Source organism: Nitrospinota bacterium, from assembly GCA_016235255.1.
In the GTDB taxonomy this organism is placed as follows: Bacteria; Nitrospinota_A; UBA7883; order UBA7883; family JACRLM01; genus JACRLM01.
Map to the genome: position 1 here is coordinate 1 of JACRLM010000040.1, position 45,659 is coordinate 45,659.

The window sequence follows — 45,659 nt, forward strand, 5'->3', positions numbered from 1 at the left end:
AATCCATTCTTCCCTTGCCAGTTTTCCCGTTACCGTTTACTCTTTTCATGTGACCTCCTTGCTTTCCGTTGTTTTCGTTCAAAAACATGGTAGCAGGTGAGGTCATACCTTCGTTTCAACTAAGTTTAGGACACTTTCGGTCTTATTGGCCACAATCTATATGTAATATAGATGGGAGTTAGATTATAAAAGTGTCATATATTTAGTGGAATAGAGATATGACCTCACCTTGCTACCATGTTTTTGCGACGAAACAACGGAAAGCACGGAAGTCATGTGAAGGGAGTAACTGATAACGTGATACAGGGCAATCCTGAGATGCCCGAAGGTCTGGACAGCCGGGTGTTGACGATCCGGATGCATGCTCCAACACTGGTAACGGCGCAAATTATAACTACTGCTCAACTACCACCGCTCCAGCCGGCACATATGGAATCAACGCCAATGGCCTGTATGACATGGCTGGAAGCGTGTGGGAATGGAACAGCACAAGCCCGGATAACACCGGCAATCACTACGTTCGTGGCGGATCGTGGGTTGACGGTGCAAGTAATTTATTGTCGTCCGCGCAGAGCTTCCGCGCTTCCGCGAACAGCCGCGTGGGATTCCGTTGCGCCAAGTGATGATAGGGTGGCTTAGGGGCCTTAACTATTGACTTGATTGATGAATAGCAACCTTCGCTGTTGGATAATATCCTTTTATCTTACTTTTGAATTTACCAGAGCCCCTTATTCCCCCGCAAGCTTGCTGTGGTGGTATGAATACGTGAAGTAGATGATCACGCCGATCACAAGCCACACGATGAACCGCAGCCAGGTTATCGCGGGCAGGAATGTCATCAGGGCGCCGCAGGAGAGCATTCCAAGCAGCGGGGACCACGGGCTTAACGGATTTTTGAACGGCCTTTTCATCTCCGGCTTTCTTATCCTCAGCACTATGACCCCAAAACAGACCAGAACAAACGCCGCAAGCGTGCCGATGTTCACAAGCTCCGCCAGCTCGCCCAGCGGGATCAGCCCGGCGATGGTGGCGATTATGACCCCGCAAAGCACGATCACCCGCACAGGGGTCTTGGTCTTTGGGTGGACCTCTGCGAACAGCGGGGACAACAGCCCGTCGCGCGACATGGCAAACACCACCCTTGTAAGCCCGTAATAAAGCACCAGCATCACCGTGGTCAGCCCGGCGATGACCCCCGTGGCAACCAGCGCGGAGGCCCAGTTAAATCCGATAAGCTGCAACGCGTGGGCCACCGGCGAGGAGACGTTAAGCTGCGTGTATGGCACGATACCCGTGAGCAGGCCTGACACCAATATATATATGACCGTGCAGATCACAAGCGACGCTATGATGCCGATGGGGACGTCCTTTTGCGGATTCTTCGCCTCCTCCACCGCCGTGGACACCGCGTCGAACCCCACATAGGCGAAAAACACAATCGCCGCCCCGGCGAAAATTCCGGTGGGCTTGCCGTCCGGCGATTCGCCGCTCCAGCCAAAGGGCATGAACGGGCTCCAGTTGGCCGGGTTGACGTTGAACACCGCCACGCCGATGAACACCGATATGGTGACAAGCTTCACCACCACCATAAGGTTGTTCGAGCGGGCGCTCTGCTTTACCCCCATGCAAAGCAGGATCATCAGGACAAGCACTATCCCCGCCGCCGGAAGGTTTATCACCCCGCCGAGTGTCGGGGCTTTCGTCAGGTAGTCCGGCAACCCAAAACCCATCGCCGTGAGCGCGTTGTTAAAATAGCCGCTCCATCCGTTGGCCACCGCCGCCACGGAGACGGCGTATTCGAGAATCAGGTCCCACCCGATGATCCATGCGATCAATTCACCGAAGGCGGCGTAACTATATCCATAGGCGCTCCCGCACCCTCCCACCGCCGACGCCAGTTCCGCATAGGCCAGCGCCGCGAACGCGCACGCAAATCCCGCGACCACAAAAGACAGCACCACCGCAGGCCCCGCCTGTGTGGCCGCCGCGATGCCGGTGAGCACGAATATGCCGGTGCCGATGATCGCCCCGATGCCAAGGAACGTAAGGTCGAAAGCGGTGAGGCATTTGTGAAGCCCGGTGTCTTCGGCGTCGTCGCTTGCGGTGAATTTGGTGCGGAAAATGCGCATCTTGGTCTTGTTCCCCATTTTAAATAAACGCCTGATTCTGGTGCATCACAAGCTTGCGGGCAAGGGAAAAATGTTCCGTCATCCTTTCGGCCTGTCTTTCACAAGAGTGTCCACGACGGTTGGATCGGCCAGCGTGGAGGTATCTCCAACGTGGTCGAGGTCGTTCTCCGCGATCTTGCGCAGTATGCGGCGCATGATCTTGCCGGAGCGGGTCTTGGGCAGGCCCGGGGCGAACTGTATTATGTCCGGCTTGGCGATGGCTCCGATCTCCTTTGTCACATGGTCGAGCAGGGTCTTTTTCAGCCCCGGCGAATTCTGGTCCACCCCCTGGTTCAGGGTGACGAACGCATAAATCCCCTGCCCCTTTATGTCGTGCGGATAGCCCACCACCGCCGCCTCCGCCACATGGTCGTGGGAGACCAGGGCGCTTTCCACCTCTGCCGTGCCGATGCGGTGGCCAGAGACGTTTATCACGTCGTCCACCCGCCCCATTAGCCAGTAATATCCGTCCTCGTCGCGCCGGGCGCCGTCGCCTGTGAAGTATTTGCCGGGATACTGGCTAAAGTAGGTCTCGCGGAACCTTTCGTGATGGTTGTACACCGTGCGCATGATGCCGGGCCAGGCCGCCTTTATAACAAGATAACCCCCTTCGTTGACGGACGCCTCGCTGCCATCCTGCCGGATCACCTCCGGCTCCACGCCGAAGAACGGGAGCGTGGCCGAGCCGGGCTTTGTGGGGATTGCGCCGGGCAACGGCGTTATCAATATACCCCCGGTCTCCGTCTGCCACCATGTGTCCACTATCGGGCAATTTTCCCGTCCCACATTGTTGTGATACCACATCCACGCCTCGGGGTTTATCGGCTCGCCGACGGTGCCAAGCAGCCGCAACGACGAAAGGTCGCATCCTGCGGGCCATTTCTCCCCTTCGCGGGCCACGGCGCGGATGGCGGTTGGGGCGGTGTAGAAAATGTTGACCCTGTATTTCTCCACCACTTTCCAGAACCTGTCCGGCTCCGGATACGTGGGCACCCCTTCGAACATCAGCGTCGTGGCGCCGTTGGACAGCGGGCCATAGACCACATAGCTGTGCCCTGTAACCCAGCCGATGTCCGCAGTGCACCAGAAGATATCCTGTTCGTGGTAATCGAAAATGTTTTTGAAGGTTTCATGGACGTACAGCAGATACCCCCCGGTGGTGTGCAGCACCCCCTTGGGCTTTCCGGTGGAGCCGGATGTGTACAATATGAAAAGCGGGTCCTCGGCGCCGTTGACGGCAGGATCGCACTTGTCATCGGCCATGGCCATTGCGTCGTCCCACCACACGTCGCGCCCCTTCGTCCATTCCACCCTGGCGCCGATGCGCTTGGCGACAATCATCTGGCGAACGCTCGGGCAAGCGGCCACGGCTGTGTCCGCCGCTTTTTTCAACTCGACCACCTTGCCGGCCCGGTATCCCCCGTCCGCGGTTATCACCATGGTGGCGCCGCTGTCCTGTATCCTGTCGCGCAGGGCCTCGGCGGAAAACCCGCCGAACACCACGCTGTGGATCGCCCCGATCCGGGCGCAGGCGAGCATGGCTATCGCAAGCTCCGGGATCATCCCCATGTATATGGCGACGCGGTCTCCTTTGTTCACCCCGTGTTTTTTGAGCACGTTGGCGAACTTGCACACGTCGCGGTGCAGCTCCCGGTAGGTTATTGTTTTCGAGTCGGTGGGATGGTCCCCTTCCCAGATGATGGCGGCCTTGTCCCCCCGCGTGGCAAGGTGCCGGTCCAGGCAGTTATACGATACGTTAAGCTCCCCCCCGTCGAACCATTTTATGTTGGCGTTGATAAAATCGTATTCGCGAACTTTTTTCCACTTCTTCGTCCACACCAGGCTTTTTTCCGCCAGCTCCGCCCAGAACGCTTCCGGGTCCTCCACCGACCTTTTGTGCATGGCGCGGTACTCGTCCATGCTTTTGACCCATGCGCTGGCCGGAAACCCGTCCGATGGATTGAACACCCGTTTTTCCGTGGACATGGACTGTATGGTCGCAGTTTCAGTCATACGCCTGGCTCCTTGTCAGTGGTTGGGCTTAAGAAGAAGATACGGCGGATATATTACCAAAACCTGGGGATGGCAGGAAGTGGGATTGGAGATGGAGGAGGAAAATATATTAGCGCCGCACAAGAGTGAAGACCCCGATTCCCCGATTCCGTTTATTTTCTATTCGACAAACAATCAAGAGCGGGTTTATTATTTTTTACAGCTTCAATAACTTCTAGGATGAATTCGGATTTATCCCTGTTTATACGTCGAAAAAGTTCCTTTGGTGTTGTCGTATTCGGGTCATTCTTTGCGCCCCAAAGAATGACTTCAAGAATTACGGGAATGAGACCAATCCCCCTCTGTGTAAGTTCGTAGATGTATTTCTTCTGATGCTCAGGGTCTTGGGTTTTAGTAATAATCCGACTATCTTCGAGTTTTTTAAGTCTATCAGTTAAGATATTGGTAGCTATTTTTTCGTTAGCTTCAAGAAACTCACCGAAGTAGCGCCTTCCCTTAAAAATCATATCGCGGATAATCAAAAGCGACCACTTGTCCCCAACTATATCCAGGGTAAAAGCGATAGGACAACCTGACTGTCTGCAATCTGTCTTACTTTTGGCCATAAATACATCATATAAATATGACTTGCATAATGCAACCACTTTGATACAATTACAACTGTACTTGCATATTGCAATCATACTAAGAAAAAGAAGGGGTATCTTAATGACTATGAATATTGGGGCGGTGATTGCCCAAGGGTTGTTGGGACTGATTTTTAGTGTTTTCGGATTGAACATGTTGGTCTTTTTTTTAGGAATCACGGATTCACCACCGATCAAACTTCCACCGATGCACGGAGAAGCGGGGGAGTTCATGGGCCTTTTGGTGAAGAGTAGATTTCAACTTTTTGTAAAAATCCTCGAAGTAACCGGCGGGATGCTCCTGCTCGTAAGTTTCGGCCTGCACAGGTATGCTCCTGTCGCTGTCGTGATTCTTGGGCCAATTGCCGTGAGTATTTTCCTATTTCATATCCTGTTTTTACCCTTCGATAAAAGAGTGTTCATGCCTATCGTGCTGCTGGCGTGCCTCGGAGTTCTTGTGGCGCGCTACTGGAGTCACTTTCAGGGGATATTTGACCCGCATTCCTGAAGCCATTCACTATTGATTGCGCTTCATAGCCGCAGATAACTATTATTCGTAAGGGAGTCCTTATTTATGCGCAACAACCGATTATGGATGGCGATTTCAGCGGCGATTGGGCTCGCCTTCTTCCTTATCGCCAACTTCACGGACTTCTTCGTAGGGTTGAATGTTGTGTCCGGCCTAATCCAAATCGTGATCAACATCTTTGTCTTTGTGACATGGTTTAGTGGGTATCGCTCTAGTAATGGTCGTGCGCGGCTCCTGGCGTTCTTCGGAGTCATTGCGCCACCTATATTGGCGGGAACTACGCTCTGCCGTGTTGTCATCCCTTTCTTCTTTAGGCTTGTTCATTGAACACTGTTAAGAAATGACTGCCGCCGCAGTGAGGACAGAGAAATGGGAATGGGGTCATAACAGAAATGGTGACCTTCACATACTCATACGCTGGTAACGTCGGAGCGGAAATTGCTCGTTTTGAGCCAGATCACAATGAGTGCCGAAGGGAATGAGGTCAGGTCTTTACGGCCGTTTACTTTGACTTTCTCATCAACCTGCTTAAAGTCGAATGGCGCCGCAAATTAAAACACCGCCGTCTTCACCGCTTCGAAGACTCTATTAATTCCCGCCCGGGCCCCGTTTCTCAAAGCCTGTGCATCCTATGCATTTTTCCGGGCTCATCATGACTTTGGAAAGCAGATAGTATGAAAACACCAGGGAAATGACAATCCCGCCGCTGACTATAAGCTCCAATATCGAGCGATGGAATTCGACGTCGCTCATTTCCTGGTGCACGCTCATCATGGCGCTTACCATCAAAATACGCCGGACGGATGAAATAAGGCCGATGATGAGAAACGGAGTCAACGAAATCCGCCGTTCGGTCAGGTATATAAGCACCGTGCTGAAAATTTCCAGAATGATGACAACCAGAAGGATATCGTTGACCACGTTGAGGATGTTTATCGTGGTAAGCCCCTTTGTCAGGTGCATTATCGTTATTCCGGTGATGGCCAGCGCCGAAACGAAAAGAATGACCGCGATTATGTAATATACAAAATCCTCGGCCATGTAGAACTTCTGCAATGCCCTGCGGGCGAGGACACGCTCCCCTATTTTATGGAATTTCTCTTTCACCGCGCCGCAGCGTGGGCAGGTCCAGTCGCGCGGGACATCCTCAAACCGGACGCCGGGCGCCACGCCGGACTGGGCGTCCCCTTTTTCCTGCTGATATATGTATCCGCATATGGAGCATTCCCAGTTTTCCATTCACACACCGTTAAAAGGTTACGTTTTCATTCCCCGGAGGACTGGACCGAGGACTTAACAATCAACATTATCATCAACCGGCTGCAAGCAAACAGCGCCGCGAACTAATTCGTCACCGCTTTTTTCACCGCATCCACAACCTTGTCCTGATCTTCCTGCGTCAGGTACGGCCCCATAGGAAGGCTCATCACCTCATCGGCCGCCTTTTCCGCCAGCGGAAAACTCCCCACACCTAGACCAAGGTTTGAGAACGCCGGTTGCAGGTGCAAAGGTTTCGGATAATGCACCGCCGTCGGCACACCATCGGCCTTAAGCCGCTCGGCCACCTGCTCCCGGCTCTTCACGCGGATGGTGTACTGGGCGTAAACGTGATTGTTGCCCGGCATTATCACAGGTGTCTGGACATGGCCTTTTAGCGACGCCGTGTAACGCGCGCCGATCTTTTCTCTCGCCGCAACCTCATCCGGGAATATGGCGAGTTTCGCAATCAATATGGCCGCCTGCAACGTGTCCATCCTGCCGTTCATCCCTATGATGGGATGGTTGTAGCGCTTGTCCTGCCCGTGGTTTCGTATCTGACGCATTTTTGTGGCAAGCCCGTCGTCATTGGTGAAGCACGCCCCGCCGTCTCCATAACATCCCAGCGGCTTGGCCGGGAAAAAGCTTGTGCAACCAATGGTGGACATGGCGGACGATTTTATCCCGTGGCGCGTGGCGCCAAAACTTTGCGCCGCGTCCTCTATCACAGGCAGCCCGTGTTTGGACGCGATGGCGTTTATCGCCTCCATCTGGGCGCACTGGCCGTAAAGGCTCACCGGCATGATAGCAGTGGTCTTTTTGGTGATGGCCGCCTCGATCTTCGCCGGATCCATGTTCAGCGACTCAGGCTCCACGTCCACGAACACCGGGATGGCGCCAAGCAACGCGATAGTCTCGGCGGTGGCGATGAACGTGAAAGGGGTGGTGATCACCTCGTCCCCCGGTTTCACGCCAAGGGCCATCATGGCGATAAAAAGCGCGTCCGTGCCGCTTGATACAGTGATGGCGTGTTTGGCACCGGTGTACGCGGCGAGTTTTTCCTCCAGTTCGGCAACTTCCGGCCCCATGATGTACTGGCCGTGATCCAGCACTTTCTGGATGCGGGCGTCTATTTTATCTTTTACAAGCCTGTACTGCGCTTTAAGGTCTATAAATTCCATGTCGTCGTCACCTCGTGTTTAAAGTCCCGCTCCACGCGGCTCGGGCAAATGGAATTCTAAAGGTTTTTGGCGGTTTGTGGAAGTGGAATGGGAAACTGCGGCCCGGCCATGAACCACAAGGCTGAATTGGCGGATTTGATGATATTAGTCGAGTATGTTTATACTTCCTTCAATCTATAACCGTTGCTTGGGGAAAGCGGGATGGACAGCAACAAGATTTAAGAATATACGAGCGGCGTGGCCATATACACTTATAGATCAACAAGATAAAATTGTGCACAGGCTCCCTTTGACGGACGCGCGATAAGTGATATGATTCCCGCATCAATTAAACGGCGATGCGCGGCTTCGGCGGCGGCGCGCCGGACGATCCAGGACAAAGAGGATTACGATGGGGAAAATTCTGATCTGCGACGATTCCGCCTATCAACGGTCGATTCTGCGCAAATACATGGAAGAGGACGGCCACGCGGTGACGGAGGCGATGACGGGAAAAGAGGCTGTGGAAAAAGCTTCAAGCCCCGGCCATGACCTGATGCTGCTCGACCTTCTGATGCCGGACATGAGCGGGCTGCAGGTGCTCGAAGCGCTGGCCGCCAAAGGGGTGAAGATGCCGGTTGTGGTGGTGTCCGCCGACATTCAGGAGACCGTGAAAAAAAACTGCATGAACCAGGGGGCGGTCGGCTTTGTCAACAAGCCGGTCAAGGGCGCCTCGCTTGAGGGCCTTCGCAACATCATCAAAGCCTACTCCAAGTAGGGGCGGGGCAATGACCGATATATCACCCCGCCATATCGACGCCCTCACGGAGATAATAAACATTGGGGTGGGGCGCGCCGCGAGCATCATAAACGAGATGGTGGGCCATCACGTCAGCCTGCGCGTGCCTTTTGTGAAGCTTGTAAGGCCGGAGGACCTGGCCAGGGAAATCGGCTATGAGGGAAACAGCGAATTTTCCTCGGTGCAGATGCCGTTCGAGGGGGCGTTGCACGGGGTGGCGTCGCTCATATTCCCCCCCGAAAGCGCGTCCAAACTTGTGGCGGTGCTCACGGGGGAGGAGTCGGACTCGCTGGACCTTGATTCGATCAAAGTGGAGACCCTCAACGAAGTGGGCAACATAGTGCTCAACAGCGTCATAGGCTCCATAGGCAACCTGCTGGAACAAAGGTTCGAATATTCCATTCCTTCTTACATGGAGGGAGTCTTCAATGAAATATTCCTCAGCGCCGGCGCCAGCAATCCCATTATTATGATCGCAAAGGCCGATTTTCTGATCATGGAGCACAACATCAGGGGGGACATCATGATAATTTTCGAGGTGAACTCCTTCGACTCCGTCCTCCTCGCCATAGAGTCCTCTTTTTAATAGGCCCCCCCATGCAAGGCGACAAGGCCCCGGCCGAAATGTTCTTTGGAATCCTCGACAGCGTGCCGATCGGCGTGATCGTCATAAAGAGCGATTTTACCATCGCGTTCTGGAACAAGACTCTGGAGAGGTGGACCCTGTCGCAAAGGGACGCTGTCGTCGGCCGCAAACTTATCGAGCTTTATCCGAACCTGGACAAAAGGCAGTATATCGAAAGACTGGAGACGATTTTTTCCGGCGGGCCCACGGCCATTTTCTCCTCGCTGCTCCACAAAAGCTTTATCCCCGTGGCGCGCAAGGACGGAACCAGCCAGATACAGCACACCATCGTGACGCCGATAACCGGGCCCGGAGGGGAGCCTTGCGCCATCGTGTGCATCCAGGACGTCACCGAGCTTAACACCCGCGTCGCAAGCTATAAGCAGATGCGCGACCAGGCGATGAACGAGGTTGCCGAGCGCAAACGCGCGGAGGCCCGGCTGATCCTGGCGTCCAAGGTCATCGAGAACACCCAGGACGGCGTGATGGTGACAGGCCCGGACCACGCCATCATCTCGGTGAACCGGGCATTCACGGAGATCACCGGATTCGACCTGGAGGAAGTGGTGGGCAAAACTCCGGGGCTGCTCAAATCGGGCAAGCAGGAGGATTCTTTTTACGCGCAGATGTGGCGCGCCCTGAATGAGACCGGCGCGTGGTCGGGGGAGATATGGGACCGGCGCAAGTCTGGCGAGATTTTCGCCGCATGGACCCGGATCACCGCCATCCAGAATGAAGCTGGGGAGGTCACCCACTATGTCGGCATTTACACGGACCACACCGAGCGCAAGTTAAAAGAGCAGAAACTGGAGTTTTTGGCCAATCACGATCCGCTCACAGGCCTGCCAAACCGCATGGCCTTCAGGGACAGGCTGGAGATGGCCATCGAGCGCGCCTCGCGCTTTAAGACCATGGTGGCGCTGATGTACATAGACCTGGACCGGTTCAAGCCGGTGAACGACGAGCTGGGGCACAACGTGGGGGACGCGGTGCTGCGGGAGGTGGCGCACAGGCTGCGTTCATGCCTGCGCAAAGTGGACACGGTGGCAAGGCTCGGGGGGGACGAGTTCGTTGTTATCATGCAGGACGTGGTGGAAGTTGAGAATATCAATGCCACCGCCGTGAAGATACTGGCTGAGATTGAAGCCCCGGTCATGGCCCTGGGGCATGTGTGCAACATTGGCTGCAGCGTCGGAATCGCCCTGTATCCGTACGACGGGGGCGAAGCGGATGCGCTCATCAAACGCGCCGACGAGTGCATGTACCTGGCGAAGGAAGGTGGCCGTGGAGCGTATCGCTTCTTCTCAAGCGCATACCCGCGCTAAATAGCGCTGACGGGCGATGTCGAAGAATTATTCACCACAGAAACACGGAGACAATGAGAGGGGGGAATATTTCTCAGCGCCTCCGCGCCTCCGTGGTTCATTCTTGATTCTTTTGCGCAACATGATGCGATGTCATGGAAATATTGACTTACCATCCGCGTAAAGCCTAAAATTAGCCCAATTAGGCGGAATTTTATGGACGACCCAAGGACTCTGGTGCTAAACAGCGCCTTCGAGCCTTTGCAGTTCACGGCTGGAAGACGCGCTTTAAAGCTCGTGATGCTCGGGAAAGCCGAAGCATTGGAGAGCGACGGGTTTTACCTGCGCACAGTCACCGCCACGTTCCGCCTCCCCACGGTCGTCCGCCTGTTCCGATATGTCCGCCGCCCGCAAAGGCTCGGCGTGTCGTTCTCAAAGAAGAATGTCCTCCGGCGGGACTCGCACACATGCCAGTATTGCGGGTTCACCGGAAAGGACTTGACGATAGACCACGTGATCCCCCGGTGCGGCGGCGGCGCCTCCACATGGGAAAACGTGGTGACGGCGTGCCGCAGGTGCAACCTTCGCAAGGGGAACAAGACCTTGGCAGAAGCGGGGCTGGAACTGCGCCGCAAACCGCATAAGCCGCTTTTCCTGCTCCATTCCCAGATGCCCGGCCATACGCCCAAGACCCATCTGGCGGCGTGGCTCAAATATCTGCCGAAGGGAGTGAGGGAAAGTTAGTTTATCCTCGGGTCCAGCGCGTCGCGCAGGCCTTCGCCCAGCAGGTTGTAGCCTAGCACCGTTATCAATATCGCAAGGCCGGGGAACACCGAAAGCCACCAGGCGAACTCTATGTTGTCCTTGCCCAATGTCAGGATGTTGCCCCAGCTTGGCGTGGGGGGCTGGACGCCAAGGCCGAGGAACGACAACGCGGACTCGGTGAGTATTGCGTCGGCGACGCCGAGGGTGGCGGAGACGAGCACAGGGGTCATTGCGTTTGGAAGGACGTGGCGGAAGATGATCCCCGCGTCCCCCAATCCCAGGGCCCGCGCGGCGGTGACAAAGTCCCGCCCCTTCAACGTCAGAAACTCCGCCCGCACAAGCCGGGCCACCCCCATCCAGCTTGTCACCCCGATCACTATCATGATGTTGTATATGTTCGGCGGCAGGAACGCTATCACCGCCAGTATCAGGAAAAACGTGGGTATGGTGAGCATCAGGTCCACAAACCGCATCAAAATTCCGTCCAGCCATCCGCCGAAATAACCGGCAAGGGCTCCCACCGTCATGCCGATCAATGTGGCGATGCCGACGGCCACGAATCCCACCGTCAGCGATATGCGCGATCCGTACACCATGCGGGAGAACACGTCCCGCCCAAGGTCGTCGGAGCCGAGGATATGCGACGAAGACGGCGAGGCGAAAAGGTTTTTCGTGTCTATCACGGAGGGGTCGTACGGGGCGATGTATTGGGCGAATATGGCCACGATAAAAAGTGTGGCCACCACAAGCCCCCCCGCCACGGCGAGCCGGTTGCGGCGGAACTTGTGCGCGAACGCGCTCCAGTATGACCGGTGCGGCTCAGTCATAGTGTATCCTTGGATCAACGATTGCGTAGGCCACGTCCGCCAGAAGGTTTGCCGCCAGCGTGAGGAACGACGTTAACACCAGCATACCCATTATCAGCGGATAGTCCCGCGCCATAACTCCCTGGTACAAAAGCTGCCCCATGCCGGGAATGGAGAAGATCGTCTCGAAAATCACCGACCCGCCGATGAGCCCTGGTATGGACAGCGCAAGGATGGTGACCACCGGGAGGATGGCGTTCCGCAGGCAATGCTTGAATATCACGGCGCTTTCGGGGAGCCCCTTGGCCCTCGCGGTTGTGACGTAGTCCTGGCGCAGCACCTCCAGCATGTTCTGCCGGGTGAAACGCGAAAGGCCGGCAAGGCTCATGAACCCCGCCGCCAGCACCGGCATGAGAAGATGCCTGGCGTAATCGGCCATGCGGCCGAAAAACGATAGCTGGTCGTGCTCCAGCGATGTCAGGCCCGATATGGGGAGCCAGTTTAGCCACACGCCGAACACCATCATCAAAAGCAGCGCCAGCCAGAACGTGGGCATGGCGAATCCCACGAACACGAAAATAGTGGTCAGGTTGTCGAACAGCGAGTAGCGCCGCGTGGCGGCCAGCACGCCGATGGGGAGCGCCGTGGCGAACACCAGGACAAGCTCTATGATGTTTATCGAAATGGTGATTGGGGCGCGCTCGGCTATCTTGTCGAACACCGGGCGGGCGTCCATGGAGAACGATACGCCGAAATCAAGGGTGGCGATGTTTTTAAGCCACAGCAGATATTGGACGATCACCGGCTTGTCCAGATTATATAGCTCCCGCAGCCGTTTGACCGCCTGAGGCGAAGCGTTGGGATTCAGATCGGTGACAAGGTCGGTGGGCGATCCTGGCGCCAGATGGATGATGAAAAAAGAGATAAGGGTGATCCCCAGCATCATCGGGATCACCATCAGGCCCCTGCGGATGATAAACGCGTACATGGGGGATATGATACCAAACCGGGCGGCTTTTTGCCCGGCTTCGCAATCCCGTTCAGCCCAGCCCTTTTGCCTCGGCCGCCGCCGCCGCGAATCCCGGCAGAGCCTTTTCACACTGCTCCGAGAAACAGCAGTAAGCGATCCGGAAATGACCGGCGCGGCCAAAACCAGCTCCCGGCACGGTGAGGACGTTGCGTTTTTTGAGCATGTCCACGAACCTGATGTCGTCGGCTATGGGAGATTTGGCGAATATATAAAATCCCCCGTCCGGCGGCGTGATTTCGTAGCCTGCGGCCTCCAGCCCGTCCACGAGGATTTTCCGGTTGGCGGCGTACACCGTCATGTCCGGCGAAACATCCTGCATGCCGCCCACGAGCCTTTGGAATAGGGCCGGGGCGTTCACGAATCCCAGGATGCGGTTGGCAAGGGTCATCGCGTCGAACACCTTCGCGGCCCCTTCGATGCCGGGATGGATGGCGATATAGCCGATGCGCTCGCCCGGAAGGTTCAAGTCCTTCGAGTGCGATGTGGCCACAATGGCCCGGTTTGACAACTTGAACACATTGGGGACCGCCACATCGTCATATGTGAGCTTCCTGTACGGCTCGTCCATCACAAGATAGATAGGCCGCCCGTTCGCCGCCGATTTGCCGTCCAGCAAACGCGATATTTCCTGTATGGTCTGCGCCGGATAGACGGCGCCTGTGGGATTGTTGGGCGAATTTAGCAGGACTATGCGCGTTTTAGGGCCGATGGCCTTTTCAATCTCGCCGATCACCGGCTGGAACTTTTCATCGGTCTGGGCGACTTTCACCGCGGCCTGGTGGTTGTCCGCGTAAAAAAGGTATTCGGCAAAGTAGGGGGCCAGAATCACGATCTCGTCGCCGGGATCGCACAGGGCCTTTATAATCACATTTAGCGCGCCGCCGGCTCCCACGGTCATGATCACATTGCCTGCGCCAAATGGTAAACCGGACTCGTGCGCCAGATGGGCGGCGACCTGTTCCCTCACTTCCGGCAGACCGGCATTGGGCATATAACGGTGCGTCCCCGGCAGGTTATCGCAGGCGAGCTTGCAAAGCTCCCCGCTTACCCTGGCTGGCGGTTCGCCTGTGGGATTGCCGAGGGTGAAATCAAATATCTTGTCTTCCCCCAGGGTTTTTTTGAGTTTTGCCCCCTCGTCGAACATCCGGCGTATCCACGAGGATCGCTCCATCATCCCTTCGATCTTTTTTGATATGGTCATGGTTCAGCTTGCGCCTCCGGGCTTGCGGGATACTCCCGGCTTTTTCGGCTGGTAATAATCATGTTCCATCACTCCCGCCGTAAGCCGTCCGCGTATGACGGCATGGTCGATTGCGCCGTCCTCCACAAGCTTGCGCCGGAGCCGCTCCGCAATTTCCCCGGCTTCGCCGATGGTAACATTGCCGCCGAATTCCACGTTGAAGTCCACGCAAAGCTTCCCGTTGAGAAGGTGGATTATCAGCTCCGACACTTCCTTGATGCCAGCCTCGGTCATGGCCTGCTTGCGTATGGTCTCTTCCACGGCGCGCCTGTCCACGTCCACCACCTTGTAATAGATGTCGTCCTCCGCGTCTATGTGCACCAGCGCGTCGGCCACGCCGGCCTGCCGTTTAAGGTTCTCCCGCACCGATTCGGCGATGTTGTGCGCCTCTGAAATGGAAATGTCCGGCTGGACTATGATGTGGGCGTCCACGAAAACGTCGGCGCCAAGCTTTCTGGTGCGAAGCTCGTGGAAGCGGCGGACACCCCCGGTGGCCGATATGATCTTGCGTATCTCCCGCATCCTTTCGGGGGGAAGGGAAGCGTCCATCAGGTCCTTTAGCGCCTGCCATGTTATTTCCCAGCCCACCTTCTCGATCATGAACACCACCACGATTGCCGCCAACGGATCCAGAGCCGGATAGCCCATCATGGCGCCGGCGATGCCGGCCAGCGCCGCCAAGCCGGACAGAGAGTCCGACCTGTGCTCCCACGCGTTTGCGATTATGGACTGGTTGTTTATCCGCTTGCCCACGCGCAATGTGTACCAGAACACCGATTCCTTTATGACTATGGACGCAGCCGCGCCGGCGGCCGCGGGCCACGTGGGAATGCTCAAATGGCCTCCCATCATCTTCTGTATCACCTCGAACACGATGAACACGCCGACGCCTATCAGCGAGGCTCCCATCACCACCGACCCCAGTGTCTCCGCCCGGCCGTGTCCATATGGATGGTTTTCATCCGCCTCCATCCCGGCGATGCGGACGGTGAAAAGGAGGATCACGTCCGTGAGCAGGTCCGAAAGAGAATGGACCGCGTCGGCGATGAGCGCCTGGGACATGCCCACGTAGCCTGCGATGAATTTGAATATCACCAGAGCCACGTTCACAAGGGCGCCCACGATGGTCACGCGGGTGGCCTCGCGGGTGCGCTCGGCGAGGTTGGGCTGGTTTAGGGGGGCAAACTCCAGGGTCACGTTTTCACCTATGAATTGCCGCTTCCGGCGGCATCAATCTTCAGGACGCTGGCTGATTTTATCATTATGGCGGTCAATAAAAAACGCCGCCGGAACTTTTTTCCGGCGGCGCTTATCAAGCCTGGCCCAATAAAAAGGTCACCTCACCCAGCCGGGGGTCTCCACAGGCTGGCCGTTTGCAAGCGATGTGACATAAAGCTCCAGGGCCACCATCCTGTAATCCCCCATGGGGAACGGGGCGAGCCTCGCGTTGCTCATGCACTGCTGGAAACGGCGCTGGATCTGGGTCGTCTCCCCGTTGACCATGCGGTACGCCGGCCAGTGGGCCGCCGCTCCGTTCAGCTTGGCCAGCGGCTGCATCCGCAACGTCGTGCCCACAAGGTCAATGTGGCATGTGGCGCATGCAAGGTTGCGCTGGCCGCGCCGGACTTCGAAGACCCGCTTGCCAAGTTCGAAAGTCTCCATCGCGTCGCCGGAGGTCTTCACATTCACCTTCGCCCCCTTCGACAGGGATCGGACATACAGCGATATGCCGGTCATGGCGCCGGATTTTTGCTCCAGCTTTTCCGCCCCAACGCCTTGCTCGAGACAAAGGTTGATCTGGTCTTCCAGCGAGACCACCCGCTTGGCCTTTGCCGACCACTTTGGAAACGCCGCCGCCGCCCCCTTCAATGAGCCGTGTTTCGGCGAAGTTCCACCGTGGCATGTGGCGCAGGAAGTCTTCTTCTCCCCGCGCTCCTTGATGAAAAAGGCCATCCCGCTGTCCACGTCCGCGTCCGCGGGATTGATGCCGGTCCTGTACATCGCAATATCCGCCTCGGAAATGGAGCTTGTGACGCCTGCCTCCTGGGCAACGGCCGGCCAGGCCGCCAATATCACCATGGCGGTGAACAGCTTTAACGTACTGCCAATACCAGCCTTCATATATACCCCTCCTTTGCGGCCTAAACCGGATTGATGTCCGCCGACTGCTCGAAAACTTCCCCTTTGTTGTCCTTCCAGGTCATCTTCAGCGTCCCGGCCTTGTCCGCCTTTATGCTGAAGGCAAGATACGGATCCTTGCTCACCGATGGGCCCATGCTAAACTCGTAAACGGTCTCACCGTTGAACTCCACCTTGCAACTGGAAACGTAGTGGGCCGGTATCAGTTGCCCCGTCTTCTCGTCCTTCACAAGCCCGGTGTCGTTCGGATGGGTGATCAACGATTTGACTTCCACCATTTCCCCGCAGGCCGCTTTGGGGACCCGTATAATCGCTTTTCCAATGTCCGCCATTTTATTGATCCTTCCAGTTGTCAGTTGATCAGCCGCATCCGCCGATGGTGACTTTCACCGTTTTAAAGTCGCCGTAAAGGGAGCCCTTGCTGTCAAAAGCGTAGGCGCGCACAGTGGAGGTCTTCCGCATCCGTATCCGCGACGATATGGCGCCGTCCCCCGAATATTTGGGCGACACTTTCACGTCCAGGATCAGCGGGATCGGGTTTTCGTCCACTATCAGGAACAGCCTGCCGGGCACGATCCCCTTCGGCTGTATCGTCACCGGCACCACCGCGCCGTTCTCCGCTATCGTGGGGGCCTTAAGCTCCAGCCCGCCTTTCCCCGGCTCCTTGCCGCCGGTTATCTGCTTTATGGTGGCGTCCACCTTGGCTTTCTGCTCCGCCGCCTCGTCCGCCGCCATGGCGGAGGGGACACCGGAGAAGGCCACGGCCGCGCCAGCCAGCCCCGCCATCTTCATAAATTCGCGTCTTTGCATCCGTCCCATCAAATTTCCCTTTCCAAAAACTTATGGAGATTATTTCAGCGATTCCAAGTATGCCACCACGTCCGCCACCTCTTCCGGTTTTAAAACACCGGTGGTGATCGTGGGGGGCATCACCGTGTCCGCGTTGTCCACCCTCGCATCGGCCACTTTCTGATAGGTCCACTCGTGGCTACGGTCCACGCCCAGTTCCTTTTTGTATTTCACAAGCGACGGCCCGATGTTCCCGCACCCCTTGGCCCCGTCGGCGCAGTGGCAGGCCGCGCAATTGCCGATGTTCACGTCGGTGAAAATCTTGAATCCGTTGTCCCTGGCCCCTTTGTAGCCGGCCGGCTCGGAATATTTGGCGGCGGGCGCGGGTATGTCCGGGAACAGCTCCGTGTTTTTCATTTTCACCGCCTCGATCCCCAGCTTCACCTCTTTTTTGGCTTCCTTTTTCTCCTGGGCCATGGCGGCGCCTCCCAGGGCGGCCATGCATGCGATCACCGCCGCCAACGCAAACATTGATACTTTATTTCCCATTCCAACCCTCCTTTTCATTCCTTCGGCTTGAACCATTCATACCTCAGAAACTCCTGGAACGACGACTTTGAATATTTCCCGTCCCGCACATAGGCCAGCGCCGCCAGAAAATGCGGCTCCTCCCAATAACCAGGCAGCCGGAAGACCTCCGTTCCATCCTTGCCGTAAAACACCATCGTCGGGGTGTGCAGGGCCTTTTGCGCCTCGGCGAATTTCTTCTCTTCCCCGGCGGCCCCGGCAAAATCCACGGCCTCCCGCGACCCGAAAATGTTCACTTCCACCGGCCGGAAACTTTCCGTGATTATCTTCCTCACCTTCGGGGAGGACAACACGTTTTTCTCCAGCTTCTCGCAATATGGACAGCCTTCCTGCCAGAAATAGATCATCAGCGTTTTGCCATTCCCCGCGGCCGCCTTTAATTCATCCTGCATGACGCCGAAATGCGGCTCAAAAATCCCCGTGGAATATGGATCCGCGGCGAGGGACGGGGCGCCAGCCCCAAAAACCAACAAAACAGCGGCGATAAACGGCGAAAAGGGCGGCCTTCGCATACCCCAATCCTTACCTTGGCGCCAATTCAGCATAGTTTCCCCCCGCGCAACGGCGCCTTGAAAGCACGACTGGATGTCACGGGAATTTTGATCTGCCTCCAATGGATGCGCCAAAACCGATAATGATTCAGGAATTATGCGAAAACTTTTTTTCAGCGCGGAATCCCAGCGATTCTATCTCCGCCAGCGCCATTTTCGCCATTTCTTCGGCTTTCGGCCCGATAGTCTCGGTCAGCTCCATTTTGTACGACCTGATGTCCTCCGGCTTGACGCCGATTATCACCACGGACTTTGGCAGTTCGTCATTGATCTGGGCGATAGCCAGGCATTCGATAAGCCCTATGTCGTGGGCGGACATTTTTTTCGGCATGGCAAGCGTGAAATCCTCCGCCGTGTACCGGTACAACGATCCCGGCTCTCCAGGCCCGTTCACGGCGTCGAGCACGATCAAATGGTCCGCTTCCTCGATGAATGGGAGGAGGTTTAATCCCAGCGTCCCGCCGTCGTAGATTTGAACGTTGGGAGGAAATGAATATTCGGCCAGAAGTTTCTCCGCGACGCGCACCCCCACCCCCTCGTCGGACAGCAGGATGTTCCCGACGCCAAGGACGATTATCCGGGGAGAAGCTGTATTCATGCGTCCTCGCCTGGAAAAACAGGTTTTGCCTCGCGCTTTATCCGGTCCAGGGCGTCATTGACTTCCAGAGCCTGGGCCCAATGTTCCATGTAAGTCATGTCCAACGCTCCATATTGCACTTCATATACCCTCAGGGCGTCCGTGAACTGCTTTTCACTGCCGCCTGATTTCCTTGACCATGCAAGCTTCATTAAAATGGTGTCCTCCAGCCTGGACACCGGCATGTCCACGCCAAAAACATGAATGGTCTCTCTCCTTGAAAACCTGGACTTGTCGAAAGGATCTTCGGTCAAAATCCAGAAATCGGCTTTCTCTCCCGTTTCAACGTCCAGAAGGTTGAACATGCTTTTTTGGGCCACCGCCCTGATCACGCTGTCTTCATCCAGGTAATACCTTGGGCTCCGGAAAGCATTGCTCAGCGCGGCGGCGTTTTCACGGGTGATCATGACCACGGCGCCGATGTCATGAGTTGATCGTGGCTCCCCTTGCATGCTGGAAACAACCGCACCTGTAAGCATGAAAGGAATTCCAAGCCTGGCGAGAACGGCTGATATCTCCTTTACCAGTTCCTGTTGTGACACAAATCCAGCCTCTTCATAAGCAGACGCCTGAATTCATTCTCTCCCAGCCCGGGAAAGCGGCGGCGCAGGCCGGTTATGAACAATTGCCTGGAAAACTCCGAAAGTTCGAAAGCTTTGCTCAACTTTTCCTCCGGCGTCATCCTGCGCAGAGCGCGGATATACATCTCGTGATTGGGGCGCAGCTTTGGATCCATGAAAATATTATAACGCCATCGGGCAATTCTTGCCTACGCCGCCGTCTCTTCAGGTACACCATCGGCCCCCGCTCCCACAAGCCGCTCCAGGTTTTTCACAAGGCCGGAAAGCATCGTGGCCTGGTCGGCCAGCTCCTGCGCCGCCGCCGCCGACTGCTGGGCGTTGGATGCGCTTTGCTGGGTCACCTTGTCCATCTGCGACACGGCGATGTTCACCTGCCCCACCCCCTTGGCCTGTTCGTCGGAGGCGGTGGCGATGTCCGCCACAAGGTCGGTGACTTTCTTCACGCTCGCCACGATCCCGTCCAGCGCCTTGCCGGCATGCTCGGCTATCTGGTTTCCGTTGGCCGCTTTCTTCATGGCCGACGCGATCAGGGCCGCCGTGTCCCTCGCGGCGGAGGAGGACCTTCCCGCAAGGTTTCTAACCTCCTCGGCCACCACAGCGAATCCTTTCCCGTGCTCCCCCGCGCGCGCCGCCTCCACCGCCGCGTTGAGCGCCAGAAGATTCGTCTGGAACGCTATCTCCTCAATCACCTTTATTATCTTTCCGATCTCCTCGGAGGACTTGTTGATGTCCACCATTGAATCGATCATTTTCCTCATCGCATCGGCCCCGTTCTCGGCCGCCTTGCGGGCCTCGGTGGAAAGTTCTTTGGCCTGCTTGGCGCTGTCCGCGTTGCTGGCGGCCTGCGAGGCCATCTGCTCGAGCGCCGCGGAGGTCTCTTCCAAAGATGAAGCCTGCTCAGTCACCCCCTCGGCGAGCGACTGGCTGGCCGAGGATATCTGCGTGGAGGCGGAATGCACGCCCGACGAGCCCAAGGAAAGCTCCGTCGCTATGGCTGTGAGGGTCTTCTTTACCGACGAACACAGCCGCCACGCCACCACCACCGCCCCGGCAAAACCTGTCAATACGCCTATGGCGCCGAGCATGCGGCTATTATGCGCCTGGTTCTCCAGCGACGAAAGGCTCGCCGCCAGGTCCCCTCCTGTCTGGGCAACTATCTTGCTTACAGTCTCCCCCATTTTCTGGGCATACGGATCGAACTGCTCCATCATTTTGTTGCCGCTGTCTGGCCCACCCTCAATATAGGCCGCCGCCATTTTGCGCCCCATATCGTAGTATGCGTTAAATTCGGTGTCGGACTGTTTTAGAAAGTCCACCCACGGGGTCCCTTCGTAAAGCTTCTTAAGCTTGGCGGACTGTTCCTGATAGATTTTCGCGTAGTTGGCGGCCTCCTCATATCCGTCGTCCATCCCGTCCTTGCCCTGTGTGGCGGAAATGTCGGTAAGCCATTGCTGGACCTGCACCACCGCCATGCGAAGCTCGTTGGCCGCCTGGCGCCGTTCAATGTCCGCCGAAAGTGAATCGGCTGATTTAATCGTCTCGCCGCTGGTGAACACCATGTAGCCGCCGGCCGCAAGGACAAGCGTTATGAGCATGGCGAACCCGGCGTAAATCTTTGTGACTATGTTCATCTGGCGTCCCCCCAAGTCAAGTGATCATTTCCCCCAGGCCAAACTGCGCCTCGGCAATTTTAACTCTTTAAATTGGTTCCTGGCGAGAATTTAAATATCCAGCGATAAAAGTCAGGCTGATTTGGAGGCAAACGATGGCGAGAATTCGGCGGATAGCCTCCCGCCATCGGAATTTACTTCACGTCCCTGTACTTGTAGCCGCCCACGATGGCCGAAATGTGCCCGTCCCGCCAAATGATCGTCTTTATCACCTGGATGTAAACGTGCATGATTATCCCGGCGATAGTTATCCACAACATCAGGTGATGGACGTTGCGTACCGCCTGGTCGCTCCCGAATACCGGCACCACCCAGTCCGTGCCGAGATGGATCAGGCGCGACCACCAGTAATTTCCCGGCAATGCGTGGGCGTAAAGATGAAATCCGGTGACCAACTGGAGCACCATGAAAAGGTGGAGGCAAAGGAAGGTCAAGCCGTCCAGCGGGTCCACATGCCTGTAGAACGGCGGTTTTTTGAACGTCAGATAGCTTCGCGCTATCTGGATGGCCCCGATTATCCGGCTCGGGATTGGCAGCACCTCGAACCAGTCCCGGTGGTACATGCTGAAAAACGCCAGGTAGAACCGGAGCATTATGGAAATGTCCAGCGCCATGGCCGCGAAGAAATGGTAAACCCGGATGTCGGCCATGATAAACTGGTTATACGCCTCCCCGTGCCCGAACAGGGCCGTGGGATTGCCGATATAGTACCCGGTGGGCAGCAGCACCATCACCGAGAAAAACATCGTCCAGTGAAGAAGCCTGTTGGTGAAATTCCTTACATACACCAGATTCTTCTTCTGGGGATAAATACCTGCTCTTGCCATGTCCGATTCTCCGATAAATCCCCTTACGCCACCTTCGTCTCGTACACCTCGTTGCTCACCGGATCTATCACGTGGACAGAACAGGCCAGGCACGGATCGAACGAATGGACCGTCCGCAGTATCTCAAGCGGCCTTTTTGGATCTGCCACAGGCGTACCGATGAGCGCCTCTTCGATGGCCGATCGTTGCCCTTTTTGATCCCTTGGCGAGCCATTCCAGGTGGTGGGCACCACAAGCTGGTAATTCTTGATCTTGCCCCCTTCAATCTCCACCCAGTGCCCAAGCGCGCCTCGAGGAGCCTCCACCGTCCCGTAACCTTTGGCCGATGTGGGGTGTTCGTAGTCCGCGCAGGTCTCCAGATCTCCCCTCTTGACGTTCCCCACAAGCTCCATCACCCATTTTTCCATTTCGTCGCAGATAACCTTCGTCTCGATTGCCCTTGCCGCCGTACGGCCAAGCGTGGAGAACAACGCGCTGGCCGGAACCCCAAGCTTTTTTAATACCGCGCTGACGTTGTCCACAGTCGGCTTGTGCCCCGCCGAAAAGTTCACCAGCATCCGCGCCAGCGGGCCGACTTCCATCGCCTTGCCGTCATACCTTGGGGTCTTCAGCCACGAATACTTGCCGTCCGCCTTGGCGGTCTCTATTCCGGTGAACCATGGGTCCGTTTCACCCACCGATGGATGCAACGGCCCGTTTTTAGCGTACTTGTACCAGGAGTGCGTCACGTCTTCGGTGATCTTGCCCACATCGGTGGGCAATGCCTTGGATATGTCCCGCTCGCTGACGTGCCCTCTGGGGAACCACTGGGTCTCAGGCCCGCCGGTCTTCATCGGATAATCGCCATACGCCAGGTAATTCTTCAACCCGCCGCCGATCCCGGCCCAATCAAGATAGAACGGGGCAACCGCCAGCACATCGGGTATGTACACGTTGTCTATGAAATCCTTCACCTCCTTCAACAGGTAAAGGAACTGGCCTATCCTGTCCGGGTTCAGATCCGCCACGCAGGTCACTCCGCCCACGGTCATCGTCTGGATATGTGGATTCTTGGCTCCGAATATGGCGTGCATCTGCCGCGCCTTGTTCTGGAGCTTCAATGCGTCCAGATAGTGCGACACCGCCATAAGGTTTGCCTCCGGCGGCAGTTTCATCGCCGGATGGCCCCAGTAACCGTTGGTGAAAGGCCCAAGCTGGCCCCCATCGACAAACTTCTTTAGCTTGTCCTGCGTGTTCTTAAAGTCCCCCGGCCCGCTTTTGGGCGAGTTGGGATTGGTGGACTGCGCAAGTTCGGATGTCTTCTTCGGATCGGCCCTGAGCGCCGATACCACGTCCACCCAGTCGAGAGCGTGCAGATGATAGAAATGCACAGGATGGTCGTGGATCATCTGGGTGCCAAGTATCAGGTTTCTTATGATACGGGCGTTCTCCGGGATCGTTATGTTAAGGGCGTTTTCCACCGCCCGCACGGAAGTGATTGCGTGCACCGTGGTGCACACGCCGCAAACGCGCTGGGTGATGTACCATGCGTCCCGCGGGTCCCTTCCTTTCAAAAACACCTCGAATCCGCGCCACATCGTGCCGGAACTCCACGCGTCCTTTACTTTGCCCCCCTCCACCTCTATCTCGATGCGAAGATGCCCCTCAATCCTGGTGATGGGGTCTATTACTGTTCTCTCGCCCATGGTCTTATTCTCCCTCCTTCTTGTCCGTTTCGCCTATTTTGTGGCGGTTGGCGAAAGTGTACGCGGCATGGACGGCGGCGCCGGCGGCGGCGGCCCCCACCAGCGTGAAGCCCACCTTGTCGGCGGTGGCTTCCACTCCCGGCACGTGGATGTTGGGCAGGCGCTCGTAGAACGGCTGCATTGTGTCCCAGAAATCCGGCTCCGAGCAGCCGACGCATCCGTGGCCCCCCTTGATCGGCCAGCTTGTGCCGTCGTTATACTCCACAAGCGAGCAGTTATGGTATGTCTGCGGCCCTTTGCACCCCATCTTGTAAAGGCACCAGTTCTTTTTCGCCCCATCGTCGCCGAACCTTTCCACATACTGCCCGGCGTCAAAATGCGCCCGGCGGGGGCAATGGTCGTGAATGCGCTTTGCGAACGCGAAAAGCGGCCGGCCGTGCCTGTCGGTCTTTGGCAGCGACCCAAGGAGCAGGTAGTTGACTATGGTCGCCACAGAGTTGATCGCGTTGTGCGGGCAGCCGGGTATGTTGATGGTCGGGATTCCCAGCGCGTCCCCCACTCCCACGGCGCCTGTCGGATTTGGCCGCTGGGCCTGGACGCCGCCGAATGAGGCGCAGGTGCCCACGCAAATCACGGCCGCCGCCCCCGCTGTCACCTCCTTGGCCAGATCGTAAGCGGTTTTCCCGCCTATGGTGCAGAATGCGCCAGGCTTGCCCCCCGGTCCGGGGGGAGTCCCCATCGGTATGGCCCCTTCGACAATCACAAGGTACTTCCCCTTGTTGTCAGCCATCGCTTTTTTAAGCGCATCCTCCGCCTGTGTCCCCGAGGCGGCCATGATCGTCTCCTGATAGTCCACCGAAAGGATGTTGAGCACAAGCTCCTCCACCGAAGGATAGCTTGAGCACAGGAAAGCTTCCGAATCGCCGGTGCATTCCTGGAAATGAAGCCAGATTACCGATGGTTTTTTGGCCGCCCCCTCCACCGCCTCGGCTATCCTGGGGACGAACGCCGGCGAAAGCCCCAGCGTGGCGGCGATGGTGGCGCAAAATCCCATGAACTCGCGCCGGTCGACCCCCTTTAGCGTCTTGATCTTCTCGTCCGGCTCAAGGCCGGTAAGTCCAGAACGTGTGCGGCACATATAACCCCCTCTTCCCATTAATTTTTGTCCAGCCCACCGCGTTTTTAGCGGGCGGCGGGAAATATATTTGCGGTCTTGCGGAAAAAAAACGGACTATCCGCTGGATTCCTCCTCTTTTTGACCCGGCCCTTCCGGCATTTCGGTGGACGCTTTGTCCAAAACCTCCATGGATGGGATTTTTTCATGCTCAATCCCGTAAATGTCCGCGAAATGCCCCAATTCCTTGTATGGGAACACTTTGTAACCGGCGATTATGGAGGCTATATCAGCCTCGGTGAACACGCTGTTCTTCCATATCTGGGTGTACACATGGATGACCACCAGAAACATCAGCGCGTACAAAGTAAGATGATGGATCATGCGCACGGCCTGCTGTCCGCCGAGAGCGTCTTCTGGCGAGTGGATCAGTCCAAAGCCCCATATCGCGGGGTTGGCCCCGTGGGAATACATGATGATCCCGGTTATCACCTGGATCAGGATCAGAAGCGAAATCATGAAAATACCAAGCCCGCCAAGGGGATTGACAAACCTGTAATGGGCGTGTTCGCCGCGAAGCGTCAGATAGAATATGGCCAGTTTTACGGCGGCCACGATGTTCTTCGGGGTAGGCAGGAACTGCCATATGTCCCTGTTGCATGACGGTGTGAATGCCAGGTAGAACCTGGTGAAAACGGACGCTATCATGAAACAGGCGGCAAGGAAATGGTACATCCGGACATTGGCCATGGAAAAAGCCTGCCAGGCCTCCCCCTTGCCAAAATAATATTCCGGATCCGCGATATACAATCCGGTGATGACCAGAATGACCACTGAAAGGAACAGTATCCAGTGCAGGACACACGCGAGCACAGACCTTGTCTGGACGACAAGGTATATCTCGCCTGTATCATCCCCCCGTTTCGCGGCCGTTGCCATAGAACACCCTCTTTTGGCGCACACGAAAGACCCAAGACGGGAAAAACCGTTAATGGTTCACCATTGCGGCTGTTTCCCTAAAGACGACGGCAATCAAAAAGTATCGGGCGGACGGACGCTTGATTGCTCAAGAGCCGCAAAACCGCCTGACTTCAAGATAACGCCCCTCCCTGGTCGAGGTTAACTTTTATTTACTCCTCATTAGGAAAAGTGTCAACATAAAACCTATACATGCGGGCATAATGAATCTTCAACGCGAGTTTATCCGCGGGTTCAAGCCGTATTTTGGAGCCATCTGTCATGGGGTGGAAACGATGATTTTTCACCGTTTTTTTAATTATCATCACCGGCTGGTTATACATTAGAATACGTCCAAGACGCGATGCGCTGTAAAGCTGGCTCATGCGCGGTGGCCGCGGAACTTTTCATCGTTGAACAATTAGGAGAGCTGAACATGAAAAAATGGAAATGCAAAGTGTGCGGTTATGTCCACACTGGGGCCGAGGCTCCGGACGTGTGCCCGGTATGCTACGCCGAGAAAAGCAAGTTCGAGGAAACCGCTGGCGCGGGAACGATGGACCTGGCGGCGTACCTGGAGGCCAACATAAAGGGGGAGACATGGGAAGTCACCCATTACATGGCCATGGCGCTCAAGGCGCAGACCATAGGCCTGCCGGAAGTGGCGGAGGCCATATACCGCATCGCGGGCGAGGAGGCATATCACGGGGCCAACTTCATCCAGCGCGGCAGCAAGGTGGCTGGCCTGAAGTCAAAACTTGATTCTTCCAACACCATCGCCGACGACCTTAAAAAGGACATCGAGATGATGCTGGCAGGCGAGCGTGGCGCCCACAAGGGGAAGAACGAGGCGGCCTCTTTGGCCAAGGCCGAAGGGCTCGACGAGCTTGCCGGATTCTTCAAGATCGCCGCGGAGGACGAGGCCCGTCACGCGAAGATGCTGGAAGGGCTTCTGAAAAAGTATTTCTCCTGATCCGTTATTAAATACCGGCCGCTTCGCTTTTCACGGCGGGGCGGCTTTTTTCAGGCTTATATCATGAATGACACTATTGACAGTATTTACAAGAAAATCAGGGAGCTTGAGGACCAGATCGAGGCCGCCCTGAACCGCGCCGAGCAGGAATTACATTACACCATCGAGCGCAAAAAGATACTGTTCGAAAAAGGGGTGGTCGAATTCCACAGGCGCCTGAAAAATCCCTTGATCAAGTTCATCCGGAACGCGGACGTGCTCCATATTGTCACCGCTCCGGTAATATACAGCCTGATTGTGCCATTCGCCTTTCTGGACCTGATGGCCACCATGTACCAATGGATATGCTTCCCGGTGTACGGGATTAAAAAAGTGCCAAGGGAAGATTTCATAGTGCTCGACCACCATCACCTGGCCTACCTTAACATCATCGAAAAACTTAATTGCGTGTATTGCGGCTACGCCAACGGGGTGGCCGGATATGTGCGGGAGATCGGGGCGCGCACGGAGCGCTACTGGTGCCCCATCAAGCACGCCAAACGGATACACGAGCCCCACGCCTATTATCACGACTTTGTTAAGTACGGCGACGCGGAGCAATACCGCCGCAGGCTCAGGAAGATCGAAAAGGAGCTGAACGGCAGGGAAAAGCCGGGGGGAGCGGGTTAGAGGAGCGGTTTTTCTTGATCCCGGCGCAAGTCACCGATCATCTTTTTTACTGTTTCACTCAATGGAACCAATCTGTTGGCGATTATCCAAAACACGGCCTCCGCGTCTATATCGAAATAATGATGGACTATAATGTCCCTGAATCCTATCGCACCTTTCCAGTCAATTTCCGGGTATCCCGAAAGTAACTTGCCGCCGCTTATTTTATCGGCATGTTTCAATGCCTCACCAGCGGCGGCGAACAACATGCAAACGCCGTCAAGTTTCTCCTTTCCGGATGGAGAATCGGTAAAATCACTGGCGCTGAGGATATTATCTGTGCGGCATCTTATGGTCTCAAGGGCATCATCAATTTGATCGAGGATAGAAAGCGCCAGCTCCGCGTCAAACATATACGCCGTCTTTTTCTATGCGTTTTCTAAGGTGGGGATTCATGCGCTCCCGCACCCGGACTATATCAACTCGCTTTCCAACCAGCTCTTCAATGTCCGTCCTGATATGCGCCAGCGCGAACGCGTCCGGGGTGGCGGTCTTGACGCATATGTCCACATCGCTGTCGTCCGTGGCCTCATTCCTGGCCGAGGAGCCGAACACGCCTATCTCGATAATGCCGTATTTGGCGGCGTATTTTTTTTTATAATCACGCAATAAGGCCAGAACGTCATCCCTTCCCATCGGCTCCCCCGCGTAAACTAAAATCGTGATCGCGCACGGCGATCCATGATTTCCGATACGATATAAATATAACAGAATTGCGGCGCCGCCGGATTCACTCCTGCGCCGCAACTTCCGGCCCGGGGCTGACGGACAGGGCTCCCCCTTTTTCCATCCACATGAATCCGCCGTGGGGCTGGCTTATTTTCCCTTCGTGGAACAAGAATTCGAACACCTCGTCCGCCACGTCCGCCGGGACGGCCACAGTCACAAGGTCTTTCTCGATCTGGGTTCCCTTGCGCCTCTGGCCGCTGACGCCGGCGCCCCTTGCGTGGTGGACGAATGCGGCCGTCACCCCTTTTTCCTTGATAAGCGCATCCAGCAGCGGCCTTCCCGCGCCAACCGCCACGGCGCATGTGATGATCCTGCTTTCTTTCGTCCCGCCCACGGTCCTAGCCCCGTTTGTTCCCGGCCACGCGTTCTTCGATTATCTCCGGCGGGATGTATGTGGCGGCCTTTTCCAGCGGGGTCATGTACATAAAGCCCATCCCCGGCGTGTCCAGCTTGCCGGCTATCAGCATCTTTTCGAATACCCTGTCCGCCTGGTCCCGGGACACGGCTATGGTGATCACTTCCTTTTCCGCGTCCACCGCCACGCCCAGAAGCCCCAGCCGCTCCCTGATCCCATACCCGCGCGCGTAGAACACCGTGGAACCCTGCGCCCCCCCCTTGAGCGCGGCGTTCACCACTTCGTCGGCCATGCCGCGCTGCACCACGCACGTGATCAGCGCCACGTCCGTGAGCACGATCATCCGTTTTTCCTCTTCCTTTTTTCCGCTGATCACCCCTGGTGGCTCCTCTTGATCTTCCATTGTATCCATATCCCCGTGGCCAGCACGAAGATTATCGGCGCCAGCGACGCGATGGTCAATATCCCGAATCCGTCCGCCGCGTGCGCCGCCTGTGCGAACCCCAGCCCGATGGCCAGGATCAGCGGCACGGTGACCGGGCCGGTGGTCACCGCCGCGCTGTCCCACGCCACGTTTACGAACTCCTCCGTGGACATGGCCGTCAGGACAAGGGCAAGAATATAGCCGGGTATGAGTATATAGGCCAGTGGTATGTCCATTATTATCTTCAGCAATCCCAGCGCGGCGCCCGATCCACCGCCCAGGGAGACCGCGGAGATGAGGAATTTCTTGGTGTATGCGCCGTTTGTCAGGTTCTGCACCGTCTCCCCCATGGCGGCCAGCGCCGGTTCGGCGAAGGTTGCCCCAAAGCCAAGGCACCCGGCGAAAAGCACGGCAACCGCCACGCCAACGGCATATGGGAACAGCGGCGATTCGGGCGAAGCTTCCACCCTGGCGAAAGCCGCCGGGGCCAGCCCGCCGGTCTGCGCGCCGATCTTGGAAAGGCCGTATGAAAGCCCGATGTTGAAAAGGATCATCCCCGCCGCCGCGATGACCACCCCATATGCGATCACGTCCGGCTTTTTGATCCGCTCACGCAACAACACAACGAGGATGAAAATCAAAAGCAGCACCAGCGGGATCACCGCCTGGAGGCCGGTGATTATCTCGACGCTCGGCGATGTCTCGCTCCACTTGGGCTCCGCCGCCAATTCTCCCGCTTTGGACGCGGCTTCACTTAGCATAACGTCCACCGGAGTGCGTGACGCTATATAAATGGCCAGGGACGACACCCCGATGACCGGGTACAGCGAAGCGAGCGTCACGATGCCAAAACCTGCAAGGGGCGCGTCCCCCCTCCCGGCCGAAGAGGCGATGCCGATCCCCAGCGCCAGCACGATGGGCACCGTAACCGGGCCGGTGGTTATCGCGCCGCAATCCCAGGCGAAACCAAGCACCCCGGCAAAGCGTGGGTCCCACACAAGATACCCGGCCAGGGAGAGGGCCAACGTCAACGTCACGTAGATAAGTGGTTTCAGGCTCCATCCGTAAACGAACCTGGCCGAGCCGAGCACAGCGGAGAAACCGACCCCCGCGCCGATAAGCCACACCATCACCCCCTGCCATCCGTTGAGAAGGGCGTAAAGGTATGGGGCATTCTCCGCCTTGACGAAGCTTCCGGCGATTTTCAGGGCGCCGATGGCCGGTTCGGCGAAAGTGACGCTTATGCCGAGAATGAACGTCACGGCAAGCAGCCCCGGCAGGGGGAACTTGGATGGAAGCGCGTCCCCGATGTTCTCCCCGATTGGCATGAGCGCCGTGCGTATCCCTTCCATGAACATCATCAGGCCCGCCATCACCGCGAAGAATCCTGCGGCTATGGTCCACGGGTCAGCCACCCCAGCCCGCAACACCATTATCTGGAACAGCGCCAGGTACACGGCCAGCGGCGTGACGGTTCTGAACTGATCCTTGAACCTCACGCCGACATATGGCCGGAGGATATGGAAAATGTTTTTAAGCGACGGGCGGAGCATCTTGGGCTCGTACGGGATTTCGGCTCCGCGCTCGTCAAACTTGGGTTTCGGGGTAAGGTCGTTGTAGCTTACCCGAAGGTGGCGGACGGAGGCTCTCCCGACGAAATCGCCGTACCGGATGGATTTTAGCTTATCGGTCATTTATCCCCTGAACAACCAATTTTAAAACGCTTTATTATAGACAAAATCGGAAAGGGAAGAAGGGGAATATATTGTTTTGGGGTAGGGGCAGGTTTCAAACCTGCCCTGCATGGACGTGATGATGTATCATAAGCGTGTCATATGCGCTCGCAAGGAGAAAAAAGTGAAATCGGGAAAAAAGAAAAAATACAAACTCGCCAAACTTCTTTTCCGAATTACGAAATGTAATATGCATCGCGAAATTGACTTTGGCGGCCCTTTGGGCAATGAAGAGTGGTGAAACTGTTATTCAAAGTCCATCTGGTAGCTTATCACCCCCTCGGTAAGGTGGCTTTTCATCTTCATTCCGCTTCCGTTGAAAACGTTCTGCATCGCCCTGTTCTCCTTTAACACCTCGGCGGTGAAACCCTTGATGCCGTTGCGCCGCGCGATGCCGGTGAGGTAACGCAGCATGAACTTGCCGATCCCCTTGTTCTGCCAGTCGTCCCGCACGATGAAGGCCGCCTCGGCCCGGTTGGTCTTCGGTTCCAGGTAATAGCGCCCGATGGCGATGATCTGCTCCCCCCCCGCCTCCGGCACCGCCCCCACTATCGCCACGTCGTGCCGATGGTCTATGTACACGAAGCTTTGCGACTGTTTGTGGGGGATGCGCTTCATGTGGGTCATGTAGCGGTAGTAGATCGTCTCCTGCGAAAGGGCGTAAAACATCTCCTTTGTCAGCGGCTCGTCCGTCGGGCGGATGGAGCGGAAGTTTATCTGGGCGCCGCTGTCCAGAAGAAGTGTGGTGCTAAGGTCGTCGGGCGCCACGAGGACGTTTCCGTTCACGTCCGCCATGTCCGGCCGCACGTACTTAAGCTCGATGGCCTCTTTCAAAAGCTGCGCCCGGTAGTCCGGATGGGCCACGCATATGAGCGCCATGGCGCGCTCCTGTATGCTTTTGCCGTGCAGGTACGCCACGCCATACTCGGTGACAACGTAATGAACCCCGCCCCGGGATGTCACCACCCCCGCCCCGGGCGAAAGCTGGCTTTTTACCCGTGATATGGTCTCGTTTTTCGCCGTGGAAGGCAGCGCGATGATGGCCTTGCCGCCGTGGGAACGGGCCGCGCCCCGGTTAAAGTCCACCTGCCCGCCGATACCCGAATAAAAATGGGAGCCTATGGAGTCCGCGCACACCTGCCCCGTCAGGTCCACCTCCAGCGCCATGTTCACCGCCACCATCTTGTGGCTCTGGCCGATCACATACGAATCGTTCACATACTCGGTGGGGTGGAAGGCGAATGCCGGGTTGTTGTCTATATAATCGTACAGCCGCTTCGTGCCGACGCAGAAGCTTGCCACCACCTTGCCTTTGTCCAGCGACTTTTGCGAACCTGTCACAGCGCCGGACTCGATAAGGTCTATGATCCGCTCCGTGAACATCTCCGTGTGGATGCCAAGGTCCCGCTTTTCCTTTAAAAACTCCAGCGTGGCCTGGGGGATGCGGCCGATGCCAAGCTCCACGGTGGAGCCGTCGTCTATCAGAGAGGAAATATGCTCGCCGATTTTGCGGGTGACCTCCGTGATCTCCACCGGCCTTACCTCCAGCACAGGGCCGTCCACCGGGACGAGTATGTCCAGGTCGTAAACGCTCATTATGCTGTTGCCAAGCGTGCGGGGCATGCGCGGATTGACCTGCGCTATCACCAGCGCCGCGTTTTCCGCCGCGCTCTTTACTATGTCCACGGAGACCCCCAGGCTCACCATCCCACGCTCGTCCGGCGGGGAGACGTGGATGAGCGCCGCGTCCAGCTTCAACTGGCCGGTGTTGAACAGCCGGGGGATGTCCGAAAGGAAAATCGGCGTATAGTTGCCAAGGCCCTCCTGGATTATTTCCCGGACGTTGTCGCCGATGAAAAAGCTGTTGACGGTGAAATAGTCGGCCAGTTCACGCCTCGCGTACGGCGCGTCGCCGAATGTGAGGATGCTTACAAGCTCCACGTCCGCCAGTTCCCCGTGCCGGGCGGTGAGTGCCTTCACCAGTTCCACAGGCTCCCCGCATCCGGAGCCGATGAACACCCTATGCCCCGGCTTGATCCGCGAGACCGCCTGGGCCGGCGTCTGCACCATGTCGGCGTATTTTTCGCGCCACGCAGTGTCGTAGCTTGTTTTCTTTTCGCTCATGGCTTGTGGTCCAGCGTGATGGTCATCCGGGCGTCGGCCACAACCGGTTCGCTGCCAGCCTCGCCGACGATGAACGGATTTATGTCAAGTTCGGCGATCTGGGGAAAATCTGTGGCAAGCTGGCTGATCCGTTGCAATCCGTCCGCGATTGCCGCAAGGTCCACCGGCTTTTGCCCCCGCGCCCCTTTCAACAAAGCGTACGACCGCGTACTCATCAGCATGGCCATCGCCTCGTCGGCGGTGACGGGGGCGATATAGAAGGTCACGTCCTTCATCACCTCCACGAATATTCCGCCAAGGCCGAACATCAGCATGGGGCCGAACTGCGGATCCCGCGTCATGCCGATTATCACCTCGCGCCCCCTTGTGGACATGCGCTCCACATACACACCTTCCACCATCGCCTCAGGCATGCGCCTTTTCACACGCACCATCATAAGGTCGAAAGCGTCCCGCACCGAGTCGGCGCTGGCAAGCCCCAGCCGCACCCCGCCAAACTCCGATTTATGGATGATGTCCGGCGATGCGATCTTCATCGCCACCGGATAGCCAACCCTGTCGGCAACGTCCACAGCCTCGTCCGGTGTGGCGGCCAAAAAACCTGGCGGAACGTTGAATCCGCATGCGCGCAGTATCTCCTTTGCCTTCACCTCGCCGATCTGAAGCCTTTTGAGCCTTTCGTGATGGCTGATGATCCGCTCCACCCGCCTGCGGTTCACGGGAAAGCGGGTGACTATCCTCGGCGGTCTGTGTCGCCACTGGGCGTAATCGTACATCGCCTTTAGCGCGGCCACGGCCCGCTCCGGCGAAGGATAGTCCGGCAGGTTTGCGGCGGCCAGTTCGTCCCGGCCCGGCATCACGTCTTCCCCCCCCATGAAGGAGGCGAGGATAGGCTTTGTCCCCCGTACGCACCGGGCGATGGCCAATGCCGTCTCTTTCGCCTTGGTCATGGCCTGGGGGGTGAGGATAACGATTATCGCGTCCACCGTGTCGTCGTCCTGGGCGGCGTTTAGCGCCAGGGCATAGCGCTCCGGGTCCGCGTCCCCCAGCACGTCTATGGGGTTGCCGATGCTGGCCGCGGCGGGGAGCTTGCAACTTAGCGCCTCGGCGGTGTCTATGGCCAGGGTTGTCACCTTCATCCCCGATTTTTCCACCGCGTCCGCCGCCATGATGCCCGGCCCACCCGCGTTTGTGATTATCGCCACCCGGTTCCCCCTTGGGACAGGCTGCATGGCGAACGCCGTGGAAAAATCGAATAGCGATTCGAACGTTTCGGCGCGGATAACACCCGATCTGCGGAACGCCGCGCCATACGCCATGTCCGCCCCCGCGAGACTCCCCGTGTGGGACGAGGCGGCCTTCACGCCGGCCTTTGTCGTCCCAACCTTGAGGATCACCACGGGCTTTATCCCAGCGGCCTCCTCCGCCACTTTTATGAACTCGTCACCGTTGGTGATGTTCTCCAGGTAACCCATTATCACTTTCGTGCCGTCGTCCTTGGCGAAAGCGCGCAAAAAGTCGCTCTCGTCCAGGTCCGCCTTGTTGCCGATGCTCACCATCTTCGCAAGCCCGATGTGCCGCGCGGCGGCCCAGTCCAGAATCGCGGTGCAAAGTGCGCCCGACTGGGAGATTACGGATATGGAGCCGGAAGGAGGAGTTTTTTTGGCGAAAGAAGCGTTAAGGTTGTGGTGGGTGTTGATAAGCCCCAGGCAGTTCGGCCCCATCATGCGCACGTTGGCGGCGGCGCATACGCGGGCCACCTCCTTTTCCATCTCCGCCCCGTCGCGGCCGGTCTCCTTGAATCCGGCGGTGATCACCACGATGGCCTTCGCGCCGGCCTTTATCAGGCTTTCCACCGCCGCCTTCACGGCCGGTGTCGGCACCGCGACCACCCCCATCTCCACCGGCTGGCCGTATGTCTTAAGGTCGGGGAAACATTTTACGCCAAGGATTTCACTTGCGGTGGGGTTGATGGGGACGATGGCGCCGGTGAACCCGGCCTGTATTATATTGTTTAGCGTCTCATAGCCCACCTTGCCCGGGCTTTTGGAGGCGCCGATCACCGCCACAGACTTTGGATACAAAAGCGCTTCAAGCATGCCGTCCACCACTCCTTAAAGAAGAGTTTCGTTCCCCCGGCGCTCTTTGGGCTTATGCCTGTTTTTAATATAACCCAATTTGCGGAAAATGGAGGGGCTAATTTAAATTTGACCGGCCGTTAATAAACAAACCACTTGAAAGCAGCCAGTCCGGCCAGCGCAACCACAGTAAAAATAAACGCCGCCATGTACGCAAGCATCACAGCTTTTTTGATGGTTGCGCCGGACAACTCCATCCCGCCATCGCCTATTAGCGGACTTCCATGGATCGTTCCGTCATAGCTTCGCGGTCCGCCAAGTGTTACCTCCAGCGCTCCGGCGAAGGCCGCCTCGGTCAATCCGGAATTGGGGCTTGCGTGCTTGCGGCCATCACGGAGCCATATCTTCAATGCGCCTGATGCGTCCATCTTTAATATTAACGCGGCCAGGAGAACCACCGGCGCCGTGAGCCGGGCGGGGATGTAATTGAGCGTGTCGTCCAGCCTCGCCGCCGCCCATCCGAAATTTATGTATCGCTGATCTTTGTGGCCGAACATGGAATCGAGCGTGTTGGCCGCCCGGTACGCCATCGCCGCCGCCGGGCCTCCTATCGCGGCGAAGAATATGGGCGCGGTCACCCCGTCAACAACGCTTTCCGCCACGCTTTCCACGCAGGCGCGGGATATTCCTTCTCCGCCGAGGTCTTCCGTGTCCCGCCCCACGATCATCCCCACGCGCCGCCGCGCCTCGCCGATATCATTCCCGGCCAGCGCCGCATGCACCGCCATGGCATGACCGGAAAGGTCTTTTAGCGCGATGGACTGATAGATGATTATCACCTGTGCGGCAAAGCCGAGATAAATCGAGATTCTGGAAAGCGCCTCCACCGTTGCCCACGCAATCGCTCCGGTGCCTCCCACAATGATGACGGTGGCGAGGATTCCGGCGATCCGTTCATTGTTTATGGACTTGCGCAGTAACGTTTCGGCCCGAGCCGCCGCCGATCCGATGAGCCGCACCGGATGCGGAATATTTTCAGGGTCGCCCAGGGCAAGGTCCAGCAATACTGCGCCGATGAGCGCAAGCCCGCCCGTCACCTGATCGCATCCTCAAGCGCCGCCACGAGCTTTGCGTTCTCCTTCTCACCGCGCACCGCCACGCGGAAATAGCGGGAGCCAAGCCCCCGGAAATTATCGCACCGCCGGATGGCCGCCCCTTTTTTCAACATGCGCGAATAAAGCGCATGGCAATCAAGCCCGTCAACGTTTATCCTGGCCAGGATGAAGTTTGCGGCGGGCGGAAAAACGGTGAACGCGCCGATTGGGCCGATATTTTTTATAAGCTCGTCCCGCCTTTCACGGACGAATTTTTGCGACGCGGCCACGTAGCCGTCGTCCATTACAGCTCTGGCGGCGGCGGCCTGGGCAAAGGTGTTCATTGACCATGGCGGAATGTGGTCGCGTATCGCCGAGGCGATCTTTTCATCGGCGACAAGGTATCCCGCGCGCAGGCCGGGGATGCAGAAAAGTTTTGTAAGCGACACCACCACGATCACGTTGCCCGGCCGGCGTATGGCCAGCGAGTCAAACCCCTCCACGAATCCGCCGAAGGACTCGTCCACCACAAAAGCCGACGAAGGGGATGAAAGCGCCAGTTCTCTTAATTCGTCCCCGCCCATCACGTGGCCTGTGGGATTGTTCGGCCTGCCGATGAACACGATATCGCCATCGCGAATCGTTCTTCGCAACGCATCTGCGTGAATCGCAAAACTGTCCGCTTCGCGGCATTCGACGGTCTCCACCTCCATTCGCGCCAGCAGGCAGGCCTTTTCGTAATCGGTGTATGAGGGGACCGGTATCACTCCCCTTTTGACCCGCAACGCGGCGGGTATGGCGCGTAAAAGTTCCGTGGCTCCATTGCCGGGCACAATATTACTCTCCGGCTCGCCGGTCTTTTGCGACACAGCGCGGACGAATCCGGAAGCGCCCGGGTCTGGATATTTTGTGATGTCGCCGTAAACGTCGTCGAGCAGCGGTTTTAACCACGACGGCGGCCCAAGCGGATTGAGGTTGGCCGAAAAATCGGTGATTTCGCCCGGCTTAAGGCCGGACTCTTCCGCGTATCGCCCTGTGTCCCCCCCGTGGTAAAAAAGGCCGCCGTTCATATCGCCGCCGTCAAAAGCAACAGCGAGACGGTCTCGGTCATTTCGCAAAGGGCGCCGTATGTGTCCCCCGTCATTCCGCCGATCTTGCGGCGGCAATAAGCGCCGAAAGCGAAGAATGTAAATGTGACGCCGATCACCCAGGCAATCCCGGTGATCCCGGCCATGACGGCTCCAGCGGCGGCCATTATAGCCCACCACAACACCGAGCCTCGCGTATTGACGCCCGGCGCAAAAACGTTTCCAAGCCCATTGGCGCCGGACACATATGGATATATGGAAATCGCCGCCAGCATGGCGATGCGGCCCGCGAAAGGAGTCAAAATCAGCGCCGCGCACGTCACGTCCGGCTTAAGCGAGGCGATGGAGGCCGATTTTAGCGCCACCACGCTTGCCACCGCGAACACCCCCATGGCCCCGGTCCTGCTGTCTTTCATGATCTCAAAAATGCGTTCCCGGGCGGCGCCGCTCAGGAAGCCGTCCGCCGTGTCCGCAAGGCCGTCCATGTGCAGCCCGCCGGATACCCACGACATGGCGATCGCCGTGATCACCGCCGCCGGCAGTGGAGCGAAAAGGTGGATGGCGCCGTAGTTGATCCCGATCAACAGGACTCCTATTAAAAGGCCCACGGCGGGGAAATGGATGGCGCACCCGGCCATATACTTCGTCTCCCCACGAAGGGATTCCGGAACGGGTAACGCCGTCAGAAAGGCCAGCGCGGCCATGAAGCGCTTCATTTGTCCGAACGGGAAACACCGGCGGACTCGAACGTGGCCACTTCGTTGAGCACCCTGTGGGCCGCTTCCACGATGCACATGGCGATGGCCGCGCCGCTCCCTTCGCCTAGCCGCATGTTAAGGTCCAGGTGCGCCCGCAAGCCAAGATTGTCGAGCATGACCTTGTGCCCCGGCTCCACGCTAAGGTGCGCCGCGATCATGTAGTCCGCCGCGTCCTTGCATATCGCCTTGGCCACCAGCGCCGCCGCCGTGGAAATGAATCCGTCCACCACCACCGGCTTGCGAAGCGACGCGGCGCCAAGGATCAGCCCGGCCAGCCCGCCGATTTCAAATCCGCCAACCTTCGCCAGCACGTCCAGCCCGTCGGCCGGGTTTGGCCTGTTCACCGCCAGCGCTTTTTCCACGACGCCGACTTTGCGCCTCCGCTGGGCGTCGTCAATGCCGGTCCCGCGCCCGGTGACTTCATCGGGGGATTTGCCGGTGATGGCGGAGACTATGGCCGAGCTTGGGGTGGTGTTGCCGATCCCCATGTCTCCCGTGCCAAAAACGTCGGTGGAATCCGCCAGGGAAAGCGCTGTCTCTATCCCTGCGGTGACTGCGGCCTGCGCCTCTTCCCGGCTCATGGCGGGGCCGGAGGCTATGTTGGACGAGCCTTTGCGTATCTTTTTGACGATAAATTTTACCCCGTCGGCCATGGCGGAAAGGTCAGAGTCCACCCCCATGTCCACCACCACCACCCGCGCTCCGCTCACCCGCGCCAACGCGTTTACCCCAGCGCCCCCCGCGATGAAATTTGCCACCATCTGGGCGGTGACGTCCTTGGGATACAGGCTCACCCCCTCGGCGGCGACGCCGTGGTCCCCCGCCATCACCACGATTGTTTTCCGGGCCACGTCAAACTTCATGTCCCCGGCCATCCCGGCGAGTGATTCGGCCAGGTCCATAATCCTGCCCAACGCCCATTGGGGCATGGTAAGGCTCATAAGCCTGGCGCGCGCGTTCTCCCGCGCCTTTGCGCTTGCCGGTTTGATGGCGGAGACGGTCTTTTCTATCAGGTTCATCACGATCCTCCATTTTTAAGTGACAGCGGAATGCCGCTTATTAACATATAGACTCCATCCGCCATGGCGGCCGTCTGCTGGTTCGCCCTGCCCAGCAGGTCGCGATACGACCGCCCCATGGCGTTGTCCGGCACGATTCCCAATCCCACCTCGTTTGTGACAAAAATAAAATCGGCGCCCGATGCTTTTGCCTGATTTAAGAATTCGAGGGCCGCCGACGCGATATCGTTTTCCTTCACGCCGTCATGGGCCAGCATCATGTTGCTCACCCACAGCGAAAGACAATCCACTATCGCCACGCATCCGGCAGGGACGCTTTCTATGGCTCCGGCAAGGTCGAGCGGCTCCTCGATCACCGTAAAACCTTTCCCCTCCCGTTTCTTCATATGCAGCGCGATCCGCTCCGCCATCTCCCCGTCGAGAGCCTGCGCCGTGGCGATAAAATAACGCGCCCGGCCGCTTTTCTCGGCGAGGTTCTGGGCGAATGCGCTTTTGCCGCTGCGGCATCCACCTGTCACCAGAGTCAGCTTTCCCATTTTCCATTCCCCACAAGAGCCGTCAGCACTCCTTTGCCATTGTGCGTTTCCACCACAGCCCGCCCCCCCGGCGGCACATAAAACGCGGAATACTTGCTGTATTCCAGCCCAAGCATGTGGCATAGCATGTACCGGATCACCCCGCCGTGGGTGAACACCGCAACGCAACCGCCGTCCGCCCGATTGATAATTTCCGCCGAAGCAGACTCCACCCTGGCGCAAAAATCGCGCAGCCGCTCGCCGTTGGGAAAAGTAAAGTCCATGCCGCCGGATTTCAGGGAGGAATAGCTTTCCGGGAACATTCTTTCAATTTCATCCGGCGCGAGGTTTTCCCAATCGCCAAAGTCCGCCTCCGCCAGGCTCTCCATCACCTTCACGGGCAGGCCGGTCAAAGCGGCCGTGGCAAGGGCGGTGCTGTGGGCGCGTTTTAAGGGGCTTGAGAAAATGGCGGAAGGTTTTTCGGGGATGAGATCTTTGGCCACCGTCTCCGCCTGCCTGATCCCATCGGGATCGAGCGGAATGTCCGAAACGCCGCAGAATCTCCCCTCGGCGGCGCATTTGGTGGAGCCGTGGCGGACTAAAATGATCTTGCCGGAACCGGTCATGCGGATTTCATCCGGCCAAACCGGGACGGAATGGAACAAACGCGCGTCATAACAATCCTCCATAGACAAATCAAGCCCATGGAGGGAGACTGCACCCGGTTTTCTTGGCCACCCTCGGCAGAAGCGTTCCGGCCCTTTCCCGGGGCCCAACTCTTCCTTCCAGCGTGGCAGGTCTTCTGGCTTGTGGATCGTCCTACCAGCTTCGCCTTCCCATCCCACTTATGGGGAAAGTGGCAAAAATGAAGCTTTCGTACCCACTTACAGCGGCGGGACCGCGGCCGGTTTTCACGGCCTTCCCTTTTCATCCCCCGCGGGGGAACCTTCGCCGGTGGATGGAGTATATATACAACCTGTGGTTGATTTCAAGATGGAAAGATTTAAAAGAGTGGCGTTAGGCAAAAGGAAAAGGGAAACAGCCTGCCCTTCGCTTGCTGGCTCCGGGTTTGAATAATTATCTATAAGCGTCTTTACGATGTTTTACGATCATTATCCTGACTATTTTTCGCGGCTCGTCTATTTCGTAGATCACGCGGTAATCGCCAATCCTGATGCGTCAATCGTGCGTTGAGTCTGATATTTTCCGGCAGCCTGAAGGGTGGGGGTCTTCGGAAAGCGCCTTGATGCGTTTAACTATTTTTTTATAATCTGGAGCTGAAAGCCGTCTTAAATCCTTTTCAGCCGACTTTTCAATCCAGATTTCATGCACAAGGAGGGCCTTCCTTCAGAAAATCGTCCAGTTTCCTGAATTTTTGCGGGCGTTTCCTGATTTTTTCCAGCGTCTTTATGTCTTCGCTGTCCTCCAAACGCTCCAGAATTTCTCGGTACTCGTCTATGTCGATTATCACGGCCGCCGGTTCACCGTTCCGCAAAACCACTTCAGGGGCGATTTTCTTCTTGCGTAACACTTTCATCCATATATCTCCATTGCCTGATCCGGATTATACAATATCGATGCATTCTTGTCCTCCGGGCTCCCGCCCGCCTAAAATTACCGTTGAAGACGGGGCTGATAGGATTCATAATGCTCTTTTCTTCAAAGAGGATGTGGATGCTCGGGTCGCTTATAAGAAAAGTGTTCGGGTCGAGAAACGACCGCGAATTGAAAAGGATACAGGCCTACGTGGACGCGGTGAACTCCCACGAGGGGGCCACAAAGGCCCTTTCGGACGACCAGCTTCGCGCAAAGACCGCCGAGTTCAAGGAGAGGATCGCCAACGGCGCCACGCTCGATGACCTGCTGCCGGAAGCTTTCGCTGTCGTGCGGGAGGCCGGGTGGCGCGTTCTGAACATGCGCCATTTCGACGTGCAGATAATCGGCGGCGTGGCCCTGCACGAAGGGAAGATCGCCGAGATGCGCACCGGCGAAGGCAAGACCCTTGTGGCCACGTGCCCGGTGTACTTGAACGCCCTGTCCGGACGCGGCGCCCACGTCATCACCGTCAACGACTACCTTGCCCGGCGCGACAGCGAATGGATGGGCAAGATATACAACTTCCTTGGCATGTCCGTCGGCGTGATCCAGCACGGGCTGGACGACGAGGAGCGCAAGGCGGCCTACGGGTGCGACATCACCTATGGGACCAACAACGAGTTCGGGTTCGACTACCTTCGCGACAACATGAAATTCTCCCTGGACAACTGTGTCCAGCGGGAGCTTAACTACGCGATCGTGGACGAGGTGGACAGCATACTCATAGACGAGGCGCGCACCCCGCTTATCATCTCCGGCCAGGCGGAGGAGTCCACCGACAAGTATTACACCATAAACAGGATCATCCCCAACCTCCTGAAAAAGGAGGTCTACTACACAATTGATGAAAAGGCGCGGCAGGTGATGCTCACGGAAGAGGGTATCGCCGTGGCGGAAAAATCGCTGGGGGTGGGCAACCTTTACGACCCGGAAAACGTTGAGGTGCTCCATCACGTGCAGCAAGGGTTGCGCGCCCACACGCTGTTCAAGCTGGACGTGGACTACGTTGTCAAGGACGGCAAGGTGGTGATAGTGGACGAGTTCACCGGAAGGCTCATGCCGGGCCGCAGGTGGAGCGACGGGCTGCACCAGGCCATAGAGGCCAAAGAAGGGGTGGAGATCGAGAACGAGAACCAGACCCTTGCCACCATAACGTTCCAGAACTTTTTCCGGTTATACAACAACCTTTCCGGCATGACCGGCACTGCGGACACCGAGGCGGCGGAATTCGCCGGCACATACAATATAGAAGTGCTGATTATCCCCACCAACCGCGACATGGTTCGCAACGACCTGGCCGACCAGATTTACGCCACCTCCAAGGAAAAATACGACGCAATAGTCAATCAGATCGCCGAGCTGCACAAGGAAGGGCAGCCGGTGCTGGTGGGCACCATCTCCATCGAAAAATCCGAGCATATCTCCAACATGCTAAAGCGCATGGGGGTCCGCCACAATGTGCTAAACGCCAAGCAGCACGAGCGCGAGGCGGAGATCGTGGCCCAGGCGGGAAGGCTTGGGGCCGTGACCATCGCCACGAACATGGCCGGGCGCGGCACGGACATCATTCTGGGGGGCAACCCGGACATGATGTTAAAGGCGCGCGGCATTCTGGAAGATGACGAAGGTTATGAAACGTCGCTTGCGGAAATACGCGGAATCTGCGCCGAGGAACACAAGGAAGTGGTCAAAGCCGGCGGACTGCATATCATCGGCACGGAGAGGCACGAGTCCCGCCGGATAGACAACCAGCTGCGCGGCCGCGCCGGACGGCAGGGGGACCCGGGGGCGTCCCGGTTCTACCTGTCGCTGGAGGACGACCTTATGCGCATATTCGCCTCCGACCGGGTGGCGGGCCTTATGAAAATGGGGATGGAGGAGGGCGAGCCCATCGAGCACAAGCTTGTCACCCGCGCCATAGAGAACGCCCAGCGCAAGGTGGAGGCGCACAACTTCGATATACGCAAGCACCTGCTCGAATACGACGACGTTATGAACAAGCAGCGCGAAGGGATATACGACCAGCGCCGCACGATCCTTTCCGGCGAGGGGCTTTTCGAGACGATACTGGACATGGGCAGGCAGGTGCTCGACGACGACATGGCCGCCCATACCCCCGAGGCCGCCCAGCCTGAAGATTGGGACTTTGCGGGGTTAAAAGACGCTTTGCTCCGCCATTTCGGAACGGAGATAACGGTGGACGAGGGAAACAACGTAACAGTGGCCGGCCAAAGGTTCGATTTCGCCACTGTCACTTTCCCCCCATTGCACGAGGCGCTGGAGAAGGAAGTTGTGACCAGGATGGAAGCGCGCCGGACACAGATGGGGGACGAAGGCTGGATGCAGATCGTCAAATACATCACCCTTAACATAGTGGACAACAACTGGCGGGACCATCTTTTGAACATGGACCACCTCAAGGAAGGGATCGGGCTTCGCGGCTACGCCTCCAAGAATCCCCTCAACGAATACAAGAAAGAGGGGATGGAACTTTTCATGGAGATGATAGACCGAATCCGGGAGGACAGCGTGGCCGCCCTGTGCCATGTGCGGGTGCAGACCCAGGAGGAGGCCCGGCATGAGCAGAGGCTGGTCCACCGCGCCGAACGGCGACGGGTGATCGAAAGTCACGGCCAGCCGGAGGAGCACAAACAGGAGACGGTGAAACGCAGCGCCAAAAAAGTTGGCCGCAACGATCCATGCCCCTGCGGGTCCGGCAAGAAATACAAGAAGTGCCACGGCGCGAACGAGTGAACGCCCACGCTGACGAAAACCTGTTAAAATCAGAGCATGGATAAAATTGAACTGGACATACCGCTTGAAAACATCGCCGATATCTGTAAACGGCACGATGTGTCCGAGCTGTCCGTTTTCGGCTCCTCGGTGACAGGTGGATATGGCGAGGATTCCGACGTGGATTTGCTTGTGCAGTTTGTTCCGGAATCCAGGATCGGTTTTATCGAGTTTTCAAAGATAGGCAGGGAGCTTTCCGAGGCCATTGGCCGGAAGGTGGACCTCGTCCCGAAAAACGGCCTTAAACCGGCGGTGCGTGAAGATGTCCTGGCCCACGCCAAAGTCATCTATGCGCGGTAACCGCCTTTACCTCGACGACATCATCCAGGGCGCCGGCGATATTGAAAGATTCATCAAGGGAAAAGGCGAAAGCGCTTTTCTCGCGGATGAAATATTAATGAGCGCCGTCCTTCAAAAACTGATAGTGATAGGTGAAGCGGCTGCAAGGGTGTCCACCACACTCAAACAACGCAGCCCCGGCGTTGAATGGGAGGACATAATCGCATTCAGGAATATCGCCGTTCACGCTTATTTCGCGGTTGATTGGAGAATCGTATGGAACGCCGCGGCGCTTGACGCTCCCGATTTGAAACGGAAGGTCGGAAAAATCGTTTAATTCCCGTAAGTAAAGGCCGCCTGAAAGACTGTTCAAATCGGCCATTATCATTGAAAACTCAAAATGTTCATTTTGCGCTGACCAAAAAAAACGCCGCCAGCCTTTTCAGACTGGCGGCGCGGGTAACGCCGGAAAAGGTTGTTACTGGAGGATGGACAGCCTCAGGTCGCTCACTGTGATGCCTCCGCTCACGCCCCAGGAGTAGCCCGGGAAAGCGCCGTTGCCCACATGGATGTAATCGGCGCCATAGAAGTCGCCGTGGGTGGAAATCCAGCCATCGTAGATATTCACATCGGTGGCCGAATCGTAAATTTTCACGCCCACGATCCCGTCGCCCCAACTGACTTCAAACCTGTAGACCGTGCCGCCGTTCCACTCGATGAACGTCTGCCGGTCCTGCTCTTCGCAGCCGCGCGCCCCGTTGGCCAGGGTGGTGGAGCAAGAGCCGTCGAACCTTTGGGTTATTATGCGCTCCTCGCTGGCGCCGCCGGCCCACATCGCGTACTGGAAGTTGGCTTCGTTGTTGCCGTTGCCCAGCATCTTGCCGAAGATGAGCCACATCATGTCACCAGGCAGCCTGCTGTCATCCAGGCCGACGACCTTGAAGGATATCCTGCCTTTAAGAAAGTTCGGTGCGCCGGAAAGGTCGAAGTTGTAATAATCCCCGCCGTTGGCGTAGGTGTACGGGCCGCAGTCCGCGCCGGTGGTCCACGCCGCGTTGTCGTGCGCGGCCACGCATTCCGTCGGCGCTGGTTCCGGAGTTGTCGTAGTGTCCGTGCTGGCGCTGGACGACGAGTCGGTAGATCCGCCTGCGGACGACGAACCGCCGGAAGTGGACCCGCAAGACGCGGTGAACACGGCCGAAGCCACCAATAACACTGCTACTGTGATTCTTTTCATCATGTCCATCTGCACAATCCGCCTTACATTAAAAAGTGAATGGAAAATACCAGACCTCCGGACCGGACGGCTGGCGCACACCCGCGCAATTTGAATGCAAAAAATATCCATTCATTTTAAATGCGCCCCGGATAAATGCAAGCAAAATATTGGCGCCTGTAGAGAGCACATAAACTGTCCGGGTCTGTAGCACATAAACTGTCCGGTTCTATGGTGTATCCAGGAGGAAACGCCATGAAGCGGACAGAGTGGTTACAGGAGACTCGGAAGATGAGGTTTTTAGAGGCGTTAACGGA

At 57.3% G+C, this 45,659-nt stretch carries 47 protein-coding genes, 1 pseudogene and 1 riboswitch; of the genes and pseudogenes, 11 read left to right on the forward strand and 37 right to left on the reverse strand.

Translation table 11 applies throughout. The features are described 5' to 3' along the window. Positions 1-380: 380 nt before the first annotated feature. Positions 381-623, forward strand: a pseudogene (locus HZB29_05240) (SUMF1/EgtB/PvdO family nonheme iron enzyme). Positions 624-728: 105 nt separating this feature from the next. Here HZB29_05240 and HZB29_05245 read toward each other — a convergent pair. From HZB29_05245 to HZB29_05255, 3 genes are all read right to left on the reverse strand, one after another. Next, complete coding sequence (locus HZB29_05245) at positions 729-2,129, reverse strand: amino acid permease (GenBank protein MBI5814996.1); 1,401 nt, start codon at positions 2,127-2,129, stop codon at positions 729-731. Positions 2,130-2,207: 78 nt separating this feature from the next. After that, a complete protein-coding gene (gene acs, locus HZB29_05250) occupies positions 2,208-4,181 on the reverse strand; it encodes an acetate--CoA ligase (protein MBI5814997.1) in 1,974 nt (657 codons plus the stop codon). 152 nt (positions 4,182-4,333) lie between these two features. Then, positions 4,334-4,786: a helix-turn-helix transcriptional regulator gene (locus tag HZB29_05255; protein ID MBI5814998.1), complete on the reverse strand. Its 453-nt coding sequence runs from the start codon at positions 4,784-4,786 to the stop codon at positions 4,334-4,336. 103 nt (positions 4,787-4,889) lie between these two features. On the opposite strand from HZB29_05255, the gene HZB29_05260 reads away from it, so the two are divergent. Next, positions 4,890-5,315, forward strand: a complete 426-nt coding sequence (locus HZB29_05260; protein MBI5814999.1) for a hypothetical protein — start codon at positions 4,890-4,892, stop codon at positions 5,313-5,315. A 609-nt stretch (positions 5,316-5,924) separates the two neighbouring features. Here HZB29_05260 and HZB29_05265 read toward each other — a convergent pair. Beyond that, complete coding sequence (locus HZB29_05265; protein MBI5815000.1) at positions 5,925-6,575, reverse strand: rubredoxin; 651 nt, start codon at positions 6,573-6,575, stop codon at positions 5,925-5,927. A 104-nt stretch (positions 6,576-6,679) separates the two neighbouring features. Next, a complete protein-coding gene (locus tag HZB29_05270) occupies positions 6,680-7,774 on the reverse strand; it encodes a DegT/DnrJ/EryC1/StrS family aminotransferase (protein MBI5815001.1) in 1,095 nt (364 codons plus the stop codon). A 391-nt stretch (positions 7,775-8,165) separates the two neighbouring features. On the opposite strand from HZB29_05270, the gene HZB29_05275 reads away from it, so the two are divergent. From HZB29_05275 to HZB29_05290, 4 genes are all read left to right on the forward strand, one after another. Then, entirely contained in the window at positions 8,166-8,531 is a 366-nt protein-coding gene (locus HZB29_05275) for a response regulator (protein MBI5815002.1), read from the forward strand. A 10-nt stretch (positions 8,532-8,541) separates the two neighbouring features. Then, entirely contained in the window at positions 8,542-9,138 is a 597-nt protein-coding gene (locus tag HZB29_05280) for a chemotaxis protein CheX (GenBank protein ID MBI5815003.1), read from the forward strand. 11 nt (positions 9,139-9,149) lie between these two features. Then, positions 9,150-10,502: a diguanylate cyclase gene (locus tag HZB29_05285; GenBank protein MBI5815004.1), complete on the forward strand. Its 1,353-nt coding sequence runs from the start codon at positions 9,150-9,152 to the stop codon at positions 10,500-10,502. A 195-nt stretch (positions 10,503-10,697) separates the two neighbouring features. After that, entirely contained in the window at positions 10,698-11,225 is a 528-nt protein-coding gene (locus tag HZB29_05290) for an HNH endonuclease (GenBank protein ID MBI5815005.1), read from the forward strand. On the opposite strand, the gene HZB29_05295 is transcribed toward HZB29_05290, so the two are convergent. The 16 genes from HZB29_05295 to cybH (HZB29_05370) all read right to left on the reverse strand — a co-directional run bounded on the left by HZB29_05295 (position 11,222) and on the right by cybH (HZB29_05370) (position 25,842). Continuing rightward, positions 11,222-12,073, reverse strand: a complete 852-nt coding sequence (locus tag HZB29_05295) for an ABC transporter permease (protein ID MBI5815006.1) — start codon at positions 12,071-12,073, stop codon at positions 11,222-11,224. The genes HZB29_05290 and HZB29_05295 overlap by 4 nt on opposite strands. Next, positions 12,066-13,040 (reverse strand): ABC transporter permease, encoded by a 975-nt coding sequence (locus HZB29_05300; protein ID MBI5815007.1) that lies wholly within the window; start codon positions 13,038-13,040, stop codon positions 12,066-12,068. The genes HZB29_05295 and HZB29_05300 overlap by 8 nt, the downstream gene beginning before the upstream one ends. A gap of 52 nt (positions 13,041-13,092) precedes the next feature. After that, complete coding sequence (locus HZB29_05305) at positions 13,093-14,283, reverse strand: pyridoxal phosphate-dependent aminotransferase (protein MBI5815008.1); 1,191 nt, start codon at positions 14,281-14,283, stop codon at positions 13,093-13,095. A gap of 3 nt (positions 14,284-14,286) precedes the next feature. Beyond that, entirely contained in the window at positions 14,287-15,519 is a 1,233-nt protein-coding gene (locus HZB29_05310; protein MBI5815009.1) for a cation transporter, read from the reverse strand. 138 nt (positions 15,520-15,657) lie between these two features. Continuing rightward, entirely contained in the window at positions 15,658-16,443 is a 786-nt protein-coding gene (soxA, locus tag HZB29_05315) for a sulfur oxidation c-type cytochrome SoxA (protein ID MBI5815010.1), read from the reverse strand. Positions 16,444-16,463: 20 nt separating this feature from the next. Further along, the gene (gene soxZ, locus HZB29_05320) at positions 16,464-16,793 is read right to left on the reverse strand and encodes a thiosulfate oxidation carrier complex protein SoxZ (GenBank protein ID MBI5815011.1); all 330 of its coding nucleotides are present in this window, start codon (positions 16,791-16,793) and stop codon (positions 16,464-16,466) included. 28 nt (positions 16,794-16,821) lie between these two features. Next, positions 16,822-17,280: a thiosulfate oxidation carrier protein SoxY gene (gene soxY, locus HZB29_05325; GenBank protein ID MBI5815012.1), complete on the reverse strand. Its 459-nt coding sequence runs from the start codon at positions 17,278-17,280 to the stop codon at positions 16,822-16,824. Between the two features lie 30 nt (positions 17,281-17,310). Next, entirely contained in the window at positions 17,311-17,799 is a 489-nt protein-coding gene (gene soxX / locus HZB29_05330; protein ID MBI5815013.1) for a sulfur oxidation c-type cytochrome SoxX, read from the reverse strand. A 14-nt stretch (positions 17,800-17,813) separates the two neighbouring features. Next, positions 17,814-18,350 (reverse strand): thioredoxin fold domain-containing protein, encoded by a 537-nt coding sequence (locus HZB29_05335; protein MBI5815014.1) that lies wholly within the window; start codon positions 18,348-18,350, stop codon positions 17,814-17,816. 127 nt (positions 18,351-18,477) lie between these two features. After that, a complete protein-coding gene (locus HZB29_05340; GenBank protein ID MBI5815015.1) occupies positions 18,478-18,987 on the reverse strand; it encodes a HyaD/HybD family hydrogenase maturation endopeptidase in 510 nt (169 codons plus the stop codon). Continuing rightward, positions 18,984-19,568, reverse strand: a complete 585-nt coding sequence (locus HZB29_05345; protein ID MBI5815016.1) for a hypothetical protein — start codon at positions 19,566-19,568, stop codon at positions 18,984-18,986. The genes HZB29_05340 and HZB29_05345 overlap by 4 nt, the downstream gene beginning before the upstream one ends. Before the next feature lie 227 nt (positions 19,569-19,795). After that, positions 19,796-21,238, reverse strand: coding sequence for a hypothetical protein (locus HZB29_05350; protein ID MBI5815017.1), 1,443 nt, complete (start codon positions 21,236-21,238; stop codon positions 19,796-19,798). A gap of 173 nt (positions 21,239-21,411) precedes the next feature. Beyond that, on the reverse strand, positions 21,412-22,104 hold the full coding sequence (cybH, locus tag HZB29_05355) for a Ni/Fe-hydrogenase, b-type cytochrome subunit (GenBank protein MBI5815018.1): 693 nt from the start codon (positions 22,102-22,104) through the stop codon (positions 21,412-21,414). 23 nt (positions 22,105-22,127) lie between these two features. Further along, positions 22,128-23,789 carry a nickel-dependent hydrogenase large subunit gene (locus tag HZB29_05360; GenBank protein MBI5815019.1) on the reverse strand — a complete coding sequence of 554 codons (1,662 nt, stop codon included), beginning with the start codon at positions 23,787-23,789 and terminating at the stop codon, positions 22,128-22,130. 4 nt (positions 23,790-23,793) lie between these two features. Further along, positions 23,794-24,927, reverse strand: coding sequence for a hydrogenase small subunit (locus tag HZB29_05365; protein MBI5815020.1), 1,134 nt, complete (start codon positions 24,925-24,927; stop codon positions 23,794-23,796). Between the two features lie 93 nt (positions 24,928-25,020). Beyond that, positions 25,021-25,842 (reverse strand): Ni/Fe-hydrogenase, b-type cytochrome subunit, encoded by an 822-nt coding sequence (cybH, locus tag HZB29_05370; protein MBI5815021.1) that lies wholly within the window; start codon positions 25,840-25,842, stop codon positions 25,021-25,023. Positions 25,843-26,296: 454 nt separating this feature from the next. On the opposite strand from cybH (HZB29_05370), the gene HZB29_05375 reads away from it, so the two are divergent. Together HZB29_05375 and HZB29_05380 are read left to right on the forward strand one after the other, a co-directional pair. Further along, positions 26,297-26,833, forward strand: a complete 537-nt coding sequence (locus tag HZB29_05375; protein ID MBI5815022.1) for an NADH peroxidase — start codon at positions 26,297-26,299, stop codon at positions 26,831-26,833. Positions 26,834-26,896: 63 nt separating this feature from the next. Next, a complete protein-coding gene (locus tag HZB29_05380) occupies positions 26,897-27,502 on the forward strand; it encodes a hypothetical protein (protein MBI5815023.1) in 606 nt (201 codons plus the stop codon). On the opposite strand, the gene HZB29_05385 is transcribed toward HZB29_05380, so the two are convergent. From HZB29_05385 to HZB29_05455, 15 genes are all read right to left on the reverse strand, one after another. After that, complete coding sequence (locus HZB29_05385) at positions 27,499-27,894, reverse strand: DUF86 domain-containing protein (GenBank protein MBI5815024.1); 396 nt, start codon at positions 27,892-27,894, stop codon at positions 27,499-27,501. The genes HZB29_05380 and HZB29_05385 overlap by 4 nt on opposite strands. Next, complete coding sequence (locus tag HZB29_05390; GenBank protein ID MBI5815025.1) at positions 27,887-28,177, reverse strand: nucleotidyltransferase domain-containing protein; 291 nt, start codon at positions 28,175-28,177, stop codon at positions 27,887-27,889. The genes HZB29_05385 and HZB29_05390 overlap by 8 nt, the downstream gene beginning before the upstream one ends. Positions 28,178-28,271: 94 nt before the next feature. Then, complete coding sequence (locus HZB29_05395; protein MBI5815026.1) at positions 28,272-28,604, reverse strand: hypothetical protein; 333 nt, start codon at positions 28,602-28,604, stop codon at positions 28,272-28,274. A 4-nt stretch (positions 28,605-28,608) separates the two neighbouring features. Beyond that, positions 28,609-29,028, reverse strand: coding sequence for a P-II family nitrogen regulator (locus HZB29_05400; GenBank protein ID MBI5815027.1), 420 nt, complete (start codon positions 29,026-29,028; stop codon positions 28,609-28,611). Further along, positions 28,998-30,743, reverse strand: coding sequence for a DUF1538 domain-containing protein (locus HZB29_05405; GenBank protein MBI5815028.1), 1,746 nt, complete (start codon positions 30,741-30,743; stop codon positions 28,998-29,000). Before HZB29_05405 ends, HZB29_05400 begins: the two co-directional genes overlap by 31 nt. Before the next feature lie 285 nt (positions 30,744-31,028). Next, the gene (locus HZB29_05410; protein MBI5815029.1) at positions 31,029-32,906 is read right to left on the reverse strand and encodes a GNAT family N-acetyltransferase; all 1,878 of its coding nucleotides are present in this window, start codon (positions 32,904-32,906) and stop codon (positions 31,029-31,031) included. Next, positions 32,903-35,005: an acetate--CoA ligase family protein gene (locus HZB29_05415; GenBank protein ID MBI5815030.1), complete on the reverse strand. Its 2,103-nt coding sequence runs from the start codon at positions 35,003-35,005 to the stop codon at positions 32,903-32,905. The genes HZB29_05410 and HZB29_05415 overlap by 4 nt, the downstream gene beginning before the upstream one ends. Before the next feature lie 119 nt (positions 35,006-35,124). Continuing rightward, positions 35,125-36,081 (reverse strand): cobalamin biosynthesis protein CobD, encoded by a 957-nt coding sequence (cobD, locus tag HZB29_05420; GenBank protein ID MBI5815031.1) that lies wholly within the window; start codon positions 36,079-36,081, stop codon positions 35,125-35,127. Beyond that, positions 36,078-37,148: a threonine-phosphate decarboxylase gene (locus tag HZB29_05425; GenBank protein ID MBI5815032.1), complete on the reverse strand. Its 1,071-nt coding sequence runs from the start codon at positions 37,146-37,148 to the stop codon at positions 36,078-36,080. The genes cobD and HZB29_05425 overlap by 4 nt, the downstream gene beginning before the upstream one ends. Continuing rightward, positions 37,145-37,882, reverse strand: a complete 738-nt coding sequence (gene cobS, locus HZB29_05430) for an adenosylcobinamide-GDP ribazoletransferase (GenBank protein ID MBI5815033.1) — start codon at positions 37,880-37,882, stop codon at positions 37,145-37,147. The genes HZB29_05425 and cobS overlap by 4 nt, the downstream gene beginning before the upstream one ends. Further along, on the reverse strand, positions 37,879-38,943 hold the full coding sequence (gene cobT / locus HZB29_05435) for a nicotinate-nucleotide--dimethylbenzimidazole phosphoribosyltransferase (GenBank protein ID MBI5815034.1): 1,065 nt from the start codon (positions 38,941-38,943) through the stop codon (positions 37,879-37,881). The genes cobS and cobT overlap by 4 nt, the downstream gene beginning before the upstream one ends. Then, positions 38,943-39,479 carry a bifunctional adenosylcobinamide kinase/adenosylcobinamide-phosphate guanylyltransferase gene (gene cobU, locus HZB29_05440; GenBank protein MBI5815035.1) on the reverse strand — a complete coding sequence of 179 codons (537 nt, stop codon included), beginning with the start codon at positions 39,477-39,479 and terminating at the stop codon, positions 38,943-38,945. Before cobU ends, cobT begins: the two co-directional genes overlap by 1 nt. Then, entirely contained in the window at positions 39,467-40,084 is a 618-nt protein-coding gene (locus HZB29_05445) for a histidine phosphatase family protein (protein MBI5815036.1), read from the reverse strand. Before HZB29_05445 ends, cobU begins: the two co-directional genes overlap by 13 nt. 148 nt (positions 40,085-40,232) lie before the next feature. Further along, a riboswitch (cobalamin riboswitch) is annotated at positions 40,233-40,423 on the reverse strand. Between the two features lie 112 nt (positions 40,424-40,535). After that, entirely contained in the window at positions 40,536-40,634 is a 99-nt protein-coding gene (locus tag HZB29_05450) for a type II toxin-antitoxin system RelE/ParE family toxin (protein MBI5815037.1), read from the reverse strand. A 148-nt stretch (positions 40,635-40,782) separates the two neighbouring features. Further along, a complete protein-coding gene (locus tag HZB29_05455) occupies positions 40,783-40,995 on the reverse strand; it encodes a type II toxin-antitoxin system prevent-host-death family antitoxin (GenBank protein MBI5815038.1) in 213 nt (70 codons plus the stop codon). A gap of 137 nt (positions 40,996-41,132) precedes the next feature. Here HZB29_05455 and secA point away from each other — a divergent pair, with 137 nt between their 5' ends. Genes secA through HZB29_05470 form a run of 3 tightly spaced genes read left to right on the forward strand, consistent with a single transcriptional unit; the run spans position 41,133 to position 44,463 of the window. Next, complete coding sequence (secA, locus tag HZB29_05460; GenBank protein MBI5815039.1) at positions 41,133-43,808, forward strand: preprotein translocase subunit SecA; 2,676 nt, start codon at positions 41,133-41,135, stop codon at positions 43,806-43,808. A 36-nt stretch (positions 43,809-43,844) separates the two neighbouring features. Next, the gene (locus HZB29_05465; GenBank protein ID MBI5815040.1) at positions 43,845-44,147 is read left to right on the forward strand and encodes a nucleotidyltransferase domain-containing protein; all 303 of its coding nucleotides are present in this window, start codon (positions 43,845-43,847) and stop codon (positions 44,145-44,147) included. Next, entirely contained in the window at positions 44,137-44,463 is a 327-nt protein-coding gene (locus HZB29_05470) for a DUF86 domain-containing protein (protein MBI5815041.1), read from the forward strand. The genes HZB29_05465 and HZB29_05470 overlap by 11 nt, the downstream gene beginning before the upstream one ends. A 141-nt stretch (positions 44,464-44,604) precedes the next feature. Here HZB29_05470 and HZB29_05475 read toward each other — a convergent pair whose 3' ends face one another. Continuing rightward, positions 44,605-45,372 carry a hypothetical protein gene (locus HZB29_05475; GenBank protein ID MBI5815042.1) on the reverse strand — a complete coding sequence of 256 codons (768 nt, stop codon included), beginning with the start codon at positions 45,370-45,372 and terminating at the stop codon, positions 44,605-44,607. Between the last annotated feature and the right edge of the window lie 287 nt (positions 45,373-45,659).

Coding starts and splice junctions, on each gene's coding strand:
- HZB29_05410 (MBI5815029.1), bottom strand. CDS start 32,906: ATGAGCGAAAAGAAAACAAGCTACGACACTGCGTGGCGCGAAAAATAC.
- soxY (MBI5815012.1), bottom strand. CDS start 17,280: ATGGGACGGATGCAAAGACGCGAATTTATGAAGATGGCGGGGCTGGCT.
- HZB29_05300 (MBI5815007.1), bottom strand. CDS start 13,040: ATGTACGCGTTTATCATCCGCAGGGGCCTGATGGTGATCCCGATGATG.
- HZB29_05340 (MBI5815015.1), bottom strand. CDS start 18,987: ATGAATACAGCTTCTCCCCGGATAATCGTCCTTGGCGTCGGGAACATC.
- cobU (MBI5815035.1), bottom strand. CDS start 39,479: ATGGGAAAGCTGACTCTGGTGACAGGTGGATGCCGCAGCGGCAAAAGC.
- secA (MBI5815039.1), top strand. CDS start 41,133: ATGCTCGGGTCGCTTATAAGAAAAGTGTTCGGGTCGAGAAACGACCGC.
- cobT (MBI5815034.1), bottom strand. CDS start 38,943: ATGAACCTGATAGAAAAGACCGTCTCCGCCATCAAACCGGCAAGCGCA.
- HZB29_05335 (MBI5815014.1), bottom strand. CDS start 18,350: ATGCGAAGGCCGCCCTTTTCGCCGTTTATCGCCGCTGTTTTGTTGGTT.
- HZB29_05465 (MBI5815040.1), top strand. CDS start 43,845: ATGGATAAAATTGAACTGGACATACCGCTTGAAAACATCGCCGATATC.
- HZB29_05405 (MBI5815028.1), bottom strand. CDS start 30,743: ATGACCGATAAGCTAAAATCCATCCGGTACGGCGATTTCGTCGGGAGA.
- HZB29_05365 (MBI5815020.1), bottom strand. CDS start 24,927: ATGTGCCGCACACGTTCTGGACTTACCGGCCTTGAGCCGGACGAGAAG.
- HZB29_05425 (MBI5815032.1), bottom strand. CDS start 37,148: ATGAACGGCGGCCTTTTTTACCACGGGGGGGACACAGGGCGATACGCG.
- soxX (MBI5815013.1), bottom strand. CDS start 17,799: ATGGGAAATAAAGTATCAATGTTTGCGTTGGCGGCGGTGATCGCATGC.
- HZB29_05360 (MBI5815019.1), bottom strand. CDS start 23,789: ATGGGCGAGAGAACAGTAATAGACCCCATCACCAGGATTGAGGGGCAT.
- HZB29_05380 (MBI5815023.1), top strand. CDS start 26,897: ATGAATGACACTATTGACAGTATTTACAAGAAAATCAGGGAGCTTGAG.
- HZB29_05400 (MBI5815027.1), bottom strand. CDS start 29,028: ATGGAAGATCAAGAGGAGCCACCAGGGGTGATCAGCGGAAAAAAGGAA.
- HZB29_05270 (MBI5815001.1), bottom strand. CDS start 7,774: ATGGAATTTATAGACCTTAAAGCGCAGTACAGGCTTGTAAAAGATAAA.
- cobS (MBI5815033.1), bottom strand. CDS start 37,882: ATGAAGCGCTTCATGGCCGCGCTGGCCTTTCTGACGGCGTTACCCGTT.
- HZB29_05285 (MBI5815004.1), top strand. CDS start 9,150: ATGCAAGGCGACAAGGCCCCGGCCGAAATGTTCTTTGGAATCCTCGAC.
- HZB29_05385 (MBI5815024.1), bottom strand. CDS start 27,894: ATGTTTGACGCGGAGCTGGCGCTTTCTATCCTCGATCAAATTGATGAT.
- HZB29_05260 (MBI5814999.1), top strand. CDS start 4,890: ATGACTATGAATATTGGGGCGGTGATTGCCCAAGGGTTGTTGGGACTG.
- HZB29_05265 (MBI5815000.1), bottom strand. CDS start 6,575: ATGGAAAACTGGGAATGCTCCATATGCGGATACATATATCAGCAGGAA.
- HZB29_05255 (MBI5814998.1), bottom strand. CDS start 4,786: ATGGCCAAAAGTAAGACAGATTGCAGACAGTCAGGTTGTCCTATCGCT.
- HZB29_05375 (MBI5815022.1), top strand. CDS start 26,297: ATGAAAAAATGGAAATGCAAAGTGTGCGGTTATGTCCACACTGGGGCC.
- cybH (MBI5815018.1), bottom strand. CDS start 22,104: ATGGCAAGAGCAGGTATTTATCCCCAGAAGAAGAATCTGGTGTATGTA.
- soxZ (MBI5815011.1), bottom strand. CDS start 16,793: ATGGCGGACATTGGAAAAGCGATTATACGGGTCCCCAAAGCGGCCTGC.
- HZB29_05445 (MBI5815036.1), bottom strand. CDS start 40,084: ATGACCGGTTCCGGCAAGATCATTTTAGTCCGCCACGGCTCCACCAAA.
- HZB29_05350 (MBI5815017.1), bottom strand. CDS start 21,238: ATGAACATAGTCACAAAGATTTACGCCGGGTTCGCCATGCTCATAACG.
- HZB29_05415 (MBI5815030.1), bottom strand. CDS start 35,005: ATGCTTGAAGCGCTTTTGTATCCAAAGTCTGTGGCGGTGATCGGCGCC.
- HZB29_05290 (MBI5815005.1), top strand. CDS start 10,698: ATGGACGACCCAAGGACTCTGGTGCTAAACAGCGCCTTCGAGCCTTTG.
- HZB29_05280 (MBI5815003.1), top strand. CDS start 8,542: ATGACCGATATATCACCCCGCCATATCGACGCCCTCACGGAGATAATA.
- HZB29_05470 (MBI5815041.1), top strand. CDS start 44,137: ATGCGCGGTAACCGCCTTTACCTCGACGACATCATCCAGGGCGCCGGC.
- cybH (MBI5815021.1), bottom strand. CDS start 25,842: ATGGCAACGGCCGCGAAACGGGGGGATGATACAGGCGAGATATACCTT.
- HZB29_05305 (MBI5815008.1), bottom strand. CDS start 14,283: ATGACCATATCAAAAAAGATCGAAGGGATGATGGAGCGATCCTCGTGG.
- HZB29_05475 (MBI5815042.1), bottom strand. CDS start 45,372: ATGGACATGATGAAAAGAATCACAGTAGCAGTGTTATTGGTGGCTTCG.
- soxA (MBI5815010.1), bottom strand. CDS start 16,443: ATGAAGGCTGGTATTGGCAGTACGTTAAAGCTGTTCACCGCCATGGTG.
- HZB29_05275 (MBI5815002.1), top strand. CDS start 8,166: ATGGGGAAAATTCTGATCTGCGACGATTCCGCCTATCAACGGTCGATT.
- HZB29_05390 (MBI5815025.1), bottom strand. CDS start 28,177: ATGGGAAGGGATGACGTTCTGGCCTTATTGCGTGATTATAAAAAAAAA.
- acs (MBI5814997.1), bottom strand. CDS start 4,181: ATGACTGAAACTGCGACCATACAGTCCATGTCCACGGAAAAACGGGTG.
- HZB29_05295 (MBI5815006.1), bottom strand. CDS start 12,073: ATGACTGAGCCGCACCGGTCATACTGGAGCGCGTTCGCGCACAAGTTC.
- HZB29_05245 (MBI5814996.1), bottom strand. CDS start 2,129: ATGCGCATTTTCCGCACCAAATTCACCGCAAGCGACGACGCCGAAGAC.
- HZB29_05455 (MBI5815038.1), bottom strand. CDS start 40,995: ATGAAAGTGTTACGCAAGAAGAAAATCGCCCCTGAAGTGGTTTTGCGG.